We start from the raw sequence: 48,618 nt of genomic DNA, 5'->3' as shown, positions 1-48,618 counted from the left end.
AAAAAACTCCTCTCATAGTAGACTAGAATTTTTGTTTTTTCTAGTGTCTACTATGAGGGGAGCATATCAAAGTACGAGTATCCTTGTCTTTTTGCTTTATTTTAATAAAACTACATCATGCCGCCCATCATGCCTGGATCCATTGGAGGCATTGCTGGTCCTGCTGGTTCTGGTTTTGAAGCCACAACTGCTTCTGTTGTTAATAATAACGCAGAGATTGATGCCGCATTTTGTAGAGCTGAACGAGTTACTTTTGTTGGGTCAACGATTCCTGCTTCTAACATGTTTACCCACTCACCTGTTGCCGCGTTAAATCCTGTACCTAGTTCTGCACGTTTCAATTGATCAACGATTACTGATCCTTCGTAACCGGCATTTTCAGCGATTTGACGTACTGGTTCTTCTAACGCACGTAAAACAATTTTAACTCCTGTTGCAACGTCGCCTGTTGCTTCGATTGCTGAAACTTTACCTAGTACGTTCACCAAAGCTGTTCCACCACCGGAAACCATACCTTCTTCAACGGCTGCACGTGTTGCATTTAGCGCATCTTCAATACGTAATTTCATTTCTTTCAATTCTGTTTCAGTTGGCGCGCCGACTTTAATCACCGCTACACCACCTGCTAATTTCGCTAGGCGTTCTTGTAATTTTTCACGGTCAAAATCAGAAGTTGTTTCAGAAATATGATTTTTAATTAGCGCTACACGAGCCGCAATTGCGTCAGTTGAGCCTGCACCTTCAACGATTGTTGTGTTGTCTTTATCAACAACTACTTTGCTTGCTTGACCTAACATATCGATTGTTGCGTCTTTTAATTCTAGACCTAAATCTTCTGTGATGACAGTACCACCTGTTAAGATTGCGATGTCTTCTAACATCGCTTTACGACGATCGCCAAATCCTGGTGCTTTAACCGCTACAACGTTGAACGTTCCACGGATTTTGTTTAGAACTAATGTAGGTAACGCTTCGCCATCAACATCATCCGCAATGATTAATAATGGTTTTGATGCTTGTAAGATTTGCTCTAATAAAGGTAAGATGTCTTGGATATTTGAAATCTTTTTATCAGTAATTAAAATATATGGTGCTTCCAGTTCTGCTTCCATTTTATCGTTGTTTGTTACCATGTATTGTGATAAATAACCACGATCAAATTGCATCCCTTCAACAACATCTAACTCTGTTTCGATTCCTTTTGATTCCTCAATTGTAATTACGCCGTCTTTACCAACTTTTTCCATCGCGTCTGCAATGTATTGGCCAACTTGTTCACTACCTGAAGAAACCGCACCAACTTGAGCAATCGCATCTTTTGAATCAACTTTTGCTGAAATAGCATGTAATTCTTCTACCGCTACTTGAGTCGCTAACTCGATTCCGCGACGAATACCTAATGGGTTCGCACCCGCTGTTACGTTTTTCATTCCTTCACGAACGATTGCTTGCGTTAAAACAGTTGCGGTCGTTGTACCATCACCGGCGATATCATTTGTTTTAGAAGCCACTTCTGAAACAAGTTTTGCTCCCATGTTTTCAAAATGATCTTCTAATTCGATTTCTTTTGCAATTGTTACACCGTCATTTGTAATTAATGGTGAACCAAAAGATTTCTCTAAAACAACGTTACGACCTTTTGGACCTAATGTTACTTTAACTGTATCTGCTAATTTATCAACACCGCGTAACATTGCGCCACGAGCGTCTTCTGAAAATTTAATTTCTTTTGCCATTTTTTTCACCTCAAAAAATATTTTTATTCAACTACTGCAATAATGTCTTTTACTGAAAAAATCATGTATTCTTGGCCTTCATATTTCACTTCTGAACCAGCATACTTTTCAAACAAAACGGTTTCGCCAACTTTTACAGGAACAGGTGCCAATTCGCCACTATCTAGTAGGCGACCTTCACCGACTGCAATAATTGTTCCAGTCTGAGGCTTTTCTTTTGCAGACGACGCTAATACGAATCCGCTAATTGTTTGTTCTTGCTCTTGTGCCACTTCAACAAGGACACGATCACCTAATGGTCTTAACACGATAAATCCCTCCATTAATATCTTTTGAATTTTTAATTAGCACTCGTTGTTTACAAGTGCTAACTTACATGTTTAATATTACTCATATTTACCGACTTTTGCAAGCATTTTGAATGATTTTTTTACAAAAGTCAAAATTGGTTAGGATTTTTTTAAATTGGTTCTCACGATTTTGTTTGCTATAATAAAAAGAAAAACAGGAGGTCGTTATGTCTTATAAAAAATACGCATTTCTCAGCTTTTTAATTTACGCGATTGCTTTTTTTGCTCCTTCATTTGCAATGACAATCGAACAAAGTTTAATGATCCTAACAGTCGGTTACATCGCTGGTGCTATCACATTAATTTTCCTCTACAAAAAACAAACGGTTAAGCTCCCTTTTGAAGAAAATCGAATGTCTTGGGTTCGAGTCGTTCTCTTAGGTGTTGTAGGTATCTTCCTAGCGATTATTTTACAAAATGTCATGCTTTCAATTGAGGTCTTCTTTGGCGGACAAATCGAATCTGAAAATACGAGCAATATCATGGGACTTATTTTCCAACAGCCCCTCGTTATGCTAGCCGTTACCGTTGGTGGTCCTATAATGGAAGAATTGCTTTTCCGTCGGGTAATTTTAGGTGGTGTCACTCGTAAAAGTAACATTTGGATTGGCGTCATCGTAAGTTCACTATTATTCGCTGCGGTTCACCAAGATGGTCACCTCTTACTTTACGGGGCGCTTGGCGCGTTCTTTAGCTTACAGTACATTGTCACAGGCAGTATCTGGACATCAATTATTACCCACGTTGGTATGAACTCACTTGTTGTGATTGTGAATTTGATTGTCGAAACGATGGGAATTCAATTACCACAGTAACTATTCTTTACAAAACGCCGCTTCCTACAAAACTTTTTGTAGAGAGGCGGCGTTTTTCACTTCATTTAATAATAAACTTTTTCCGCTCCTGATTGTTAACGCCTTCCGACTCAAACTTAACAATCCTTAACATTGAATCCAATCAATCTTTACAATCGTTTTGTAATCTATGCCTGTAAGACAAAAAACTAACGGGGGTTACAAAGTGAAATTATCAAAAAAATGGCTATTAACCAGTTCTTTAACAATCTTGAGCGCAATGACATTGGCGGCATGTGGTTCAACCAATAATACCGAAAAACCCGGTGAAGCAGCCGCAACGGAGACGAATAACTGGCCTGAAAAATTAACTATCGTGCAAATGCCGGATGAAAACAATCCCGACGCTGGTCAAAAAAATGATAATTTCCGTGAAGCCATGTCTGAATATATTGGCATTGAGGTCGAAGAAATGGAAGGTGCGGATTATGCGGTCGGCATTGAAGCGTTAAAAAGTGAGAAGCTCGATATCATGCTCGTTTCACCGATGAGCTATTACCAAGCCAAAGAACGTGCCAACATTGAACCACTTGTCACAACGACTTCTATGGGAAATGAACCATATAAGACCGCTTTTATTACCCATGCCGATAATAAAGAAATCAATGAGTTAGCTGATTTAAAAAATAAAACCTTTGCCTTTGTTGACCCAGCCTCTTCTTCTGGTTATATGTATCCAAAAGCAAAATTAGTAACCGAACTCGATTTAGATCCAAAACAAATGGAAAATCCAGGTTACTTCTTTAAAACAGTCGCTTATTCAGGTAAACATGACACGAGTTTAATGGGTGTGACGATGGGCGATTACGACGCCGCAGCTGTTGCTCTACAAACAATTGCTAGTTTAGACGAAGCCGGTATCATTGATGCTAATGATGTTAAAGTCATTGGTGAAACGGATGAGATTCCGAACGCGGCCTATATTATGCGCGGGAACCTACCGACCGACTTAAAAGAAAAAATTAAAGCTTTCTACTTACAATATGACGAACCTTCTTACTTTGAAACAAATTATAAAGATCCTGGTATTCGTTTCAAAGAATCAAAGGATAGCGACTTTGAAATCGTTCAAGAAATGATTACATTACTAGGAATCGAGGCGAAATAATATGACACAACCATCGCTCGTACTAGAAAATTTAACCAAATCATACGGTAAAAACACCCACGCCTTAAAAGGGATTGACTTAACGATTCATCACGGCGAGTTCGTCGTTATTATCGGCCCATCCGGTGCAGGAAAATCGACCTTGATTCGTTGTATTAATCAAATGGTTCCCTCAACTTCTGGCAGCGTTCGTTTTGATGGGATCGCAATGGAAAAAGCTAAAGGCAAAGAGTTACGTCAACAACGCGCCAAAATTGGGATGATTTTCCAGCATTACAATTTAATCGAACGAACCAATGTGATTAAAAATGTCCTACATGGACGACTCGGTCAAATGTCTTTTTTACAAAGTTCGCTCGGTCGTTATCAAGCAACAGACAAACAGGAAGCTTATGATTTACTCGTGAAAGTTGGTTTAGAACAACAAATTTATAAAAAAGCTGGCGCCCTTTCCGGTGGGCAAATGCAACGTGTCGGCATTTGCCGTGCCATCATGCAACGCCCTAAATTATTATTAGCCGATGAACCGATTGCCTCGCTTGATCCAAAAGCAGCGGAAACTGTCATGACTTACTTAAAGGATATTACAACCGAACGAGAACTGACTTGTATTGTGAACTTGCATCAAGTCGAAGTTGCCCGTCAATACGCAAGTCGGATTATTGGTGTCCGCGACGGTCAAATTGTTTTTGACGGACAATCTAAAGAGTTAACCGATGAAATGATTGCTCATATTTACAGCGGAAAAGAAGAGCAAATTGGTACACCTGCTATGACTTATAATGAGGACATCTTGGTATATGAATAGAGAAATCGTATTAAGCCAACAATCTTCATTAAAAAAACGGACCAATATCAGCTTTATTTCAACCGTGATTGTTTTGACTTTTGTTTACTTACAAGTCAATCCTTTGACTATTTTAACCGCCTTCCCTGACTTTCTCTTGTTCTTTATCCAAAACTTTTTTCCAGCTGATTTTAGTAATCTTGCATCATATTTACCCTTGATCCTGGAAACCATTCTCTTTGCGATTGTTGGCACCTATTTTTCCGCCTTCTTGGCTTTTTTCTTTGGGCTTTTAATGTCTGAAAAAACCAATCCAATCGCTTGGTTACGTATCATCAGTCGTTTCATGATGTCGTTTCTACGTAATATTCCGGTACTTGTCTGGGCCTCTTTACTTGTTTACGTTTTTGGAATTGGAAACATGGTTGGTTTAATCGCCTTGATTATTGCGACACTTGGATTTTTAGCCCGCTCCTACGCAGAAACAATGAATGAAATTGCTGGATCAAAATTAGAAGCGTTACAAGCCAGTGGCGCTTCGTATTTACAAGTCTTATTCCATGGATTAATTCCTGAATTCATCCCAGCTTGGCTAAATTGGACGCTTTTTTCTTTTGAAATCAATATTCGGGCTTCGGCGATTTTAGGAATGGTTGGTGCTGGCGGTATTGGGATTATGATTCAAACCAATATCCGTCTCTTTAATTATCATCAAGCGCTTGCCCTCATTATCGTCCTAGTGGCACTTGTTTTACTGACCGAGTTTGGTGTAAACAAATTACGAAGATGGCTCGTTTAAACGACTCATTTTCTTTTATCTGGAGGAATTAATCAATGACACAATCAATTAAATTAACACCGACGAAAGATAAAGTACGAACATTTTCGATTATTGTCGGATTACTCACTTTATTCATCGTTAGTCTCAATGGTTTACAGCTTGATCTCGATAAATTTATGACGCGTTTTGCAAATATGGGAACTGTTTTGAGTAAGTTTGTCGCACTTGATTTGCTTGCAATGAACGAGATTATTAGCGAATTGCTACTTTCTATTTTTACAGCGATTGGTGCCTTATTTATTGGAACCATTCTGTCACTCATTTTCGCTTTCTTAGCCGCTAGAAACATCGCACCCAGCAATCTTTTGAGTATCTTGATTAAAGCCATGATTTCCATTATTCGTGCAGTTCCGGCGCTTGTTTGGATTTTAATGATTGTTGCAAGCTTGGGATTTGGCGTGCAGTCCGGTCTCGTTGGCTTGATTTTTCCAACAGTCGGTTATTTAACAAAATCATTTATTGCTAGCATTGAAGACCAAAAAGATACGGTCATTGAAACGATGCGTGCGACCGGTGCTTCTTGGTTACAACTCATTTTTGAAGGTTTGTTACCCGGATTGGTTTCTGTTTTCCTTTCTTGGATTGCAATTCGTTTAGAAGGAAATATCGCTGAATCGATTTCACTTGGGATGGTCGGTGCCGGCGGGATTGGGATGGTGTTAACCAAAGCGATTGGTCAATACAATTACCCAAAAATCACTACCATTGTTTTAGTTATTTTTATCGTCATGTTTACTGTTGAATTACTTGTCAATCAATTGAAAAAAAATCTAGCCAATGCGCAAGCATAAGAAAGGACAACGATGATGTATTTTAACCGATTACCATTAGAAGCCAGTTTTAACACACGTGAACATGGAGGTTATGCGACAGCCACAAAAAATGTGACTAATTGGAAGACTTTTTTACGTAGTGATGATATTTCCGCTTTAACGACGAAAGATATTGATTTTTTAATCAATTATGGACTTACGACCGTGATTGATTTACGCAGTATTGAAGAACGCCAACGCACCGACTATGTCTTAGAAGCCGAAGCCGCGATTCAAACACTGCACTTACCGTTAGGTTCTGAAAACGGCGCGCAACCAAGTATGCCAATTAGTGATCCTTCCAAACAACTCGGTTCCTTCTATATCGCCTGCTTAGAAAACTCAAAAGCGACAATTAAACAAATTATGGAAATTATGGCTGACAATGAAGGTATCACTTTGTTCCATTGTATGGCAGGTAAAGATCGAACAGGCGTCATCTCTGCTTTATTGTTAGACTTTGCTCAAGTCTCAAAAGTCGACATTTTAGCGCATTACGAAATTACTTATGGTCACATTTCTCAAAACCCATTAATCGCTCAAGGACAACTCGGTCATCAAGATTTTCCGATTGAATTACTTTATTCTAAAGCCGATTATATGGACATGATGTTAACTCACTTAGAGGCAAACTATGGGAATGCTGAAAATTACTTTAAACAAATTAACTTAAGCGACGAAACTCTAGTCAAGTTAAAAAATAAAATAGTTGGCTAACAAATACCCTCACGCTTTAATTCGCATGAGGGTATTTGTTTGATACTTAGTTGATGAGCTCTGGTAAATATTTTTTCAATGCTTGATAGATACCATCTTGATTATTACTCGCTGTAATAAAATCCGCGTGCTGTTTGACTTTGTCATTGGCATTTTCCATCACCACACCTGTTCCAGCATACTTCAGCATCGTTAAATCATTTTCACCATCACCAAAAGCAATAATATGATGCGCTTCAATTCCTAAAGGCTGCAAAGTCTCTTTTAATGCGCGTGCTTTATCAATCCCTTTAGCTGTCATTTCATAATAAAATGGTGCAGAAAAAGCCGCGTTTGCTTGATTAACGAATGGCGCATAAATCTTTTCATGCTGCATTGCTAGATATTCTGGTTGGCCGGCAATTAATATTTTATTTAACTCAAAATCAACATGCTGCGCCAAATCATCAATTTCTTGCAACTTAAAATTGCCCCCTCGCGATTCATATTCAATAATATTAAAATCACCTAACTCAGGCAATTGAAGTCGATTATTAAACACATCATTCACGAACATATAGGCATCTTTTTCGATCATGGGAATCACATCGAATTGTTTCAAGTGTTCTAAAATCGCTCGTCCTTCTTCTGCAGTCAGCGCTTGATTGAAAATCACTTCTTTGGTTTGCCAATTGGTCACTTTCGCCCCATTATAAGAAACCACAAACCCTTCATGTTTATCCAACTCCAGTGCATCTGCCAAACTTTCCATCCCACGATGCGGTCGACCCGAAGCTAACAAAACTTTGATACCATTTTCCTGCGCCGTCTTAAGACTTGTAATTGTCGAGGCCCGCATTTCTTTATTATCCGCTAATAATGTTCCATCAATATCTAAGACGATTGCTTTAATTGTCATACAATTTCCCCTTTCATTTGAACAGAAATAGCCGTGGTCTTTACCACAGCCATTTCTTTTTATAGGTTTTCACCATTTGAAGCAATCACTTGTTTGTACCAGTCAAATGATTTTTTCTTTGTTCGATTCAAAGTACCGTTGCCTTCGTTATCACGATCAACATAGATGAAACCATAACGTTTGGACATTTCACCCGTTCCGGCACTGACTAAATCAATACAGCCCCAGGTCGTATAACCTAGTAAATCAACCCCATCGAGTTCAACAGCATCTTTCATCGCTTGGATATGTGCTTTTAAATAGGCAATGCGATAGTCATCTTCGACATAACCATTTTCGTCTGGTACATCGACAGCACCCAAACCATTTTCTACAATAAACAATGGTTTTTGATAACGATCATATAAATCATTCATTGTTACACGTAAGCCTAACGGATCGATTTGCCAGCCCCATTCACTTGCTTCTAAATAAGGGTTTTTAACAGAAGCAAAGATATTACCGGCTGTTTGTTCTAATAATTTAGGATCCGTCGTTTGCACACGTGAAGAGTAATAAGAAAATGAGATAAAATCAACCGTGTGGGCCTTTAATAGCTCTGCATCGCCAGTTTCCATTTCAATTTCAATCCCATTACGCGCCATTTCTTTTAAGGCATAGGCTGGATATTCACCTCGTGATTGCACGTCAATAAAGAAATAATTCTCACGATCTGCTTTTTTCGCTGCCCAAACATCTTCTGGTTTACATGAATACGCATAATTGGTGCCGGCCGCTAACATACAACCTACCTTGTTTTCAGGATCGACTTCATGGGCAATTTTTGTTGCAATCGCACTCGCTAATAATTCGTGGTGCGCTGCTTGGTATTTGATTTGCTCTTTATTTTCGCCTTCTTCAAAATACAAACCAGCTCCCATAAAGGGTGCATGTAAAATCATATTAATTTCATTGAATGTCAGCCAATATTTAACGAGCCCTTTATAACGATTAAAAATCACGCGACAAAGATTCTCATAAAAACCAACCAATTTCCGGTTACGCCACGCCCCGTATTCTTCGACCAAGTGCATCGGACAATCAAAATGAGTAATCGTCACTAACGGTTCAATCCCATATTTTTGACATTCTAAGAAGAGATCTTCATAAAATGTCAACCCTTGTTCATTGGGTTCTTTTTCATCACCTTTTGGAAAAATTCGGCTCCAGGCAATCGATAGACGATAGGTTTTAAACCCCATTTCCGCAAACAAAGCGATATCTTCTTTAAAACGGTGGTACATATCGATGCCTTCTTTGGCTGGATAATAATGGTCCTCGTCAAAATCAAACATTTTCATTTCACCTAAAATAACTGGGAATCGATCTTTTCCTGCAGGTGCGAGATCCACGTTTGCTAACCCCCGTCCACCTTGGTCATAACCACCCTCACATTGATTGGCTGCTGTTGCGCCACCCCATAAAAAATCTTTTCTAAAGCCCATTTGACACGCTCCTCTTTCTAATCTTTTACAACTCGGTTAATATGAATAATTAAATAAATCATTTCAGAATCTTGCATGGTGATTTTTCTAGTTGTTTTTAAATAATCTCGAATTCTTAAGCTACAATTGTAGGCTTCAGGATACTTACTTTGCACCAATTGATACAAAAACTCTTCATGAGCATCGTATGTTTCGTTATTTAAAATTCGCTTGACGAAATATTGAATATGCGTCACCATGCGATGATAGCTCGTCGCATTTTCGTTAAAAGGTACGCCGAAAAAACGACTAATAATCATCAACACATCACGTACAATTTCCGTACTTTCCATTGTAATTGTCAAACTTCTTTGATCATTATTATTATTAACTAAGTGTAAGGCAATAAAACCGGCCTCATCATCTGGAAATTCAATATTTAATGCTGATTTGATCAACTTTAATGCTTGTTTGGCAACATTAAACTCTGCTGGATAAAATTTTTTGATTTCAAAAACAAGTGGATTCGGAATAAAAATTCCTTCTCTCACACGCTTAATCGCGTAGTTCAAGTGATCAGTCAGTAATATATAAAATTTATCTGAGTATAATGAACCGATACTTGATTCTGCTAAAAGAATAATTTCTTTTGATAACTCGGCAACTTCTGAATCCACATATTTGATTACTTCTTCTAACTCTTGGCCTTCCTTGTCTGAACTAACAATAAACACCTTATCAACTAAATCCGGTTGGACCGTTTCCCCGATTTTCTTTTGAAAAGCCAAACCTCGTCCCATGGCAATAATTTCCTCAGAACGAGCGTTTTCTGAAATAATAACGTTATTATTTAGTATCTTCTTAATAATCATTGGTTACTATTCCTTTCTACTTTCGCCTTTGGCTAAAGTTCTTGGCCATTTGTTGCAATCACTTGTTTATACCAATCAAATGATTTTTTCTTCGTCCGTTTTCCACTACCTTCAATTTTATCATTTAAATCAACATAAACAAACCCATATCTTTTTGACATTTCACCGGTTGAAGCGCTAACAAGGTCGATACAGCCCCAAGGCGTGTAACCAATCAACTCGATACCATCTTCAATCGCTAAGCCCATTTGAACAATGTGTTGTTTTAAATAATCAATGCGGTAATCATCTTCAATCACACCATTTTCATCTGGATGATCGATAGCTCCTAAGCCATTTTCCACGATAAACAGCGGGACTTCATAACGATTATACAATTCGTTTAGCGCAATGCGTAATCCGATTGGATCAATCTGCCAGCCCCACTCGCTTGCCTCTAGGAAAGGGTTTTTAATTCCCGCCAATAAGTTACCCGCTACCTTTTTTGCATCCTCATTCGTCACATCAATCACCGTCGACATATAATAACTAAAGCCAATGTAATCAACTGGATTTTCAGCTAATAGTGCCTCATCCCCTGCAGCCATCTCAAGTTGATCAATGCCATATTTGTTGAAAATTTGTTGCGTATATGCTGGATATTTCCCACGAACTTGCACATCCGTACAAAAGAAATTCATTTCTTAATTGAATGCCAGTACCGCTTGTTGATTGATCGGATTAGCATCCCAAGCATAAGCTGTCGCATAAATAATCATACAACCAATCTGAATGTTTGGATTGACTTGATGGGCCTTTTTAACCGCTTGCGCACTAGCAACGAATTGATGATGAAACGCTTGAAAAATATTTTTCTTTTCTAAAGAGCCAGTTTTCGGTACTAGCCCTTGACTCAAGACAGGAAAATGAAAGGCACTATTAATTTCATTAAAGGTCATCCAGTATGTGACTTTTTTTCCAAAACGCTCTAAAACTGTATTCGCAAAACGTTCGAACAAAGAAATTAGTTCTCTATTTTTCCAACCACCTAACTCTTTGGCTAAATAAAGCGGCATCTCGTAATGTGAAATTGTAATCACCGGTTCGATACCTAAAGCTAAACACTGATCAATCATTCGATCATAAAAAGCTAAGCCCGCTTCATTTGGCTTCTGTTCGACACCAGTTGGGTAGATTCGTGACCAGGCTATTGAGAAACGATACGATTTAAAACCCATCTCCGCAAATAAATTTAAATCTTCTTCCATATTTTCATAATGACTAATCGCTTTGTGGTTAGGGTATGTATACTTTTCTTCATCGATTGTCCAATCAAAATCAGGACTTGCGACAATTGCAAAGCGTTCTTTTCCACCAGGCAAGGCATCCGCAATCGATAATCCCTTCCCATCAATATTATAAGCGCCCTCACTTTGGTTGGCTGCTGTTGCGCCACCCCATAAAAAATCTTTCGGAAATATCATCTTTTTCACTAATTCACTCGTTCCTTTCATTAGTTAATAATCGTTAACATGTCTTCTCCGACAACCACATCTTCTTGGTTAAAATCAAGCACATCCAAATAATCCGTTGTATTCGTAATGACAATCGGTGTAATCACTGATTTCCCTGCCGCTTTGATCGCTTCAATATCAAATTTCACGAGTAAATCACCAGCTTTAACCGGGTCATCTTGCTTCACAAACAATTCAAATCCTTTGCCCTCAAGTTCAACTGTATCCATTCCAATATGCATTAAAATTTCAATTCCTGAATCCGTCGTCATCCCAATCGCATGCCCTGTTGGAAAAACCGACGTCATCACACCATCCATTGGTGCATGGACTTCGCCAATCACTGGATCAATCGCAAGCCCTTTACCTAAAGCATGTGATGCAAAAACTTCATCTGGGACATCCGTTAAGGCTACGATTTTTCCAGTTAACGGTGCGACCAAAATCTCGTTATGTTCTGAACCGTTTGTTTTCTTGTTCGTTGTTTCAGCCACCGCTTCTTCACGATCAAAACCTAAAACAAGCGTTAAAATAAAAGCAATCACAAAGGCTACGACCGTTCCGATGACGCCCATTAAGACATTTGATTCAACACCTGGAATCGTACTAATAAAACCTGGGATACTTAACAAACTGATTAGGCCACCGGTAAACATTTTAACACCGGCACCACCGATAATCGCACCACCAACAGCACCACCAATACAAGCCGAAATAAATGGTTTTTTAAGTGGTAACGTAACCCCGTAAACCGTTGGCTCTGTAATTCCAAAAATGGCCGTTAATGTTCCTGAAATAGCCAACGCTTTTCGTTTCTCACTTTTTGTTCTGATGGCAACCGCAATTGCTGCACCTGCTTGGGCAATAACTGGTGCCAATAACATTGCTGTCATTGTATCAAAATTATTCATTGTTAAGTTGTTTAAAGCAATTGGAATCAAGCCCCAATGCATGCCGAACATGACAAAGACTTGCCAAAAACCACCCAAGACTGCACCAGCTGCAATTGGACTAAAGTTAAAGATTGCACTGTAGACTTTCCCTAAACCAACACCAATAATCGTCCCTAATGGACCAATTGCAATAAACGTCACTGGAACCATAATTAAAATAGTGACAAGGGGAACCATGATCAATTGCAAGAATCCTGGTGAGATTTTCTTTGCAAATTTTTCAACATATTTTTGTAACCAAACAAACATAATAATTGGAATAACCGTTTGCATGTAACCCGTTGGTCCGATGATAACTGGAATACCAAAGAAATCCAGTCCGGCTCCCGCGCCTGCTGCTGCGGTAATACCTGGGAATAATAACGCTCCCGCAATTGCTAAGGCAATAAAAGGATCAGCCTTAAATTTCTTAGCGGCCGTAAAAGCAATCGCAAATGGTAAGAACTGCATAAAGCCATCAGACGCAGCAAATAAAATTTGATACGCTCCCGATTCCATCGACATGACACCCATGACCGTTAATAAGGTTAAGACTCCTTTAAGAACCCCGACCCCAGCTAAGGCACCTAAGAATGGTGTAAAAACACCTGAAATAATATCAATAAATTGATTGAATATACTGCCTTTTTCACCATCTCCTTCATCACTCGAAGAAGATAAACCTGAAATTTCTAGTAGTTCATTGTAGACATCTTTTACGTGATTACCAATCACGACTTGATATTGTCCACCACTTTGTACAACTTGAATCACACCCGAATGATTTTTGAGTTCTTCCGTTTTGGTAACGGATTCATCTTTTAGTTTAAAGCGTAAACGCGTCGCACAATGCACCACACTATTCACGTTTTTCTTGCCCCCAACTAGCTTTAACACATCGGTTGCTAACTCCTTATTACTTTGCTTTGCCATTTAATTTCCTCCTTTAGGGTTACTTTTTCCAACAAAAAAAACCTAAATCGAGCAAAATAGTCCCAACTTCAAAAGCGCATAAACATGCCTTTGGCTGGAAATATCTTTTTCAATTTAGGTTTTGCCTGCTTTGCAGTAACAATCCTTTAAATGTTGAAATCAATATAGCATAGATAAATTAATTTGTAAACGCTATCTTTCATCTTTTTTATTTATCAAAATGATTTAATAATAAGAAAAATGATCGAAAAACTGTGAAATCACAATTTTTCGACCATTCAAATAATCTTAAACAGCGGCTAATACTTGCTCTTTTGCATGAACAAGCTTGGTTAAGAATGAACAATATGGTGTTGGAATCCCATATTCTTTTCCTTTACGTGCAATCGCACCATTAATGTAATCAATTTCCGTTAAACGGTTATTAATAATTAAATCTTGGTACATTGACGGGTGATGTAACCCTATCGTTTCACGGTTATAACATGATTTAATTTGTGCCAAAACTTCTGGAACATTAATGTCAGCATTTTCCATTGCTGCAACAGCGGCAAATTCTGAAACAATTTGTTCTACAATTTGATCAGCCGCATCTGTTTCACCGAAATCAGCCATGTTTGAATCTAAAATCGTACATAAGCCGTTCATCGTCCCATTGACACAACCTTTACGATAAATCGAAGATAAGATGTTCGCTGAGTATTTTGCATTTAATTTTGCTTCGCTTAAAACAGCGACAACTTCTTCCGCCGCTTCTTGTCCGTCAGCTCCAAGGTTTTGCAAGTCAATTGAACCATTACCGAATAATTTTACTTTACCTGGCGCTTCAATTCCTGCCGTCCACATTGTATTTCCTAATAATATATTGCTTAATGGCACATAGTTTTTAATCACATCTTCGTGACCAATACCATTTAATAAACATAAAACTTTCGTATTTTTTCCAACCATATTTTGAATCGATTGCATCATGCTATCTAGCTGCATTGCTTTTGTAAATAAAATCACTAAATCGGCATTAAAATCAATACTAGAAACGTCGTCTTGGTGGTAAATTTCTAACGACTCCGTTACCATTTCTCCATCAAAATTGGCTTGTAAGCCATTGTTATTGATGGCATCAATATGATCTTGCCACCCATCGATTAAGATAACCTCGTTGTTTGCTTGATGTAACATTAGGCCGAAACGGCTACCCATAGCCCCAGCACCTGCGATAATAATTTTCATTTCGTTCACTCCTATATGATGTTTAAGTTAATTACAAATAATAAATCTCTAAGAAATCTTACTGCTTTTTAAATTTGATTCAAACATGTGTTAGACTATTCATTGCGAACACACTTAATGTTCTTTTTTTATTTCGCGAAAGGTGATTATATGAATATTCAACAGTTAAAATACTTTATTGAAATTGCAAATACCAATAGTTTATCCGCTGCTGCTCGTAATTTATTCGTGACACAACCAACCTTATCTTTGGCTTTGAAGAAAATGGAGAGCGAGTTACAAACCGCCTTGTTCACACATAGCAATCAGCCTTTCCAATTAACCAAGACAGGCAATCACTTATATGAAAAAGGACAAGTGATTGTTAACGATTTCGAGCAATTAATCGTTGATATCCATGCGATGTCAGACGATTCTAATAAGGAAAAAACACCGATTCATTTTGGTTTACCTACACTTTTTTCCATGCAATTTATGAAAGAAATTTCTCATTACTTAGCTGAACATCCACACATCGATTTAATCATCAAACAAGACGGCTCTCCACATCTACAAGCCATGCTTGATAATAAAGAACTGGATATCGGTCTCGTTTCCTTTCCAAACCTCTATCCTGAAAGTCTCTCGTTTGAAGTACTTGAAACCTCAACAAAAGGTTACAATCCTTATGTGATTATTCCTGAGACGAACCCGCTGGCCCAAAAGAAAGAATTGACGTTTAAAGACCTAAAAGGTCAACGATTTTCTTCCTTAACAACAAACTTTATGCTAGGCAGATTGTTACTCGATCGCTCCAGAGAAGTTGGTTTCGAGCCCAATGTCGTGTTATATAATGATGATATTCAAGTGCTGATTCATAGTTTGAAACAAAACGATTCAATTTGTATCTTGCCGATTGAATACCAAAACGTTAGCATCAGCGACGGTCTCAAATGGATTCCGCTAAAAGATAAATATCAATTCTTTCCAATCGGGATTGCAATGCGTAAAGACTACCCACTCACCCAAGATATTACTGATTTCATCGAAGTACTTAAGAAAAATTAAGTCCTTCGATTTTTTGTATTTAAAAATCTGCTACTCGGTGTCTTCACAAATGAGACTCAATCGAAAAGCACGATTGTTTCTCATTCACTCCAGACACTCGTCTCAAAACGACTTTTCTCTCACCTTAACCTTGATATTTAAATACTACGCGGTTGTCGTAGAGTTTGAAGATTTTTACGAATAAAATATGTGCTAATAGTCCTGCTGCGATTGGAATAATGAACCAACATAAAACTAATAAGACCGCACCTAATCCTTGATCAAAGGCTGCTAATGGTCCGACTAAACCAACTAGGCCAAAGCCTGCTGAATTGGATGTTCCTGAGATATTGAAAATCGCTGTTGGAATCGCCGCAATTGTCGCAGTGAATAAACAAGGTAATAAAATAATTGGATACTTGAATAAGTTTGGCATCATCATTTTCATTCCGCCTAAAGCGATAGCTAATGTCACACCTGATTTGTTTGCACGCCATGAATTAATCACAAGTACAATCGTTGTTGCCGCAATTCCCATCGCAGCTGCTCCCGCAGAAATCCCATTTAACTGAATCGCCATACCAATTCCAACCGTTGTTAATGGTGAAATAATTAATAACGCAAACGAACAACTAATTAAAATACTCATGATGATTGGTTGGAAATTCGTAAAGTCGTTAATCAAGTTCCCAATTGATACCGTAATTTGAGTAACGTAAGGATACATCATCATTCCGATTAGTCCTGCACCAATACCAACAACAATCGGTAAGGCGATGATTTCAACTGAACCAAATTTTGATCCAATCCACATCATCATTAACACAGCAACTGCAGCGGTCAACATAATGTTAATAATATCGCCGGTTCCTGCTGCAATAAATGCGCCGACTTCGTTATCAAATTTAATGACGCCAGAAGCGGCAAATGCTGCACCTCCGACAATCATGGTTTTCGTTGGAGCTAAATCAAATTGCTTAGCAATTAAAGCGGCAATAATTAAAGGGGTCGCAATTTGAAAAATCAAAGCTACGTTAATAATCATGTTAATTACCGCAATATCTGCGAAATATTTTAAAATTGCGCCAATCACTGCATTAGGAATCAAGGCAATAATCGTTCCTTGTGCTGTTCCAGCTAATAATTTGTTGAAAAAAACTTTAGGTGTCATTTTGCTGCATGTGTCATTTGTCATTTTTATCGCTCCATTTTTATCTTTTTTATAGCTGTTTGTATAAAAAAATTAGTTTGAGAATAATTTCACTTATGATAGTAAAAAAATAATAATAAATTGCTCCTTTGTTGAAAAAAAGAATAAATAGTAGCTAAACCAATCGTCATTGGGCTTTTACTATAAAATTCATGCTTTCTCAACAAGAGTGAAACTCTTCACATGAGTGCCGTTAAAAAAAGAAGTTTTATTTCTGTTCTTCTCGACATCCATAATTTACCCCGAATCTCAGATGAATTCAATTTGTTAAATTTTATATAGTTATAAAAATTATTTATACTCATTTTACCCGTTGATAAAACAACAAAGAAAACCTTTACAATATTTATCTAACAGCTTAATCTAACCAAACGTTAATTATCCTCATTTTTAGTTTGTGTTATTTTAAAAACAATATCATGAATTTATACCTGTGTTTTTCAATTTTTGAAAAACACAAAGAAAACGATAATGAATGACTTCCTACGTTTTCTTTGTGTTTTATGTTATTTATTTCACTGACCAAACAATTATGCCCGGGTATCAAGCAAACCATATAAGAATAAATGAATGCTTCGGAGCAACTCGTCTTCTTTATCGCTTGTTTCTAAATAAGTAGAAATCACAACAAAGAGTTGACCGACAATCCAATCCAACTCTGCGTCCTCTCTTGAAACGAACGGGTCTTGTTCTAGAACTTCAATGAATGGCTGTTTATAAGATTTTTTCCATAATAAAAAAATCTTATAGGCTGTTTCCTCTGACAACATTTGACGAATATCTCTTAACATCAACATCAGATTTACTGGATGCTTTCTTTGCAGAAACAAAGCCATTCGCCCTATTTTCGACTCTAAGTCTAAATCTTCTCTCACTGAGATTTCTCTTAAATGGCGTTCGACTTGTTCTGATAAACGAAGCATCACATTATAATAAATTTCCTCTTTATTTTTAAAATGGTAATAAAGAGCAGGCTGACTAATGTTTAATTGTTCTGTAATTTGGCGCGTTGACGTTTCCTTATACCCTTGTGTCATAAATAATTTTTCGGATACATCTAAAATTTGATCGTACATCCTATTCCCTTTCTTAAAGCAAGTACATTCCTTTCAAAATCTCTACTTCAGCTTAACCGCCTATTTTTTGGTAGAAAACTCGCTTCATCTAACTTATCATTCTTCATTTAATCTCTTGTTTACTTGTTTCATGTAACACACCGTCACTCATCGTATAAACTTTGTCGCAATACGTCACTAGCCTTAAATCATGTGTTACCATAATAATCGCTTTGTTTCTTTCTTTGGCTTCTTTGGCTAAAATCTGAACAACCTCATACGCTTTTTCCGTATCCAAGCTCGCAGTTGGTTCGTCGGCTAAAATAATTGTCGGATCATTGTATAGCGCTCGAGCAATCGCCACCCGTTGGCGTTCACCACCTGAAAGTTCTTCCGGATATTTATTACTTAATTTGTCAATTTCTAGCTGCTTTAGTAAATCCATCCCCTTTTTATTTTCCTTTTGCTTGGCTACTTTATCGACTAATTGTAGTTGCTTTCGAACCGTTAGAAAAGGAACTAAATTCGACGCTTGTAAGATGAATCCAATCTCATTGAAGCGTAATTTCGCACGTTCTTTTTCTTTTTTCCCACTAAAAGATAAATTATTAATTCTCACTTCCCCTTCTGTTGGTGTCTGTAAGCCGCCAACAATGGTTAGGAAGGTGCTCTTTCCTGAACCAGAAGGCCCAATAATTGCGACAAACTCGCCTTGTTCAACTGAAAAATTCGTTTCTTTTAACGCTTCAATCGTCGTATCACCATCTTTAAATGATTTCGTAACATTCACTATCTCAATTGCACTCATTTTTTCTCCTCCTATCCTATCGCTTTCAGTGGATCAATTTTTACAATCGTTCGAACTGAAAATAGTGCACCAACAATGGCGATAACAATCATCAAAACACTAATTCCAGTGAAAAAGAGCACATTACTTTGAAATGGTACAGCTTCTGGTAAAACAAGCCCTGATAAAACAGTAAGGACTAAACCAGTCAATACACCAACAGTCGCTAAGAAAAAAGTTTGGGCAATCACTGATCGTGCAATGTAAGCACTTGAAATCCCTTGTGCTTTCATGACTCCAAATATCGCTGTTTTTTGCATTGTTAGGACGTAGATAAAAATACCAATCACGACTGCTGCAATGACTACTAGAAAACCAATCATAAAGCCAAATGTCAGCACTTGTGCACTGTATCCTGGTAACTTATTAATAAAGTCACCAATCGCAATTTTACTAAGACCGTTTGGTTTTTCTGTTATTTCGCCCCTCACAACAATCGCATTCACACGTAGATCTTGCCGTTCAGCAATTTCACCGTAACGCACCTGTTGAATTGTTTCTAACGAGGTATAGATAACTGGCGATACACTGTATTTAGCATTTTCGGTAAAACCAACAATCGTCATTTCTTCATCGTTCATCGAAATTTTTATCTGGTCACCGAGTGAATAGCCTCCACTTTCCTTCAAACTAATGTCAGCAACAACTTCTCCTTTTTTGGAAAACAACTTTCCTTCGACAATGTTGGGTGCAATAAATCCCTCGGCATCAATTCCAAAAAAACTAACATTTTCCTTTGTATCTTCATCTTTTGACTGATAAATAATTGCAGGTGCTTGCACAAGAAGTGCTTTTTCTTTTGCCTCAACTTGATTCACTACTTCTGGATCAATCATCGACATATTCAACGTATCATTGGCTTTTTCGGACAATAATAAATAATCGGCTTCCCACTTATCAACTGCCATACGATTTTCTTGTGCCAAACCATAGGCTAACCCACTCAGGAAAAAGACCAAGTAAGCAATTAAAAACATGACACCAATGACTAAAGTATAGCGTAACTTAGAATGCTTAATTTCATTTAATGCTAAAAACATTTTATCCCTCCATTGCTTTATTTTATTAGATAATAAGGTTTCTTATACAACTTTCTTTCCTACTTATCACCTGATAAGTAAAGTGTAACAAAAGATTAAAAAAATAAATAAGATTTTGCTCATCATCGCTCTTTTTTTTACGATTTCAATCATTAATAGATTTCAGACAATATTTCAGCTACAATGAAATGACTTCAATTGGGAAGCGTACCAATGTTCCTTCTGAGGACAACATCACTTGGGTTTGATTCATACGATTGATTGCCAGTATCCTTGAACCAATGATTTGCTCCTCTCCCGATTACTGAGAAAGGGTGTTTATATTTTGAAACCAAACGAATTAAATCATGGATTTGCACCTATTTATAATAACCGTACGGAAATATTAATCCTGGGAACTGCGCCGAGTGTCATATCTTTAAAGAAACAACAATACTACGCCAATCCCGGGAATCAATTTTGGAAAATTATTTTTGACATCCTTTCCGTTACGGACCCGCTTGATTATCAACAGAGAATCGAGTATTTAAAATTGCATCGACTCGGTCTTTGGGATGTTTATGCGAAATTCGAGCGAAAAGGAAGCTTAGATTCGAATTTTTCGACCGTTATCCCTAATGATTTTAGCCAACTACTAGCGACAAGTCCGATCAAATTGATTATTGCTAATGGTAAGCTTTCTTATAAAGAGGCATTAAAAAATCAGACACTTCAAAATATGCCGATTCTTTGCCTCCCTTCAACCAGTGGTGCAAATAACGCCCAGATGACACAACGAAAAATCGCCTGGCATGAAGCGCTCAGCATGATTCATTAGAATGATTAACCAGCATCAACGAGTCGGTTACTTTCATAATCATGAAACGACAAATAAAAAGAGCACACAAGAAATTTCTTGCGTGCTCTTTTCTTCTTACGTTAAAAAAACAAACCAATCAAATACAAACAAGGATAACCCATCATTAAAACGGACATAGTCATTAAAACTAAAGGAAACGTCTTTTGTTTGTCCTGTTTCGTAAAGTACGGCTGCAACTTACGCAGTAAAAGTGGCAATATCAAAACAAGTAACGCCACTGGCCACGGTGCCTTATCAAATACAACGAGCGTTGGTAATAATAAAAAACTCACGATAAAATTAAATTTCAAGATTCTTACGGCTCTATGTTTACCGATATAATAAACCAATGTTTTCCGGTGGTTGACGATGTCTTCTTCTAAATCACACGTATTGTTTGCCAATAAATTGTTAAACATCATTAAAACAAGCGGTAAACACACAAGCAAAACATTTAACATCACACTGGAATTAAAGAATGCTGGTTCCTGATAGACAAGGACATAAAGTGCAACTAATGGAATGAAATAACCACTCGCAAGGGCCGTCACCGTTTCCGCAATGGGTAAACTATTTAATGGCCTAGGACCCGCTGAATAAAATAACCCAATATAAAAACCGACAACACCTGGAATCATTAACCAAATACTTGTCATCCAAATTAGCAGAGCACCCAGTACACTTGATAGCGCCATAAAAAATAGAAAATAACGAAAAACGACTGTTAACGAAAGATGTTCCCGACCAATAATATTCGATTTTTGCTTATACTGATGATCTTCCGAAGCATTTTTGTAGTCCATATAATTATTGAAAATATTGACTGTCACATGAAACGATAAAATAATGAGCGTATAAATCAAAAAAGGGACATTCAATGAAGCATCGAATTGAAACTGAGCATACGATGCCCCAATTAAAACTAAAAAGATATTTAAAGGCGCTGTGTAAACTTCTGCCAGCTCCCAAAAATGTTTGAAACGCATAAAAAAACTCCTCCAAAATAACAAATAAGAACCTCGATAAGTATAGCATAATACGCAAGATTCTCAGGAATTGCTGTTTGTGAAATCAACGTGAGTGAAGGCTAATTCTATCGTTTCTTTCGATTCTACGTTATACTTTTATGAAAGACTTACAGAAATTGGAGGCATGAAGGATGATAAAAGTATTAATCATTTACGGTGGTTGGCCAGGTCACTCCCCTAAAGAAATTAGTTACTACTTATCTGAGCAACTCGAATCAATTGGTTATCACGTTACATTAGTCGATGATCTAAACATTTTGAATGACTATCACGCACTTAGAAACTATGATTTAATCGTGATGAATTGGACACGTGGTGAGATTATAGAGCAAGCAATCGCAAACTTACAGCAAGTCATTTCTGAGGGCTGTGGCTTAGCGGGGATCCATGGTGGCTTAACTTCAGCCTTTCAAAATAGCAAACAATGGCAGTTCTTAACTGGTGGACTCTTTGTCGATCATCCAGGAGGACTCGAACAACATTATACAGTGAACATCACTGACACAGAGCATGCGATCACACAAGGGGTTGCAGATTTTTCCGTTCAAACGGAACAATACTATTTATTAGTTGATCCGGCTGTTCACATCCTAGCAAACACTACTTTTGCTACAAAAGACCATCCAAATGCAATGAATCCATCCCCTATTAGCTTACCTGTTGCATGGGTAAAAAACTGGGGTAAAGGACACATCTTCTACCATTCATTTGGACACGACTTAGCAACCTGTCAACTACCAATGGTCGAAAAATTAACCTTGCAAGGTTTTCAGTGGGCATGTCGAACGACGACAGAATAACGGCATATACTAACCTAGCCTTATCATCTAAGTAGTCCGATTTAGAGTAGTTAGCGTTTAATTCAAACGTTTCTTAGCTAAATAATCGTTATTATCAATCTTTTTCATTTTTTTATACTCAGTCGGTGTCATATTATATATTTTTTTAAAAGCATTATTGAATGTCCGAATACTTGGGAAACCCGATTGGAATGCAATCGTCCCGATTTGTTTATCTGTTTGTAGCAAAAGCTCTATGGCATAGGATAGTCGAAAAGACGTCAAATATTGATGAAAATTCGTCTTCATATTCGCTGAAATATAGCGTGAAAGATAGGATGGATCATAGCCAAGTGCTTTTGCGAGCGACTCTAATTGCAGATTTTCTTTAAAATGACGACCAATATAATCAATAATTTGATAGAGTAAATTGGTTTTTTGATTCCCCTCTGGTACCCAGTCTGCTTGATCATAAAAATTACCACAAATGATAAACAGGAGCCCTCTCAGTGAAAACTCATTAGTGAATAGCTTGGAAATCACTGACTCATCTGCAAAGCAAATATCTCGTAGAACAAACGTGGCATTGACTGCCCTTTTCCCAGCAACTTTATTAATAAAAGATGAAACAAAATCTGGAGAAAAAACAAGCGAGTGAAACAATGATCCCCCATTACTTTCGTAGCCATGAATTTCATTTGGTAAAAAAAGCAATGACTCCCCTGCTTCTAACTGAGTAACCGTATTTGCCTGAATAATTGTTAACTTCCCATATTCTAAGTAAATAAATTCTAGCGAGCGATGAAAATGTGGCGCATAGCTAAAATTTGTATGACGAGCATATTCCCAATAATTATCACTACCAAAGCGATTTAATTCATAATGCATAATTCACCGTCCAAAAGTCATTTTTTTACTATAAGTGTACATGAGATAACTATCAAAGACCATCACAACTTGCTAGAATTACAGTACAAATAAAAATAAACAGCAAATTAAGAAGGAGTCAGGCTAAACAATGAAAAACAACTTACTTGAATTACAGCGCAACTTTATTAACTTAAGAAACGGAGCATTTATTCACTTTAACAGTGCCACTGAGCAGTTTCATGATTCGGATATTAGTGATTGGGACTTTGGTATTACGGATAAAAACGATCCGAATCGGCATCCATTTAATCCTATGACTTGGAATCCCCAAAATTTAAATTGCCAGGAGTGGGCTCAAGTTGCAAAATCTGGGCAAGCACAATTTGCTGCACTAACCGCCAAACACCATGAGGGCTTTTGCTTGTGGCCAACTGAGACAACAAATCATTCCATTACGCATAGCCCCTTTGACGTGGATGTCGTCAGTGAATACTTAAAAGCCTTTAGAGCGATGGATATTTTACCTGGACTTTATTTTTCAATGCTCGATTTGGAACACGGCATTACCGAAACCAAATGCACTTCTGAAGATAAAAACTTCATCAAAAATCAATTGAGAGAATTATTAACTAATTACGGCGAAATACCTTTCCTGATCATTGATGGATGGAATGCGCCTTGGGGTGGTCCTAGTTTTACAGACTTACCTTTTGCTGAAATCGATGAACTGGTTAAATCCATTCAACCGAACTGTTTACTGATGAATATTGGTAGCGGTTCCGATATGTCAACGACAGACATCGTCTTTTTTGAGAATGCTGCTGGGCAAGAAGCCCCTGAAAACTTTGTCGGTCCAGGGGCTAGTTGCAATATTTATACTGAAAATTGGTTTTGGAAAGAAAGACATGAAACAACTGATTTAAAATCCGCTGAATGGGCCTTTTACGAAAAAGTAAAACCTGATAGCGAAAAAAACATCGTCTACTTAATGAATATTTCTCCCAACAATTCCGGAACAGTTGATGATAATCTCAAACAGCGCTTTGCTGAATTCGGGCATTTGTATGCCCAACCTAACCAACTTAATGAGATTCCCGAAGGTTGGTTGAAACGATAATTAAGTACTATCAACAAGAAGTCTCAAAGCTTCTAACAAACGAATAACAGTAATTGATTTCAATCCTCACTTATTCTCATATCTTGAAAAGTAATAAACTTTTGAGTATGAGAATAAGTGGGGATTTTTTATGTTCAATCAAATATATTAATCAATATAGGAGCAATAAAAAAAAACAAATAGTAGATGTATTATGTATATACTGATTTGATATCTACCCCAACTTTGTTTCCGCTTCGTTTCACATTGAAGAAAAGAGAGAATAGAAAACAATGGTATTTTGCACCGAATTTTTATCTTTTCAAGTATATTGACAGAGACACTTAATTCTTTATTTTTTCGACATAATCAATCTAATAGGCTAGTGCTATCGACAGATGGAATCATTTAAGATTTCCTGCCTCATTTTATAATTCATAGTCCTGATAAAATGAGGTTGCTTTCAATGATTTTATATAGACACAAATTTTAAAACTATCATACCTTAATCTGCAATTTTAGATAAATAAGTAAACAATTTAGAATCGATTGTTGCTTTAAATTTCAAATCCATCTGAACAACACTTTGTTTTTTACCATCTTTAACAGGCTTTTCTACTTGAATAATTGATTTTTGATCTGGCATAACCTCACCTAAGTAATAAAAGTCAATGCCTTCATCGTTTGATTTTTGAGCAAAGACATGGATTTCCCAATCATCAGGGTTTTGTAAAATTTTTACTTCTGGCGAATGAATTGTTCGAGGTGATTTCGTAAAATAATGTAACGTATTCTCATCAATCAGCTTATCTTCATATGCCATTAATGCCCCTTTAAAGTCTTCCTCTTTATGTAAAGTAACAAAAATAACAAATTTTCCATTCTTATACGTATAACCACCAATATTTTGATCAACCATTTGTTCTTCCCAATTCAACAAACGAATCGTATCTCTTCTTCGATATTTTTTATACAAAGTAAATGGTTGATCATTTTGATATTTTCTTGATTCTACTAATGCAACGGATAAGCAATCATTCAATAGTTTAACGAAATATGGATCTTTCAAAGATTCGAGTAAATTATCACTAGCTAAAATCCCGTCATTCATCACCTTAATAAAAGCTGCTCCCAAATAACTTTTCTTTTGTCCACCAACATAAAAGTCTAAGCTGAGCGTACCTAATATTGAGTTAATCGTTTGTTCATCATTTGGTAAATCATACGATTCAAACAACTCTTGAAGTTCCTTATTTTTCAAACACACTCGTCCTTGTAGCATCTGATAAATAAGAATCAATTCATGTTTTCGAAACCCTTGTATTAATTCTTTTCCAAAAAACTTTAAAAATTGACTTGATTCGGCTGATAACTGTACGGTACTCTCTTTGATTTTCAGTAAAAATTCGTGATAGTGATCAAATCGATTCGATAATACGAGTGGGTCTAAAACCCCTTGTTGTTGGAAATCCTTTAAATAGGGAATTCGATTGATTCGATTTTTTAATTCAAAATATATTCGACGAAGTTCAACCATCGAATCCATTTTCGAACTGTCGATCGATTTAAAAATACGCTCTTTTGCGATTGTTTCAAAGTTAATGGAGGAAACCCCTGTAATATAGTTCGTTTCAAATGTTTTTTGGCGCAAATTATTTTTATTTCGACTGACATCTCCAGATAGTGCCATCGGGATCATATAGTTATTCTTGTAATTTCCAATAAAATCGATCACAGTTACAAACTCTTTTGATGGATCTTTACGTAACCCTCTCCCTAATTGTTGAATAAAGATAATGCTCGATTCCGTATTCCTTAACATAATTACTTGGTTAATTTTTGGAATATCAATTCCTTCGTTAAATATATCCACTGTAAAAATATACTGAATTTCGCCAGACTCTAGACGCTCGACTTCTTTTTCTCGTTCTTCGATTGAATGATGGCCTACTAAATAACTAGAAGGAATTCCTTGCTCGTTAAAGAGTTTCGATAACTCACTTGCTTCTTCTTTTCGACTACAAAAAACAAGACCTTTAGGGTTATTGTATGAGCAACCGTAATACTTCATTTTCTCAAATAAAAATCGAACACGTTCCGCTGATACTAGGAACTGTAAGTCTGTGGTTTCCGAAATAATTTCATTTTGAACTTCATAATCTGTTACACCAAAATAATGAAATGGACATAGTAAGTCTTCTTCTAGTGCCTCTTGCAAACGAATTTCGTAAGCGATATTGTAATCAAACAACTCAAAGATATTAAAGGCATCTGTTCTTTCTGGTGTCGCTGTCATACCTAATAAAAAATTTGGCTGAAAGTATTCCAACGTTTTCAAATAACTTTTTGCACCAGCCTTATGAACTTCATCAATCAATATATATTCAAAATAATCAGGCTCAAATAATTCTTGGTATTCAGGCTTTGATATCGTTTGAATTGTCGCAAATAAATACTTAGCATCCAACTCTTTTTTGCTACCAGATAAAACACCAAAATCAGAAGCTTCGCCACCAATAACTTTGCGAAATGAATTTTTTGCATGATTCAAAATTTGCTCTCTATGAACAATGAAAAGCATTCTTTTCGGTTTCGATTTTAACACATCAAAAGCTGCAAGATATGTTTTACCTGTACCTGTGGCAGATATAATCAAGCCTTTTTTCGCACCACTTTGACGTAACCCTTCAATTTTTTTCAACGCTGATTTTTGCATTGTATTAGGCAAGATATAATCATTGAAAGGGTTCTCCTCAATCATTTTCAAATCACCCGATGAGCGAATCTGCGGCTGATAATGTTTACGATAATTTTCAATCCAGGCAGCTGTTAACGGGATAGATGATGCCCACTCTATCTTCATATCTTCACGAATTTGATGTATCAATTCTCCATGCTCATACGAAGTCAAACGAATATTCCATTCATAGTTAATTTTCAATGCATTCATGGTTAAATTTGAGCTACCGATAATAAATGATTGATAACCTGGTTGAGAAAATAAATATCCTTTCGCATGAAAACCTTCTTTTTCGGAAATTCGAATCTCCAAATTAGGAATCTCCAACAACGATTCAAACATTTCTGGTTGATTAAAGTGTAAATAAGTCGATGTTAATAAACGTCCTTTTATCCCTTTTTCAGCTAAGTCTGATAAATGTGTTTTTAAACCATTCAGTCCACTTTGGGTAACAAAGGCAATCGAAAAGAAAAACTCTTGGCAACTATCTAATTCATCTTGTAAAACATTTAGAAAATACTCATTTTTTTCAGGCTTGTTTATAATCAACTGCGGATCATAAGTCGACCCTTCCAGATTTCGATCAATAAATGCCTTTTTCAGTGACTTCTCAAGAACATCCATTTAAATAGCTCCTTGGTCTTTGTATTTCTCTAGCTTTTTGACTGCCGGAATATCTGCCGGTGCCCACTCTAATTCGGATAACTCTTCCGGTCGTAACCATTTAATTGAGCGATGTTCCGTCAGTACTGGCTCACCTTCGATTAACTCACAAACAAAAGTCGTTAAATGAACCACGCCAAAATCGTATTCATAAGATGTATGATCAAAAACTTCCTCTTTAACAGCAACCTTTACTTCTAATTCTTCGATTAGTTCTCGTTTCAACGCCTCTATCGGTGTTTCGCCAACTTCAATTTTTCCACCAGGAAATTCCCATAGATTCGCCAGTGCCTTTGTTTCTCCTCTTTGCGCGCATAAAATTGTATTATTTTTTATAATAATTGCACCTACAACATTAATTTCTTTTTTCATTTCGTCCTCCAGGATTATTTAGTCTTATTACTAGTATAGAGGAGGAGTGAAAGATATTAAAGATCGAGTTTATGAAAAAGGGATTTTATGATTAGAGCGACCCTCAAAAGTTAGATTTTAGATCTAACTTTTGAGGGTCGCTTATTGTCTACATTACGTTTTTAATTTAATTCTTTTGCGATCAAATTATTATTTTCAATATTTATTTTTTTAAACTTAATACTATTGCCAAACTGAGTTTTATTGACAATCTCTTTTATACTATTTATTACTTTTATTTCTGTGTTATAACCAAAAGTAATCGATTTTATAGTTTTCTCTCTAAGTTTAATAACTTTACGACCGCCTAACGACAAAATAAATCTATATTCATTTTCATGTTGCCAAAACTCATTTTTAGTAAAATATTTTCCTGTTACTTTTAATTCAGTTTTGTTATCAAATAGAGAAGATTTAATTTGATTCAATTCGCTAGAACTACAATACTGAACTTTTCTTCCCCATAATCTTTTTGTATATACATTCTGAACAAAAAACACTCTTTCTTCAACAGTACGATCTAGTAAAACTTTATTGTTTTTTATCGATTTACTCACTTCAGTTTTATCACAAAATATCTCTTTTGCAAATTGCGTTCTTTTTGGCTTAGTACTAATATCACGATCACTCTCATTATATTTTTTCTCAATTAGCAAATTAGTTAAATCTGGACTCATTTTCGATACTAAATCTGTTACAATATCAAAAACTAAATTTCTTGTATCATACTCGATGCAAATCCCTGTATTGTCAGCATAATAACCCCACATAGTAGCATTTGTATTATTATCTGTAAAACAAAGAATCCCTGTATTTTCTAACTGTTTTTTTCTTAAATTTTTTATTATTTCTTTATTACCATTTTTTATTTCATCAAAATTCCGAATATATTCATCTATCAAATTTATTCCAGTTTCTTCAATTTCTTTATAAAATAGTTCTCTCAATTTTAATCTAAATCTATTAGTATCTATATCGTTGTTATTATAATTAGATTCCAATTGGGAGTCTAAAATATCATTAAAATCTAGAGGACTTGAAAAATAAACTTCTCCTTGTAGTTTATCTTGAAGTCTTTTTTCTTTCTTTTGTTTACAACTTTCACATTCTGAACAATTTCTACAATCCACTCCAGAATCTATTTTTGAATATTTATAAAATGATGAGCCTAAATTTTCTTCAACATCATCTTTTGAAAATTCTATTTTATTCATTATTTACCCCATCTCAGTGTTTTTTTGAATCCTTAAAATAAAACTTTCCTAGTATTTCTAATTATTTTTAACCTACTAACCCTTCCAATGACTCTTTTTTATATTATTGCGGGTAATATACTACAATTACTAATAGTTGACTGGTAGTATTATCTATAGATAATATCTATAAATATTACTTGATATCTACTTAAACGTACCCACTATCGTATCCAATAAAACAGATAGAGAAGTTATTTGAAGGATTAATGTGAACATTATTAGTGATGAATTTAAAATAACTCCGAAATTTATAGTGATAAATAACAATCAATATCAATCGATTACTCTTAGAGTATTTCTCTTTTTAATTGTTCAATTTCTAAAGGAGAAAGAATAGTTGATAAATTTTCATGGTTTGCTAATTTTTTTTGAGACTCCGGACCCATATATTTCAATAAATTTATTGGCACTTTGCTAACAAAATAATCTTCTACGATTTTAGAATTATCTAATAATAGGAAGAATAAATTAATTAATAATTCTTTTCTAAAATCTTCTTTTTGCTCTTCCATAATATTTGGCAATAAACCAATACTTATTTTACTTGGATAATCTTTAACAAATTGTTCAAAAATCATATGAATTAGATTTAATTTATCTAACTTAGATTCACTATCACCAATTAAGTGAAAAATGCTAGCTCCATATTTACCTTCCTCATCTCTTATTAAAATTTCCTCTAACCATTGTTTTTCATAAGGAAAATCAAGCTCACTTTTCAAAATAAATGACAATAAACTAGAGAAATTTATTTGAGTCCAATTAACACTATTTTCCTTTGGATTAATCGTATGAAGTGATAAACGAAATAAATTATTTTGATTAAAATTACTAACATATCCTTTACTTAAAATATCTTTACCTACACTTTCAAATTTTGATATATCCTCTTCTCGGAAACCTATTAAGGAATAAGAGTATCCTTCAAATGTATTAATTGTAATCTCTTTCACATCTAAATTATCAATTACTTCATACAAAGCACCTCTATAAAACTCTTTAAAAGCGCTCGCTTCAATAGTGTTAATTACTCTTTCAAAATCATCTATTTTAGAGTTATCTTTCTTCACAATTTCAATTACAATCTTTAGATATCTCCCTAATTCTGTATTAATAAAATCATTAACTTCTAGCAATTTAGGTCTTTCTTTATCAATATATATATAACTTGAGTCCAATCTGTTTACGTTTACTTCTAACAATTTGCTGATAAGATAACTATCTAACGGTTTATTATTAATATAGTATTCAAAAAGTTTTTCTATTTCAAAACTAAATGAGTTTAAATTAAATTCATTTTCTACAATTTTTAACGCACTTTCTTTAATTCCATCATCTAATTCTTCGTCAATCAATATACCTACAAACAGTTTTTCATATTTTTCGTATAAAAAAATCCCTTTAGATTCAAGCAATTTCTTGATTTTTTCAGATGCTTGATCTTGCATTTTTAATGTTTCAATAAGAAAATTAGATGTGGCAGAAAAGGTTTTTTCTACAAGAAAATCTTTTTCAAAATCTCGTTCTTTTTTATCTTCTCGTAGTAAAATTTTTAATATTGATTCTATATTATTAATAATAATTTCATTACTATTAATAAATGATTTCTCTCTTACTGCACCACCCTTAATTTCACCAAACCCATCTTTATAATCAGGTAGTGGTTCTTTATCTAGACTAGAAATTTTCGAACCAAATTTACTTATAAACATATTCAATTCAGTTCCAAAGATTGAATCTTTAAAATCAATGGTTTTAATTAATATTTCAATAATAGACTCCTCAATACAATTAATATTAGCTATATTTACCAATATTCTTTGAAATAATCTGGATTTTAACAGTTCACTAGGAAAGTTTTTCAAAATCATTTCATTTTCTAAAAACATTGTTTTATTTAACATCGATTCATAAATTATTTTTATTAAATCATCTGAGATAAGACTCTTAAATGAAGAATAACGGTACATTACCTCATCAGATGTAGCTTCAACAATAGTTGAAATCATTTCATTCTTTAAATTTACAGAGAAAGGTTCATCCCTATTCAGATAAATGTTTCTAGATAATAAATGACCTTTACTTAGTTGATTCACTAACCAACATCCCATTATATCAGGATCTTCAGAGAACCTAGTCCACGTGATATCTTCAGTTTTAGATAGATTTTTTCTAATATTTTCTATATCTAGAGCATCTGTTTTCTTACTTATTTTTTCAAAAACATCAAAAACTTCGGTCCAATAAATATATAAATTTTGTTCCTGAAAAATTCTAATTATTTTAGCTAAACTATCATCATTTAAATCTTCTACTTTTTTAAGCATTTCCCAGAAACTACTAATATTGATTATTTTTTCTATTAATATTTCACTATCTAATGAATTTTTTAAAATCTTCTTTTGGAGCTCACAGTCTTCGGTCTTAAACATATCAAACAGAAACTTCGCATTATTAGCGTATTTTTCAAAAATTTTTCTATACTCAGTATCATTTAACGAAACACTATGCAAACTACTCCAATCATCTAAACTATCAGGAACTCTACGAATTTTTTGAACCTCTTTAACAATTTCAGTTACTTTAATAGGTAGTTCTTCATAAGTATCTCCATACCAAAATATTTTAGTCGTATTATTTTTTTGATATGTTTGATTGTAAATATCTCTAAATTCACTGGTTTCATTATAATTTGCTTTCATTAACGCAAAATTTTTTGTGGTTGATGGAAGTAAAGATAAAATCTCTTCCTCTTCCATACTGCTACCTAGAAATAAAACAACGGGCTCTTTATCTGCAAACCAACTACTTAATTTTATAAAATCTTCCGACTTCTTTAGATATTGCCGTGAATAATCCATAGTTGAATTAATAAAGTATTCCCAGCTTCCTTCTGTAGTTCCATGCAGATGTAATACATCACCTGGTCGAAGTTCATTTCCTGTATTTACAAATTCATTAATATTATTTATTGGTTTAAAAGAACCTTTTTGTTTTGATCTTTTCAAATGTTTTTCGATTTCAAAGTCATAATTCGATGTAATAAAAATTGGATCTAGTTTGACTAATTCTGTTAAAATTGGATTCTCTATATAATCTGGTAAAACATTATTAAAAAAATATTCTTCAAAATTTAATTTAACTTTTTCAAATTTATCTCCTAATAATTTTTCTAAAAGTGTATGTAATAAATCAATTTTTTTTTTATTAGTATTATTAGACTTCAAGATTTGATCAAATTGAGAAAGTAATTTATTAGTAATTTTTCCATCTGTTTCTGAATGCTGTTGTATATTAAATTGCCAGTAGTGAATTAATTTTTCGACATACCCATTCCAGTTTGGATAGCCTTGAGATAATGATATGCCTGCTCCAACAAAAACAACTAAATTAAAGTCATTCACCGCTTCAGCAAGGCTTTGTACTATCTCTTCGAATTCTTGATCTGTATAATATTTTCCCATCACTATATTCTCCCTCTTTTTATCCTTACAACAATAATATCTATAATCTGTTTAATGATTTTAACTTTATAAATTCATTTATTTTTATTTCTTTATTATATCTTACATAAGAAAAAGAAGTAAGGCTTATTTAAACCTTACTTCTTCTCTTATTATGTCACGTTTTCTTCATCTTTGGAAAACAAACTATATTTCACTCCATTTTGAGGGTATCGTACCTTGGTAAACTATTATTCCAATATCTTGATTGTTTCCACGACAATATTTCTGATGAATCGATACCACATACTGGGCAACGTTCATTATTTTTTCTAAATTGCCCAACCGTAAATGCTTCATAACATTTATTACAATGAATAAATGTTGTATCTCCTGCTAATGATAAATTGAAATTAAAAATATCTTCTTTCATATTAATCCAACTTTCTTATTTTCTGGGAGACTGTAGGGAGCTTGCTTCCTCAGAGAGCAGCGTCTCACCATATACTTTCCAGTAAAGTAGCCCGCGTAGCGGACTGGAAAGTACATGGGTAGCTCGCGTAAGGGCTTAATTCTCCTACTTTCCATTCATTCTCTTCCTACATTTGAACTGGAAAGAACAATTTAGTAATCCATTTCAAAACCTTGTTGTCGTTGTTGCTGATTATTAATAACTCGTTGTGTAGATTCGTAATCGTTTTTTGCCCTATGCATCTTCAAATCGTCCTTCATTACACGATTTATTTGATAATGAAGTTCTTTGGCTGATGGTGTATGTGGGGCATTCATAATCCCATTTTCTGAATGGTATATTTGCTTTTCATCATTTTTAGTTATCTGTATTTTTTGATTTTTTTTTACTCCTTAATGTCAGAGATTCGACATACGTATGTAGTTTAATTTCATATTCATTATCCTCTTTGAGATAAACAGTTGAATCAAAATAATCGTCTACAACAGTTAAAAAATCTGAATAAGACAAAAAGGAATTACTCCCCCTCGGATGCTTAAACTGTCCTTTAACCGAATTAGAAATCTCTACAAAGGGAATATCTAGCTCTCCTTTTTCAAAATTCACACCACTTACTAAAGCTAACGCTTTTTTATTATCTATATCAGGATTGAAGATATTATCATGATGAAATTGACTCAAAAGAATAATCTATTCCTAGTTTTCTCGCGCTAAATGTTCGTTCAATATATTGCTCTTGTTCTTTTCTAGACTTTTTATTTTTCCCTAGTAGAATAAATGCTTCTCGATTATCATATTATTTAACTTTTCATAATAAGAATTATCGATAGGATTTAAATCACTTTCAAGTAACGTTTCATCATTAATGTTTCGCATACATTCTAAATCTTTCGGGTCAATACGAATTCTCTTTCCCCTTTTTAAATCTATATTATTAATAACTAAATGACTATGAAAGTGTTCCTTGTCATTATAACTTGCGATAAGGACTTAGCAATTTGGAAAAGATTTTTCTGAAAACTGAACAGTAATAGTGCGCATTTCTTCATAGGTAAGTTCATTTGATGTCTGTTTATCAAATAAATGAACATTGGATAAGATTATGTCCTATCTTTGGATTGATCCTTCTTCGTATGTGTCCTATTCATTTGAATAAGTGCTCCTCAATCTCACCATGATAATTTACCTCCGTCATTGCCACACATTTTTATTTTCCAGATGGACTAAGACATAAAAAAAAGCTCAAAACATTGAATTAACAACGTTTTGAGCTTAAATATTATGACTAGCCAACTGACCCTTCCATATTGGAATCGAGTTTTCAACCAGTATCATTCATTGTCAAAACAAGGAATGAAAGCCACTAATCATAGTTCAATTAATCAATAGTTATCAATGTTTATCAAATTAAGATGGTCAAAATCTGGTCAATTAGATATTCTTATTGGGAGCAAAAAAATATTGAGAGGTTTACTCTCTCAATATTTTTATTTAATTATAAATAAACTACAAATCAAAAATTTATTGTGTATGCACATTTTCCATCCAAGAACCTAGAGGTGATTTTTTATAATTTAATCGAATAATAGACAGCCTCTCTGGTTCAATAGATTTATTATTTAATAAAGTTTCAATATAATCCTTTACTTTATTAATATAACCGTTCTCTATAGAATTGATATAGCTAACATAACCTAATATAACCTCACAAGAGCTATAGTCATTAAAAACTATAGTATTATATATTTTAGAACGTAGTTCTCTTTTTAAAATTCGAGGAACTAGTACCTTATTATTATGTATAGTAAGTCCTGTGACTAATTTTTTTTGAAATGAATACCTAGTTTTTCTTGGATTAATTTCAAATCCCTCATCGCTAATAATCTGTTCTAAATAAACGCGAGCTTTTTTCAAGTCATTTTTATTGTCAGAAGATAGCGTAATATCATCTGCGTATCTAGAATAAACTATTTCTCTTTTTTGACAAAGTCCCATAATTCTTCTATCCATTCTGAAACAAACAAGGTGAGATAAATAGGGAGATGTAACGCCTCCCTGCGGAAGGTAACCATCCAAACAACAAAGTCTCGCTAACGTTAAACTAACCTCTTTATTATATCCTATCTTCAAAAAAATACTATAGACTCTCTTAAAATCTACGTTTGTAAAAAAGTTGATAATATCTGTCTGAAAAAGATATAAGTTATTGCTATGTATTTCGGCATTTTGTTTTGTAGGTGATTTTTTCCCTTTGAGAAAACCATAAGAAGGAGTATCAACTTTTATTTTATATAATATAGTCTCTAGTATCCATCTCTGGACCATTTTAAGTCCAGAAAAAGGAGCATTTATTATCCTTATACTTTTATCCGTTTTAGGTATTTCGAATGTATGATAAAACGACGATGTGTAATTAGTATACTCATATATTCTTCGAGACGAAATTCCAATTTGCCTTGAAATATCGCTAATGTTCGTCATAACAGGTAAGCCGTTTATCCCCAATAAAAAAGGTCGGCTATTAACATTGTTCATAATAATCTCCTCTCATTACCAAAAATAGCTTTTAAAGTCTTTTCCACGAGTTACTACTTTGTAGTGAGTTGGGGGAAAGACTTTAACATTCGAATTGCGTGTATTCCACTGACAGCGACGAAACATCGCTAGTATACCCAATTGGGAGATATCTAACAAGAGGATTTTATTATGAATAATATCTATTCCTCATTATATCAAATTTTAATTCATCATACAATCTTGCATCAGTATGAATTCGTAACCGTTTTTTATTTCCGAAATCACTAAGTGTCTCTACCCCTAGTATATTTCTAATATCCACAATCCCTTTTAAAGATAATGAATAAGTATGATTTGCATTTTTTATTATTTGTTTTTCCTTAAATAATAGTTTTAGTGATGCCTTTAAAAGAATATCCACAGAATATTCTAGTTTGATATTTGAAAAGTTCAAAGCAAATTCCACATATTTTTTTAGCGTACTGAAGCTTACTCTCTCATAAAAATAAAGAACTAGAAGAACATAGTAACTCATGCCTACAATGGTATCCAATTTCAAACCACTAAACCATAATTTTTGACGTCTATATTTTATAAGGTTTAATAACTCATTACCAATTTTTTCAACTTCATCTACTTTATAAAAAATAACACTATCTTTATTGTGTTTTTGTAACATATCTATTGGTCCAAGCATTAAAAAACTTTTAGTTCTTTGATATTTTTTTTCAACCAAGGCTACTACTTTTTCCTTTGTAACTTCATTATTTACAAATGCTCCTAATTCAACAAAAGAACCTACGCTTTCGGCTATAATGCAAACCACATCACTATTATGAACTAAAAAGTTTTCTAAATCTAACATATTTTGCTTCTTATCAGTGTTCATCAAACTAATGAATAACTCTTCTGGATAAAAAACTCTGACATTACTATTCTTTTTAGATGCTAAATAATCATTTAGCTTATCTCTAAAGGATATATTATTTTTGTATGATGCTCCGCCACATAAAAAAATATTTGTCATATTTTCAGCTAAATTCTCAAAAATTTCTATAATTTTAATAAGTTGATATTTAGTAGAATTTCTTAAAATAATTTTCTCAGACATACTTCCCTCCAAATATACTAAACAATATCTAACAGTTGCTTTACTGTTTCCTGTAGTTCAAAATGCTCTTTCCCTGTTTCATCTTGATATCTCTCTCGTTCCTGTATTAGCGCAAATGTCATATCTGTCCATCTTTTAGATATTATTCTCTTTTCAATTTCTTTCTTCACATCGTTATAATCGGAAATAACATATTCTTCTGCAAATAGTGATGGGTGTAGATAATTTTCAATTTCTCTTTTCTGGGTTGTTATTGCAGTAGCACCTTCACTTCTATATTGTGATACTATATTCATATTGGAAGTTTCTGCATCCTCAGACTCTTTGTCTGAGTCCATAAAAATCGCCCATGGTACACTAAACTGCTGTACAACCTGCATAGTCACCCATAGTTTTAGGTTTTTACATCCCCCAGTAGGCAATATAGCTATATCTTTATCTTCAAAAGTTGCAGTAACAACTTCAGCATCCTTAAACACTTCAGATAGATGTCTTAAAAAAATCAAATCATCTCTTCCCTCAACTAAAATTATAGCTTTAGTTTTAGATGGAATATTTTCTGAATAAACCCCTAGAGTTTCCGCAATTTCAATATAGACTTCTGGACTTCCTTCAAGGATTACTGGTTCTCCATCTTTTTTATCTATTAATCTTAAACTTTCCAAAGGTAATAGTTCCCCTAACGCAGGTGTGTGTGTTGTTAATAAAACTTGACAATTGTCAGAGCGTGAGAGTTTTATAAAGGATTGTATAAGCATTTTTTGGTGTGAAGGATGTTGAGATGTTTCTGGTTCTTCAAAAGCATATATTATATTTTCTTTTTCTCCATTTTCTTTTAGACGTCTCTCTGCTTCAGCTCTAAAAAAATTCAATAGTATGAGCCGTCTAACCCCACTTCCTCTTTTATTAATTGAAATACCTTCATCAGAATCAATCGATACACTAAATAGTTTATTAAAATTGGGTTCAGCTTTAAATCTAGGTGTTAAAGAATTAGCTAATTCGCTATTCATTTCTTTTAATTTTTCAAGTGTTCTATTAGCCGTTTCTATTGTTTTAACTTGTACCTCTTTTTTTATTTTATCTATTTCCTCTTCAAGACCTTTAATAGCTTGAGAAACAGCAATGTTCATGGGGTCTGATACTTCTCTATCTGAATCTAAACTGCTTCTATCCGATTGAAATAAAGCAAACATCGGAAGGTATTTTTCTATCTCTGTGTAAACTCTTTTTGAATCTTCTTTATCAACGTTTATCTCTTGTAAAGATAACTCTAAATTATTACAATTTTTATAAATTGCTTTACGCATACTCACATTATTATTAGCAGAATAGTATTCATCAGGTATATTTAACAGTTGAGCTCTCTTTTTCAAATCAGCTTTCTTTAATAACAATAAATCATTATAATTTTCATTTACAGGATGCTCACAAATGACTACTGTTACTGGCTTCGGCTTTTGACTAGAGCACTTAAATATCTTTTTTATTTCTAAAAGTCCTTCTTTATTAAGAAGAAATTCATCCTTTAAAGAAGTTTCTGAACTAGTGTCTATAGTTAAAACTTTAGGAAGGTCAGAAAAAACACAACTTATTTCAATAGAATCTTCCTTACTATTAATGGACAAATCATCTTTTTCACAAACCGCAATTTTATTGTTAAAAAAAATTTCCAAAGCCTCTAAAATAGTTGATTTTCCTGCATCATTTTTTCCAATTAAAGCTGTTAAATCATGAACTTTTAAAACTGTTAAATTTTTATAACCTCTAAATCTTTTTATTTTTATTTCTTCTAATCTCATTTTCCCCCTCCAATTTCTATACGGTTTGATTATTAAGCAACTTCTTTTGATTGATTAAGAAATATAATTTTGTTCTCACTTAACATGATACCTTATTTTCTATAAATTAGTAAGATTCTAATATTAGATACTTTTCACAAATATACTGTATCGTTCAGTTTAATATCTGAAACTTTTGTAGGTCTGTTTCAGATACATTATCTCCCACTACTTTGTGGAACATTTCAACGATTTCAAACCGAAAAATATATTTTGTTTCACCTGTATCTGAAACGCTAAAACACTGTTGTATCAACATCTCTATCTCGTTATTTCAGATAGGTTTCAGATACCAAAATTCTTTATCCTTTTACAAAACACAAAAAAAGAGTACCCCATGTGAGCTCTGTATGCTCATATAAAGGTACCCTCTATTGGGGCAAAAAACAACGGGGTGGGGTCATCCATCCTATTATTACAGGTATTATAAACTGAATGTAATGGCTCAATTTTGAGCTGTTATAACAATCTCTCCATCTCCTCCACGACTCCAAATACTCACTGGTTTCCCACCTGTTTGTAGACTCACTTCTTTAGCTACATCAAGAAAATTAGTGTAATACTCCTCGTTTCCTTGCCCTGAGATATACAATTGCAAATTCTGAATCGTGGCTGACATTGCAGGAATTAGATTAATTGTTGTCCCATCGTCTTCTATAGAACAGCCTAACCATTGTGCTTTCTCTTGAATAAAATTAGTTATATCTAAGTCTTTATAAGCTATTGTTCCCAGATAGATTTGTTCTGGCTTCTCTTTGGTTGCCGTACTCTCTAGACGTGCCTCATTGCCTCTCATAAGGTCTTTGAACCCATCTCTAAGCTCCTTATTGTCCGTCTCTTTAAAGTATAGGTAATTATTCTCGTTACCTTGGTTCTGTGACGTGACAAGCACCTTGGGCTCCCCTGAAACTATCGTAAAGAAATATACATGCTTCTCTAGGTATGGTTGAGTGTCCGCATCTGAGAAAACAGCTACCAAGGCGTATCCGTCTCCTTCTCCATCCTCAGACCAAGCAATTTCAATCGGAACATCATCTACAACTGCTTGCCAGCCACCTTCTTCTAAAACTCTTTTTGGTAATTGCAAATCATAGAGGCTGACATTATTCTCAGGTGTATACTCCCTGTAATTCTGCTTCATTGTTTTGCCCCATTCAATTACAAATTGATTGAGTTTTCTTGCCTTTTCTGAGTTCCATAGCACCTCAGAGTTACTGTCTTGAGATGAGTTATCTGTTTCAGATGGATTTATTTTATTTACCTGCGAGTTTGTAACGGAAGTCTCTTCACTTGCTATTGGCTTTTGTTCTGTTCTTTTTTCCTTCTTGCTACATCCCGACAACATCAGGCTACACACAACCAAAAGAGCAATTGTCAGCTTTTTCATAATGCTCTCCTCCAGATTAATAATAGGCTTTAATGTTATCATTTAAAACGTGTCTTATCTAGTCTCTACTTTCTTTTTTATACAAGTATAGAAATAGCCCAATAGGTATTAATAACATAATCCATGAGCCACCCGAGCCTTCTACACGACTCAGCGGACTGTCTGACTTATCTATAGGATATAACTGCGCATCTGACAGCCTCCCTTCCATATTTGTAAGCATATTTAAGAATGGATTGTCCTTATCATCATTTATCAAACTAACTTTAACAAAAGAATCTGTTTTATTGTCCATCCCCTTAATATGTCTAGCTAGCTCTTTCCCTGAAATTGCCATAGTATCACGGCCAGCAAAATCTTCAATCTTATATTTATATTTAGTAGCTCTCTTGTCTTCTAACATAATAATGTGGTCTTTAGTTACATGAATATCAAAGGTAACCCCGTCTCGATTATCTACTCCTGTCCAGTACCCATAAGCGGACTTATTTTTATTAATACAGCCAGACACAGAAAGTAGTAACAGCACTAATAATAGCCCCTTTATCCATACTTTATTATTACGCAAACTTCCTCTCACCTCTCGTTTTTTAGTACCCAACAGAAGCACCTATAAGAAAGCCTAAAATGGCTCCTGCTACTCCTGCAATCATTAAGATAGTTCCGTGCTTCTCATCATAACTACGGTACAAGTACCCCATAATAACTGCTATAGCCCCAAATAGGACAGGTATAAACAACAAAGAAATGACCATAGATACCCAACCAATGACCATATAGAGCTTACCTGACTCCTGACTGCTTTCCATTGTTAATTTGTACTCTAGCCTCGTTAACAAACTTTTCTACACTATCAGAAGCCTGAGATATATTAAAATTAGATTCCTTTCCTTGAGATGCTCCGCAAGATGGGCAAAACTTTGCTGATTCTTCTATTTTAGTTCCGCATTTACTACAATACATGTTTTTCTTCCTCCTCGTTTACATTAAATAACTTCATAAAATAATTCGTCCATAGTGACTTCTAGCATCTCTGCCAGTTGTTTCATTTGATAGGGCTTAGGAACAGTTCTCCCTACTTCCGATTGCTGAGTAACAGACATCTCCTCAGCAGCAATATCTGTTAGATTTGCTAAAAATCAGATACTACCTGAGTTTGGTAAATTGAAGTTAACGGATATCTCTGTCCCATATTGCCAAAAAGTCTTAAGCAAATGGCACGCAAAGTATAAGATGTGGGATTCTATTCGAAAACAGACTGGACAAATTTTAGCTTATGGCGTTTCTATGGAATATATTGATAGCAACCCTATGAGAAAAACAATCCGTCCTAAACACAAAGAGTATGAGGTAAAACGAAAGTTCTATACCAAAGATGAACTAAATACCTTATTAGATGCATTCAGGGACTTTGGAAACACTAAACAAAATGCTTTTTTTAGATTACTAGCATATACTGGGATGAGAAAAAGTGAAGTCCTTGCGTTACAATGGAAAGATATTGATATGTTTAATAAAGAACTACATGTTAACAAAACTGTAGCTATTGACGAACATAAAAACATCATAATCCAAACGCCTAAAACTAAAGCCTCAAGAAGAACGATTTCTCTTGATAAGGGGACTTTAGCAATCTTAAATGATTGGAAGATTCAACAGAGAACTGAGTATCTTAAACTAGGCTATAATACGAGCTCAGAAGAGCAACATGTTTTTACAACGCTAAAAAACACTCTGTACATTCCAAACACTGTGAATGATTGGTTAAGATATATTTTGAAAAAGTATAACTTACCTCGTATCACTCCTCATGGGTTCAGACATACACATGCTAGTTTGCTATTAGAAGCTGGAGAATCTGTCAAGGTGGTTCAGCAAAGATTAGGGCATGAAAATAGTAAAGTGATATTAGACATCTATGCACACATTACAAACAACGCACCTAAGAAAACAGGTCAAGACTTTGCTGATATGATGGCTCACCAGTAAAAAAGCTGGTCAAAAGCTGGTCAATTCTGATATTTAGGCACAATAAAAAAGCTAGAACCTATATGTATCAAGGGTTCTAGCTCATATTTAAAGATTATCCTACACTGCCTTCCATCTCGTACTGGATCAGTCTGTTCAACTCTACCGCATATTCCATCGGTAGTTCTTTTGTAAATGGCTCAACGAATCCCATAACGATCATTTCGGTCGCTTGAATTTCTGTTAGGCCACGGCTCATTAAGTAATATAATTGTTCTTCTGAAATTTTTGATACTTTCGCTTCGTGCTCTAACGCTACGTGGCTGTTGTGGATTTCGTTATATGGAATCGTGTCTGATTTTGACTCGTTGTCCATAATGATTGTGTCACACTCGATATGTGAAATCGAGCCGGCACTATTTTTACCGAATGTTACTTGTCCACGGTAGTTCACTTCACCACCGCTTTTCGCGATTGATTTTGAAATAATTGAGCTTGAAGTGTTTGGTGCGTTATGGATCATTTTGGCACCGGTATCTTGGATTTGTTTACCGTTTGCAAATGCGACGGATAACATGGTTCCACGTGCGCCTTCACCTTCTAGGAAAACACTTGGGTATTTCATGGTTGTTTTGGCACCTAAGTTTCCATCGATCCATTCAACGGTTGCGCCTGCTTCAGCACGGGCACGCTTGGTTACTAAGTTGTAGACGTTATCTGACCAGTTTTGGATGGTTGTATAACGGCAGTAAGCGTCTTTTAAGGTAAAGATTTCAACGATCGCAGCATGTAAGCTGTTTGTTGAATACGTTGGTGCGGTACAGCCTTCTACGTAGTGTACGCTTGCGCCTTCGTCAACAACGATTAGGGTACGCTCAAATTGTCCGGTTCCTTCTGCGTTAATACGGAAGTATGTTTGTAATGGCACGTCAACACGTACGCCTTTTGGTACGTAGATGAATGTACCACCTGACCAAACAGCCGAGTTTAAGGCAGCTAATTTGTTATCTGTTGGCGGAACCAATTTTGAGAAATATTGTTTAAAGATTTCTGGGTATTCTTTCAACGCAGAATCGGTATCAGTGAAGATGATGCCTAATTTTTGGAATTCTTCTTTCATGTTGTGGTAAACCACTTCTGATTCATACTGAGCAGAGGCGCCGGCTAAGTAAGCACGTTCTGCTTCTGGAATTCCGATACGTTCGAATGTTTCTTTAATTTTATCTGGTACGTCATCCCAGCTTCTTGCTGGTTTGTCGCTGGCTTTTTGGTAATATTTGATGGCATCAAAGTCCAAGTCATCTAAGCTTGGTCCCCATTTTTGCATCGGCATTTTGTGATAGGCTGCTAATGATTTTAAGCGGAAATCAAGCATCCATTCTGGTTCATCTTTTACGCGTGAGATTTCACGAACGACTTCTTCTGTTAAGCCTTCCCCTGTACTAAAAACAGGTTGGAAGTCATCATGGAAGCCATATTGATATTCTTCTAATTCTGGTACACCACTCATGTTTTCTCACTCCTACTCTTCGATATTTTCTTTATACTCTTTTAGTTCTGGATTGGCAATGATTTGATCGAGTGCTTTCCAGCCGAGTGTCGCACATTTAATTCGTGCAGGGAATTTTGCTACGCCACCTAACATGCTACCATCTTGTAATGGTTCGGCATCGACGTCTTTACCTTGAACGAGGTCTGAAAATAATTCAGACAGTTCGCTAGCTTCTGCTAAGGTTTTGCCAATCACGGCGTCGGTCATCATTGAAGCACTGGCTGTACTAATTGAACAGCCGTGGCCTGAAAAAGCAATTTTTTCGATGACGTTGTCTTTTAATTGGACTTCTAAGGTGATGACATCGCCACACGTTGGATTGTGTAATTCAACTTTTTGGCTGTCTTCCCCTAGTGTGCCGTGATGGTGTGGATGGCTTGAATGATCCAGTATCACTTGGCGGTATAAGTTATCTAGTCTAGATAGGGCCATGATTGAAAAACTCCTTCGTTGCATAAATGGCTTCGACCAATTTGTCGGCTTCTGCTTTTGTATTATAAAAGTAAAAACTCGCGCGGGCGGTCGATGAAACATCTAAATATTTTAATAATGGTTGTGCACAGTGGTGACCTGCTCGAACGGCAATTCCTTGCATGTCCATCGCGGTTGCGAGGTCATGCGGATGGACACCGTCAATGTTAAAAGCAATCACGGCTGTGCGTTTGTCTGGATCGGTTGGGCCATAAATTGTTAGGCCTTCAATCGCTTCAAGTTTTGGTAAAACGTAACGCACGATTTCAGCTTCGTATTCATGAATTTCATCCATACCGATCGTTTCCAAGTAATCGATGGCTGCCGCTAAACCAATGGCTCCCGCCATGTTGGGCGTACCAGCTTCGAATTTCCATGGTAATTCTGCCCACGTACTGTCTTGTAGGTGAACGAAATTAATCATTTCGCCACCGAATTCGATGGGCTCCATTTGTTCTAACCATTCACGTTTCCCGTAAAGGACACCGATTCCGGTTGGTCCACACATTTTATGGCCACTAAAGGCATAAAAATCACAGTCCAAATCTTGGACGTCAACTTTCATATGTGGCACGGATTGCGCACCATCAACCACCATGACTGCGCCTTTTTGATGGGCGTAAGCCGTTAATTCCTTAATTGGATTGACGACTCCTAGGACGTTTGAAACGTGAGTCAAAGCAACAATCGCTGTTTTATCGGTAATTTTTACTTTGGCATCAGCTAAATCAAGTTCACCTTCTGCCGTTAGTTCAATGTATTTCAGTGTCGCTTTTTTGGCTTTGGCTAATTGTTGCCAAGGGACAATATTCGCATGGTGTTCCATGTACGAGATGACGATTTCATCGCCTTCTTTGACTTTTAAATCACCAAAACTTTGTGCAACCCAGTTTAAACTCGTCGTTGCCCCGCGTGTAAATAGGACTTCGGCTGTTTCTTTGGCATTAATAAAACGACGAGTTGTTTCACGCGCGTTTTCGTATTGGGTTGTTGCACGTTCTGCCAGTGTATGGACACCGCGGTGAACGTTGGCATTGTTTTGATTGTAATAATCAGTGATGGCACGGGTTACGGCCGTTGGTTTTTGGGTCGTTGCTGCGTTGTCTAAATAAATTAGCGGCTCATCATTCACAATCTGATCTAATATCGGAAAATCTTGACGGAGCGTTTCGCTATTCATTAGTCATTCAGCTTCCCTTCTATCACGTCGATTAATTCTTGTTGGACACTCTTAACTGGAATCGCTGTAATAACCGATCCTAGGAACCCACGAATCACTAGACGTTCCGCATCTTCTTTACGTAATCCACGACTCATTAAGTAGTACATTTCATCTGGATCCACACGTCCTGAACTGGCTGCGTGTCCGGCTGTTACTTCATTTTCATCAATTAATAAAATTGGGTTGGCATCGCCACGTGCTTGGTCTGAAAGCATTAAGATACGGCTTTCTTGTTGGGCATCTGAGCCTTTAGCACCACGTAAAATGTGACCAATTCCGTTAAAAGTTAACGTGCCTTTTTCACGGATCACACCGTGTTGTAAAATGTGACCGATTGAATGCGGCGCACGGTTGGTTACGCGTGTATCGATTCCTTGTGTTTGACGACCGGCACTGATTGCAACAATTTTAACTTCAGAGTGTGAACCTTCGCCCACTAATTCTGAATCAAAATCTGCCACAATGTTACCATCGTTCATGACACCAATTGCCCAGTCGATTGAAGCGTCACGTAATAAGTAACCACGACGGTTGATATACGTTGAAATGTTTTCGCCTAATTGATCAATCGCAGCAAATTTCACTTTCGCACCTGCTTTAGCGATGACTTCAACAACGATATTACCTGAAAGTTTTTCTGTTGCTACGCCTTCTGATTTAAAGCGTTCTAAGTAGCTAAACTCACTGTTTTCTTCAGCGACGATTAAAATGTGTTTGTAGAAGTGGTGTCCTAACGCTTGGTTATGGTTGAAAATCGCTTCTAACGGTTTTTCAATCACGACATTTTTCGGTACATATAAGAACATCCCACTATTCATGAATGCTGCATGCGCTGCAGTCATCTTGTCTTCGTCCATCGGCACCGCTTTTGTCATGTAGTATTCTTTGACTAATTCTGGATGGTTCAACATCGCTGTAAATAAATCGGTAAAGATGACGCCTTGGTTCGATAACGTAATCGGTAATTGTTCAAAAATCGTCACGTCGTCTTGTTGCACCACCATTGGATGGTTATTCATATCATCAAACGCTGGCACCGCATTGATTTCAGCTGTTTCACCATCTAAAGCCGCTTCGCTAATGTTAAAAAGTGGCCAACGTTCGTATTTGACACGCTCGATCGTTGGGAAATCTAATGTTGCAGCTTTTTCTAAAGCTTGTTCTCGTAATTCCAGCATCCAAGTCGGTTCTTCTTTGATGGCCGAAAAAACTTTTACAGCGCCTAAATAGTCTTGTAAATTTTTCTTCATCAATAAAAACCTCCTCTTAAGCTTCTTCTTCTTTGTAATCGATACCTAGTTCTTGACTAATTCCAGCATAACCTTCTGCTTCTAAACGTTTCGCAAGATCAGCGCCACCAGTCATTACGACACGGCCGTCCATCATAATGTGAACCACATCTGGTGTGATGTAGTTTAATAGACGTTGGTAATGCGTAATAATTAATGAACCAAAATTGTCTCCGCGCATTTCGTTAATGCCTTTTGCAACAACTTTTAGTGCGTCGATATCTAGACCAGAATCAATCTCATCTAAAATCGCAAAAGTTGGTTCTAACATTAATAATTGTAAGATTTCGTTACGTTTTTTCTCTCCGCCTGAGAAGCCTTCGTTTAAGTAACGTTCAGCCATTTCTTCAGCCATGTTTAATAAAGCCATTTTTTCATCTAATTTTTTAATGAATTGCATCACTGAAATTTTATCGTTTTCGTCACGCTTGGCATTAATTGCTGCACGCATGAACTCCGCATTGGTAATTCCTGGGATTTCACTTGGGTATTGCATTGCTAAAAATAGACCTAAACGCGCGCGCTCATCTACTTCTAACTCTAATATATTTTCGCCATCTAAAAGGATTTCCCCTTCAGTCACTTCAAAGTTTGGATTGCCCATAATTGCTGCAGATAACGTTGATTTACCTGTTCCGTTTGGACCCATAATTGCGTGAATTTCTCCTGTGTTGATTGTTAAGTTCACGCCTTTTAAAATTTCTTTATCTTCAATTGACACGTGTAAGTTTTTGATTTCTAAAACGGACATGCAAATACCTCCAATAATTTTTTTCATTCTCATTCATTGTAGACTAATTGAGAATGAAACTCAAATATTGAAACTCAATAATTCAATTTATTGACCAAAGGTTTGAATTTTAGGTAAAATAAGGAAAGAAGGAAAAACGGAGGCGAACCTTATGAAATATCAACTTAAGCCTGTCACTCGTGAAAATTGGAAACAAGTCGCTCACTTAACCGTCGCTCCGCACCAAACGCATCTAATCGAAACCAATTGGGATTCTCTTTTAGAAGCTACTTATGTTAAAGAACATGACTGGCTGCCCATTGCTTTGTACGTTGATGGTCAACTCGTTGGCTTTTCAATGATTGGCTCTTCAGATAAAGAAAAACACTCGATTTGGCTCGATCGCTTTATGATTGATCAACAATACCAAAATCGTGGTTATGGACATGCTCTCTTTAAAACCGTTCTAAATTATTTACTACAACAGCACAAAGCTAAAAAAGTTTATTTACGCGTTCATCCTGAAAATAAAAAAGCCTATCCTTTTTATGAATCTTTTGGCTTTACCTTATTAAATGATTTCAATCCCGTCAATGGTGAAAAACGGATGATTTATACCGTTTAATACATTAATACAAAAAAATCACAAAATACCGAGAATTGAAGTGCTCCCTGTCAAGTAGACAGTGTTAAAAACAAAAACTAATATTTTAGATTACGCATTCTCTTA

40 protein-coding genes and 4 pseudogenes are annotated in these 48,618 nt (G+C 35.5%); 12 read left to right on the top strand and 32 right to left on the bottom strand.

What is annotated here, in order from left to right; translation table 11 throughout:
* Positions 1-110: 110 nt before the first annotated feature.
* Both groL and groES read right to left on the bottom strand, forming a co-directional pair.
* Positions 111-1,736, bottom strand: coding sequence for a chaperonin GroEL (groL, locus tag IEV09_RS11985; protein WP_188368551.1), 1,626 nt, complete (start codon positions 1,734-1,736; stop codon positions 111-113).
* Between the two features lie 23 nt (positions 1,737-1,759).
* Positions 1,760-2,044, bottom strand: a complete 285-nt coding sequence (gene groES, locus IEV09_RS11980) for a co-chaperone GroES (protein ID WP_188368550.1) — start codon at positions 2,042-2,044, stop codon at positions 1,760-1,762.
* A 209-nt stretch (positions 2,045-2,253) separates the two neighbouring features.
* On the opposite strand from groES, the gene IEV09_RS11975 reads away from it, so the two are divergent.
* The 6 genes from IEV09_RS11975 to IEV09_RS11950 all read left to right on the top strand — a co-directional run bounded on the left by IEV09_RS11975 (position 2,254) and on the right by IEV09_RS11950 (position 7,205).
* Positions 2,254-2,901 carry a CPBP family intramembrane glutamic endopeptidase gene (locus IEV09_RS11975; RefSeq protein ID WP_188368549.1) on the top strand — a complete coding sequence of 216 codons (648 nt, stop codon included), beginning with the start codon at positions 2,254-2,256 and terminating at the stop codon, positions 2,899-2,901.
* A gap of 205 nt (positions 2,902-3,106) precedes the next feature.
* The gene (locus IEV09_RS11970) at positions 3,107-4,048 is read left to right on the top strand and encodes a phosphate/phosphite/phosphonate ABC transporter substrate-binding protein (RefSeq protein ID WP_229731718.1); all 942 of its coding nucleotides are present in this window, start codon (positions 3,107-3,109) and stop codon (positions 4,046-4,048) included.
* A gap of 1 nt (position 4,049) precedes the next feature.
* Positions 4,050-4,856, top strand: coding sequence for a phosphonate ABC transporter ATP-binding protein (phnC, locus tag IEV09_RS11965; RefSeq protein ID WP_188368547.1), 807 nt, complete (start codon positions 4,050-4,052; stop codon positions 4,854-4,856).
* Complete coding sequence (gene phnE, locus IEV09_RS11960; RefSeq protein WP_188368546.1) at positions 4,849-5,634, top strand: phosphonate ABC transporter, permease protein PhnE; 786 nt, start codon at positions 4,849-4,851, stop codon at positions 5,632-5,634. The genes phnC and phnE overlap by 8 nt, the downstream gene beginning before the upstream one ends.
* Positions 5,635-5,669: 35 nt before the next feature.
* Complete coding sequence (locus IEV09_RS11955; protein WP_188368545.1) at positions 5,670-6,467, top strand: PhnE/PtxC family ABC transporter permease; 798 nt, start codon at positions 5,670-5,672, stop codon at positions 6,465-6,467.
* Between the two features lie 12 nt (positions 6,468-6,479).
* Positions 6,480-7,205: a tyrosine-protein phosphatase gene (locus IEV09_RS11950; RefSeq protein ID WP_188368544.1), complete on the top strand. Its 726-nt coding sequence runs from the start codon at positions 6,480-6,482 to the stop codon at positions 7,203-7,205.
* A 46-nt stretch (positions 7,206-7,251) separates the two neighbouring features.
* Here the strand turns inward: IEV09_RS11950 and IEV09_RS11945 are convergent, their stop codons facing one another.
* From IEV09_RS11945 to IEV09_RS11920, 6 genes and pseudogenes are all read right to left on the bottom strand, one after another.
* A complete protein-coding gene (locus IEV09_RS11945) occupies positions 7,252-8,103 on the bottom strand; it encodes a Cof-type HAD-IIB family hydrolase (protein ID WP_188368543.1) in 852 nt (283 codons plus the stop codon).
* A 59-nt stretch (positions 8,104-8,162) separates the two neighbouring features.
* A complete protein-coding gene (locus IEV09_RS11940) occupies positions 8,163-9,587 on the bottom strand; it encodes a 6-phospho-beta-glucosidase (protein WP_188368542.1) in 1,425 nt (474 codons plus the stop codon).
* A gap of 17 nt (positions 9,588-9,604) precedes the next feature.
* The gene (gene licT, locus IEV09_RS11935) at positions 9,605-10,438 is read right to left on the bottom strand and encodes a BglG family transcription antiterminator LicT (RefSeq protein ID WP_188368541.1); all 834 of its coding nucleotides are present in this window, start codon (positions 10,436-10,438) and stop codon (positions 9,605-9,607) included.
* Between the two features lie 32 nt (positions 10,439-10,470).
* Positions 10,471-11,901 (bottom strand): annotated as a pseudogene (locus IEV09_RS11930) (glycoside hydrolase family 1 protein).
* A gap of 29 nt (positions 11,902-11,930) precedes the next feature.
* Complete coding sequence (locus tag IEV09_RS11925) at positions 11,931-13,796, bottom strand: beta-glucoside-specific PTS transporter subunit IIABC (protein WP_188368540.1); 1,866 nt, start codon at positions 13,794-13,796, stop codon at positions 11,931-11,933.
* A gap of 288 nt (positions 13,797-14,084) precedes the next feature.
* Positions 14,085-15,026, bottom strand: coding sequence for a 2-dehydropantoate 2-reductase (locus IEV09_RS11920; protein ID WP_188368539.1), 942 nt, complete (start codon positions 15,024-15,026; stop codon positions 14,085-14,087).
* A gap of 150 nt (positions 15,027-15,176) precedes the next feature.
* On the opposite strand from IEV09_RS11920, the gene IEV09_RS11915 reads away from it, so the two are divergent.
* Entirely contained in the window at positions 15,177-16,073 is an 897-nt protein-coding gene (locus IEV09_RS11915) for a LysR family transcriptional regulator (protein ID WP_188368538.1), read from the top strand.
* Positions 16,074-16,197: 124 nt separating this feature from the next.
* Here the strand turns inward: IEV09_RS11915 and IEV09_RS11910 are convergent, their stop codons facing one another.
* From IEV09_RS11910 to IEV09_RS11895, 4 genes are all read right to left on the bottom strand, one after another.
* Entirely contained in the window at positions 16,198-17,247 is a 1,050-nt protein-coding gene (locus tag IEV09_RS11910) for a PTS sugar transporter subunit IIC (RefSeq protein ID WP_188368537.1), read from the bottom strand.
* 545 nt (positions 17,248-17,792) lie between these two features.
* Positions 17,793-18,338, bottom strand: a complete 546-nt coding sequence (locus tag IEV09_RS11905; protein WP_188368536.1) for a TetR/AcrR family transcriptional regulator — start codon at positions 18,336-18,338, stop codon at positions 17,793-17,795.
* A 103-nt stretch (positions 18,339-18,441) separates the two neighbouring features.
* Positions 18,442-19,125: an ABC transporter ATP-binding protein gene (locus IEV09_RS11900; RefSeq protein ID WP_188368535.1), complete on the bottom strand. Its 684-nt coding sequence runs from the start codon at positions 19,123-19,125 to the stop codon at positions 18,442-18,444.
* A gap of 11 nt (positions 19,126-19,136) precedes the next feature.
* On the bottom strand, positions 19,137-20,204 hold the full coding sequence (locus IEV09_RS11895; RefSeq protein WP_188368534.1) for an ABC transporter permease: 1,068 nt from the start codon (positions 20,202-20,204) through the stop codon (positions 19,137-19,139).
* Between the two features lie 325 nt (positions 20,205-20,529).
* Here IEV09_RS11895 and IEV09_RS11890 point away from each other — a divergent pair, with 325 nt between their 5' ends.
* Entirely contained in the window at positions 20,530-21,021 is a 492-nt protein-coding gene (locus IEV09_RS11890; RefSeq protein WP_188368533.1) for a DNA-deoxyinosine glycosylase, read from the top strand.
* A 101-nt stretch (positions 21,022-21,122) separates the two neighbouring features.
* Here IEV09_RS11890 and IEV09_RS11885 read toward each other — a convergent pair whose 3' ends face one another.
* The gene (locus IEV09_RS11885; protein WP_188368532.1) at positions 21,123-22,028 is read right to left on the bottom strand and encodes a prenyltransferase; all 906 of its coding nucleotides are present in this window, start codon (positions 22,026-22,028) and stop codon (positions 21,123-21,125) included.
* Positions 22,029-22,201: 173 nt separating this feature from the next.
* Here IEV09_RS11885 and IEV09_RS11880 point away from each other — a divergent pair, with 173 nt between their 5' ends.
* On the top strand, positions 22,202-22,870 hold the full coding sequence (locus tag IEV09_RS11880) for a ThuA domain-containing protein (RefSeq protein ID WP_188368531.1): 669 nt from the start codon (positions 22,202-22,204) through the stop codon (positions 22,868-22,870).
* 57 nt (positions 22,871-22,927) lie between these two features.
* On the opposite strand, the gene IEV09_RS11875 is transcribed toward IEV09_RS11880, so the two are convergent.
* The gene (locus IEV09_RS11875; protein WP_188368530.1) at positions 22,928-23,737 is read right to left on the bottom strand and encodes a helix-turn-helix domain-containing protein; all 810 of its coding nucleotides are present in this window, start codon (positions 23,735-23,737) and stop codon (positions 22,928-22,930) included.
* Positions 23,738-23,867: 130 nt separating this feature from the next.
* Between IEV09_RS11875 and IEV09_RS11870 the strand changes: the two genes are divergently transcribed.
* A complete protein-coding gene (locus IEV09_RS11870) occupies positions 23,868-24,836 on the top strand; it encodes an alpha-L-fucosidase (RefSeq protein WP_188368529.1) in 969 nt (322 codons plus the stop codon).
* 484 nt (positions 24,837-25,320) lie between these two features.
* Here the strand turns inward: IEV09_RS11870 and IEV09_RS11865 are convergent, their stop codons facing one another.
* The 13 genes and pseudogenes from IEV09_RS11865 to IEV09_RS12870 all read right to left on the bottom strand — a co-directional run.
* Positions 25,321-28,179 (bottom strand): DEAD/DEAH box helicase, encoded by a 2,859-nt coding sequence (locus tag IEV09_RS11865; RefSeq protein ID WP_188368528.1) that lies wholly within the window; start codon positions 28,177-28,179, stop codon positions 25,321-25,323.
* Positions 28,180-28,590 carry a (deoxy)nucleoside triphosphate pyrophosphohydrolase gene (locus IEV09_RS11860; protein WP_188368527.1) on the bottom strand — a complete coding sequence of 137 codons (411 nt, stop codon included), beginning with the start codon at positions 28,588-28,590 and terminating at the stop codon, positions 28,180-28,182.
* A gap of 161 nt (positions 28,591-28,751) precedes the next feature.
* A complete protein-coding gene (locus tag IEV09_RS11855; protein ID WP_188368526.1) occupies positions 28,752-29,843 on the bottom strand; it encodes a DUF2971 domain-containing protein in 1,092 nt (363 codons plus the stop codon).
* A gap of 329 nt (positions 29,844-30,172) precedes the next feature.
* The gene (locus IEV09_RS11850) at positions 30,173-33,349 is read right to left on the bottom strand and encodes an SIR2 family protein (RefSeq protein ID WP_188368525.1); all 3,177 of its coding nucleotides are present in this window, start codon (positions 33,347-33,349) and stop codon (positions 30,173-30,175) included.
* Positions 33,350-34,157: 808 nt separating this feature from the next.
* Entirely contained in the window at positions 34,158-34,481 is a 324-nt protein-coding gene (locus IEV09_RS11845; RefSeq protein WP_188368524.1) for a hypothetical protein, read from the bottom strand.
* A gap of 84 nt (positions 34,482-34,565) precedes the next feature.
* On the bottom strand, positions 34,566-34,784 hold the full coding sequence (locus IEV09_RS12875; protein WP_188368552.1) for a relaxase/mobilization nuclease domain-containing protein: 219 nt from the start codon (positions 34,782-34,784) through the stop codon (positions 34,566-34,568).
* Between the two features lie 537 nt (positions 34,785-35,321).
* Positions 35,322-36,335, bottom strand: coding sequence for a retron St85 family RNA-directed DNA polymerase (locus IEV09_RS11835; protein WP_188368523.1), 1,014 nt, complete (start codon positions 36,333-36,335; stop codon positions 35,322-35,324).
* A 169-nt stretch (positions 36,336-36,504) separates the two neighbouring features.
* Positions 36,505-37,428, bottom strand: a complete 924-nt coding sequence (locus tag IEV09_RS11830) for a retron St85 family effector protein (RefSeq protein WP_188368522.1) — start codon at positions 37,426-37,428, stop codon at positions 36,505-36,507.
* Between the two features lie 17 nt (positions 37,429-37,445).
* On the bottom strand, positions 37,446-39,230 hold the full coding sequence (locus tag IEV09_RS11825; protein ID WP_188368521.1) for an AAA family ATPase: 1,785 nt from the start codon (positions 39,228-39,230) through the stop codon (positions 37,446-37,448).
* 484 nt (positions 39,231-39,714) lie between these two features.
* The gene (locus IEV09_RS11820; protein WP_188368520.1) at positions 39,715-40,656 is read right to left on the bottom strand and encodes a DUF4767 domain-containing protein; all 942 of its coding nucleotides are present in this window, start codon (positions 40,654-40,656) and stop codon (positions 39,715-39,717) included.
* 58 nt (positions 40,657-40,714) lie between these two features.
* Positions 40,715-41,224, bottom strand: a complete 510-nt coding sequence (locus IEV09_RS11815) for a hypothetical protein (protein ID WP_188368519.1) — start codon at positions 41,222-41,224, stop codon at positions 40,715-40,717.
* A 22-nt stretch (positions 41,225-41,246) separates the two neighbouring features.
* Positions 41,247-41,619, bottom strand: a pseudogene (locus IEV09_RS11810) (zinc-ribbon domain-containing protein).
* Positions 41,620-41,642: 23 nt separating this feature from the next.
* A pseudogene (locus IEV09_RS12870) lies at positions 41,643-41,768 on the bottom strand (helix-turn-helix transcriptional regulator); the annotation flags it as partial.
* Here IEV09_RS12870 and IEV09_RS11805 point away from each other — a divergent pair.
* Positions 41,761-42,645 (top strand): annotated as a pseudogene (locus tag IEV09_RS11805) (site-specific integrase); the annotation flags it as partial. The pseudogenes IEV09_RS12870 and IEV09_RS11805 sit on opposite strands and share 8 nt — an antisense overlap.
* 94 nt (positions 42,646-42,739) lie before the next feature.
* On the opposite strand, the gene sufB reads toward IEV09_RS11805, so the two are convergent.
* Genes sufB through sufC form a run of 5 tightly spaced genes read right to left on the bottom strand, consistent with a single transcriptional unit; the run spans position 42,740 to position 47,909 of the window.
* On the bottom strand, positions 42,740-44,134 hold the full coding sequence (sufB, locus tag IEV09_RS11800) for a Fe-S cluster assembly protein SufB (RefSeq protein WP_188368518.1): 1,395 nt from the start codon (positions 44,132-44,134) through the stop codon (positions 42,740-42,742).
* Positions 44,135-44,146: 12 nt separating this feature from the next.
* Complete coding sequence (gene sufU, locus IEV09_RS11795; protein WP_188368517.1) at positions 44,147-44,608, bottom strand: Fe-S cluster assembly sulfur transfer protein SufU; 462 nt, start codon at positions 44,606-44,608, stop codon at positions 44,147-44,149.
* A complete protein-coding gene (locus IEV09_RS11790) occupies positions 44,595-45,827 on the bottom strand; it encodes a cysteine desulfurase (protein ID WP_188368516.1) in 1,233 nt (410 codons plus the stop codon). The genes sufU and IEV09_RS11790 overlap by 14 nt, the downstream gene beginning before the upstream one ends.
* The gene (gene sufD / locus IEV09_RS11785) at positions 45,827-47,119 is read right to left on the bottom strand and encodes a Fe-S cluster assembly protein SufD (RefSeq protein WP_188368515.1); all 1,293 of its coding nucleotides are present in this window, start codon (positions 47,117-47,119) and stop codon (positions 45,827-45,829) included. The genes IEV09_RS11790 and sufD overlap by 1 nt, the downstream gene beginning before the upstream one ends.
* A 16-nt stretch (positions 47,120-47,135) precedes the next feature.
* Positions 47,136-47,909, bottom strand: a complete 774-nt coding sequence (sufC, locus tag IEV09_RS11780; protein ID WP_188368514.1) for a Fe-S cluster assembly ATPase SufC — start codon at positions 47,907-47,909, stop codon at positions 47,136-47,138.
* 151 nt (positions 47,910-48,060) lie between these two features.
* On the opposite strand from sufC, the gene IEV09_RS11775 reads away from it, so the two are divergent.
* A complete protein-coding gene (locus tag IEV09_RS11775; RefSeq protein ID WP_188368513.1) occupies positions 48,061-48,513 on the top strand; it encodes a GNAT family N-acetyltransferase in 453 nt (150 codons plus the stop codon).
* Positions 48,514-48,618: the final 105 nt, after the last annotated feature.

Origin of the sequence: Enterococcus alcedinis, assembly GCF_014635985.1 — a bacterium.
Lineage (GTDB): Bacteria > Bacillota > Bacilli > Lactobacillales > Enterococcaceae > Enterococcus_I > Enterococcus_I alcedinis.
This window is presented reverse-complemented; position numbering and strand designations above follow the sequence as displayed.

Coding starts and splice junctions, on each gene's coding strand:
- IEV09_RS11835 (WP_188368523.1), bottom strand. CDS start 36,335: ATGAACAATGTTAATAGCCGACCTTTTTTATTGGGGATAAACGGCTTA.
- IEV09_RS11880 (WP_188368531.1), top strand. CDS start 22,202: ATGATAAAAGTATTAATCATTTACGGTGGTTGGCCAGGTCACTCCCCT.
- IEV09_RS11900 (WP_188368535.1), bottom strand. CDS start 19,125: ATGAGTGCAATTGAGATAGTGAATGTTACGAAATCATTTAAAGATGGT.
- IEV09_RS11855 (WP_188368526.1), bottom strand. CDS start 29,843: ATGAATAAAATAGAATTTTCAAAAGATGATGTTGAAGAAAATTTAGGC.
- IEV09_RS11870 (WP_188368529.1), top strand. CDS start 23,868: ATGAAAAACAACTTACTTGAATTACAGCGCAACTTTATTAACTTAAGA.
- sufC (WP_188368514.1), bottom strand. CDS start 47,909: ATGTCCGTTTTAGAAATCAAAAACTTACACGTGTCAATTGAAGATAAA.
- IEV09_RS11955 (WP_188368545.1), top strand. CDS start 5,670: ATGACACAATCAATTAAATTAACACCGACGAAAGATAAAGTACGAACA.
- IEV09_RS11775 (WP_188368513.1), top strand. CDS start 48,061: ATGAAATATCAACTTAAGCCTGTCACTCGTGAAAATTGGAAACAAGTC.
- IEV09_RS11790 (WP_188368516.1), bottom strand. CDS start 45,827: ATGAATAGCGAAACGCTCCGTCAAGATTTTCCGATATTAGATCAGATT.
- IEV09_RS11895 (WP_188368534.1), bottom strand. CDS start 20,204: ATGTTTTTAGCATTAAATGAAATTAAGCATTCTAAGTTACGCTATACT.
- IEV09_RS11905 (WP_188368536.1), bottom strand. CDS start 18,338: ATGTACGATCAAATTTTAGATGTATCCGAAAAATTATTTATGACACAA.
- sufB (WP_188368518.1), bottom strand. CDS start 44,134: ATGAGTGGTGTACCAGAATTAGAAGAATATCAATATGGCTTCCATGAT.
- groL (WP_188368551.1), bottom strand. CDS start 1,736: ATGGCAAAAGAAATTAAATTTTCAGAAGACGCTCGTGGCGCAATGTTA.
- IEV09_RS11975 (WP_188368549.1), top strand. CDS start 2,254: ATGTCTTATAAAAAATACGCATTTCTCAGCTTTTTAATTTACGCGATT.
- IEV09_RS11950 (WP_188368544.1), top strand. CDS start 6,480: ATGATGTATTTTAACCGATTACCATTAGAAGCCAGTTTTAACACACGT.
- sufD (WP_188368515.1), bottom strand. CDS start 47,119: ATGAAGAAAAATTTACAAGACTATTTAGGCGCTGTAAAAGTTTTTTCG.
- phnE (WP_188368546.1), top strand. CDS start 4,849: ATGAATAGAGAAATCGTATTAAGCCAACAATCTTCATTAAAAAAACGG.
- IEV09_RS11830 (WP_188368522.1), bottom strand. CDS start 37,428: ATGTCTGAGAAAATTATTTTAAGAAATTCTACTAAATATCAACTTATT.
- IEV09_RS11860 (WP_188368527.1), bottom strand. CDS start 28,590: ATGAAAAAAGAAATTAATGTTGTAGGTGCAATTATTATAAAAAATAAT.
- IEV09_RS11915 (WP_188368538.1), top strand. CDS start 15,177: ATGAATATTCAACAGTTAAAATACTTTATTGAAATTGCAAATACCAAT.
- IEV09_RS11940 (WP_188368542.1), bottom strand. CDS start 9,587: ATGGGCTTTAGAAAAGATTTTTTATGGGGTGGCGCAACAGCAGCCAAT.
- IEV09_RS11885 (WP_188368532.1), bottom strand. CDS start 22,028: ATGCGTTTCAAACATTTTTGGGAGCTGGCAGAAGTTTACACAGCGCCT.
- IEV09_RS11920 (WP_188368539.1), bottom strand. CDS start 15,026: ATGAAAATTATTATCGCAGGTGCTGGGGCTATGGGTAGCCGTTTCGGC.
- IEV09_RS11820 (WP_188368520.1), bottom strand. CDS start 40,656: ATGAAAAAGCTGACAATTGCTCTTTTGGTTGTGTGTAGCCTGATGTTG.
- licT (WP_188368541.1), bottom strand. CDS start 10,438: ATGATTATTAAGAAGATACTAAATAATAACGTTATTATTTCAGAAAAC.
- phnC (WP_188368547.1), top strand. CDS start 4,050: ATGACACAACCATCGCTCGTACTAGAAAATTTAACCAAATCATACGGT.
- IEV09_RS11910 (WP_188368537.1), bottom strand. CDS start 17,247: ATGACAAATGACACATGCAGCAAAATGACACCTAAAGTTTTTTTCAAC.
- IEV09_RS11925 (WP_188368540.1), bottom strand. CDS start 13,796: ATGGCAAAGCAAAGTAATAAGGAGTTAGCAACCGATGTGTTAAAGCTA.
- IEV09_RS11850 (WP_188368525.1), bottom strand. CDS start 33,349: ATGGGAAAATATTATACAGATCAAGAATTCGAAGAGATAGTACAAAGC.
- IEV09_RS11945 (WP_188368543.1), bottom strand. CDS start 8,103: ATGACAATTAAAGCAATCGTCTTAGATATTGATGGAACATTATTAGCG.
- IEV09_RS11865 (WP_188368528.1), bottom strand. CDS start 28,179: ATGGATGTTCTTGAGAAGTCACTGAAAAAGGCATTTATTGATCGAAAT.
- IEV09_RS11875 (WP_188368530.1), bottom strand. CDS start 23,737: ATGCATTATGAATTAAATCGCTTTGGTAGTGATAATTATTGGGAATAT.
- IEV09_RS11825 (WP_188368521.1), bottom strand. CDS start 39,230: ATGAGATTAGAAGAAATAAAAATAAAAAGATTTAGAGGTTATAAAAAT.
- sufU (WP_188368517.1), bottom strand. CDS start 44,608: ATGGCCCTATCTAGACTAGATAACTTATACCGCCAAGTGATACTGGAT.